Below are 54842 nucleotides of genomic sequence, written 5' to 3' on the forward strand. Positions count from 1 at the left end.
TGAAGCGCCATTCGCGACGCACGCCGCGTGGATCGATGCGGGCGAGAAAGACCTCCAGCGGCGAGATCGCGACTTCCTCGAAGGACCTGCCCCGCCGAAAACTGACCTTCAGCGCCACGTAGAGCGCCAGCATGTCGAGGCCGAAGAAGCCGGCGATCGGCCAGAAGCCGGCGCGCCAGCAGGCGATCGAGGTGACGAAGGATACGAGGCAGCACAGCCCCATGACGATCCGGAAGCCGTCCCGGCTGAGGGATTGGTGCGGACGGATCACCGCCGAATAGACCGGCCGATCCATCGTCGCGGGGTCGAGCCCGTCCGGATGCGCAGGATGATTGCCGCTCGTCATGGACGGAATATAACGCGCCCATGCCCGTGAAGAAGCCGTCCTCCCGCAGCCCCGCCGTCGCGGCGGGCAAAACAATGCCGGCCAAATCCGCAAAGGTCGGAGCGAAGCCGGCCAAGCCGCGGGCCAAGCCGATGCCAGGGCTCGCGGCGAGCGTCGAAACCTCGCCGGAACCCGTCGACGACGCGACCCTGGCGACGATTTTTTCGCGACTGCGTGAGGCCGCCCCGGAGCCGCGCTCGGAACTCGACTACATCAACCCGTACACGCTGCTTGTGGCGGTCGTGCTCTCGGCGCAGGCGACCGACAGGAGCGTGAACCTCGCCACCGCCCCCCTCTTCGCCATTGCCGACACACCGCAGAAGATGCTGGATCTCGGCGAGGAGCGGGTGCGCCATTTCATCCGCACCATCGGCCTGTTCAACACCAAGGCGAAGAACGTCATCGCGCTCTCGCAGATCCTGGTGGAGCGACACGGGGGCGCGGTGCCGCGGGAGGCCGCGGCGCTCGAAGTGCTGCCGGGCGTCGGCAAGAAGACCGCGAGCGTCGTGCTCAACGTCGCCTTCGGGGTCCCTCGGATTGCGGTCGATACCCACATCTTCCGCGTCTCGAATCGGATCCCGCTCTTCGTCGCGCCGACGACCGACAAGGTGCAGGCGGGGCTGGAAGCCCGGGTGCCCGAGCCGTTTCGGCTCAACGCGCATCACTGGCTGATCCTGCACGGGCGCTACACCTGCAAGGCGCGCCGGCCCGAATGCCCGCGCTGCGTCATCGCCGATCTCTGCCGCTCCCCATCGAAGACGACGGCGCTCGCCCCCATATCGGCGGTGGATTAGCCGGAGACCTGCGTCCGTGTGAACGAAGCGGTGCAGCGCCAACGCGTTGTGCTGCAAACCTCGTTCCGGTAGATTGATGCCATGGCAGCCGGGAATGGCTCTCAGGGGCACATCCCGGCCGCCCGCCCGCCAGACGGGTCGCCGCGCCGCGGATTTCGCTCACGTGCCAGTTCCGAAGGAGCCACGGCCCCATGGACTTCCTCAAACCACGGTACACGCCTATGAACCGCCGCCGTCGCATCTACGAGGGCAAGGCGAAGGTCCTCTACGAGGGACCGGAGCCGGGGACGCTCATCCAGCACTTCAAGGACGACGCGACCGCCTTCAACGCGAAGAAGCACGAAGTGATCGACGGCAAGGGCGTGCTGAACAACCGCATCTCCGAGTTCGTCTTCCAGCACCTCAACGACATCGGCGTGCCGACGCACTTCATCCGCCGACTCAACATGCGCGAGCAGTTGATCCGCGAGGTCGAGATCATCCCGCTCGAAGTGGTGGTGCGCAACGTGGCCGCCGGGTCGCTGGCCCAGCGGCTCGGGCTCGAGGAAGGCACGCAGTTGCCGCGCTCGATCATCGAGTTCTACTACAAGAACGACCAGCTCAACGACCCGATGGTGTCGGAGGAGCACATCACCGCGTTCGGCTGGGCGACCCCCCAGGAGATCGACGACATCATGGCGCTGGCCATCCGCGTCAACGACTTCCTCTCCGGCCTCTTCCTCGGCGTCGGCATCCGGCTCGTCGACTTCAAGATGGAGACCGGGCGCCTGTGGGAAGGCGACCTGATGCGCATCGTCGTCGCCGACGAGATCTCTCCCGATTCCTGCCGGCTGTGGGACATCAAGTCCTCGGACAAGCTCGACAAGGACCGTTTCCGCAAGGATCTCGGCGGCCTGATCGAGGCCTACACGGAAGTCGCCAAGCGCCTCGGCATCATGTCCGAGAACGAGAAGGTCCAGGCCGGCGGGCCGCGCCTGGTGCAGTGAGACTTCCGCGCTCAGCGCGGTGAGGCCGGCTCCAGACCGGTCCAGCCGCGGCGCAGGCGCAGATGGGTCGAGAGATCCGGATCGAAGCCCGGATGATAATGGGGGTCCTGCGCCAGCAGCGGCCCCCATCGCCTTCTCAGCGCCTCCACCTCGGCGCGATGGCGGGCAGCCGCCTCGGTCGAGGGCCGGCGGCTCGCGGATTCGCGGTGATGCAGCACGGCGCCGCCGACGAAGAGCGTTTGCAGGCCGACCGCGTTCAGCCTGAGGCAGAGATCGACGTCGTTGAAGTCGATGCGGAAGGTCGCGGCGTCGAAGCCACCGACCCGTCGGAATTTCCCGGCCTCGACGACGAGGCAGGCGGCGGTGACCGCCGAGACGGCGCGGGTTGCCCGCAGGGCACCGAGATAGCCGAAGGCCTCGCCGGAGAAGTAACGGTGGCCGTGGGTGACGAGCCCGCCGGTGCCGAGCACGATGCCGCCGTGCTGGATGCGGCCCTCGCCGTCGATCAGCCGTGCGCCGACGGCGCCGATCCCGGGGCGCGAAGCCTCGCGGACCATCCGCTCCAGCCAATCCGGTGCCTCGGCCTCGACGTCGTTGTTGACGAAGGCGAGCAGCGTTCCCCGCGCCTCTTCCGCGGCGCGGTTGTTGATCGCGGCGAAATCGAAGGGGCCGGGACAGGGGAGGATCCGTGCAGCCCCCTCGGCTTCCAGGGCGCGGAAATAGGCGAGCGTTTCCGGTTCGCTACTTTCGTTGTCGCAGATCAGGATGTCCTTGGCCGGCCAGTCGGTGCGATGGCGCAGGCTCTCGATGCAGGGCCGGAGCAGGTCGAGGCGGTCGCGGGTCGGGACGATCAGGCTGACGAGGGAACGCGGCTCCGGCAGGGGCCTCCGTACCTCGATCACGCCGTCCGCTCGGATGCGCGCGTGGGTCGTCCCCTCCCCCGCCCGGTCGAGATCGTCGCGCACGGCGTCGAGACGAGCCTGCCGGCTCTCCGCCCGCCCCTCCCCGGAACCGGTGAAGTCCCCGAACGAGAGCAATCGTGGGAGATGGTGCACGGCGCGCGGGCCGAAGCGGTTCGCGATCCGGAAAACGAGGTCGAGCGGCGTCGCGTCGGCGAACGGACCGAGCGCGATCATACGGGCGCGGCGAAACGCGATCACCGGCCCGATGTAATCGACCGCATGCAGGTAGTCCCGGTCGAAGGCCGGCCGCAGGACCGGCAGCCAGCCGCTGCCGGAGGGCGATTTGAACAGGGCATCGCCGTAGAGGGCGTGGCAATCCGGGTCGGCGAAGGCGGCGGCGATGGCGGCGGCCGCACCTTGCGCGATGAACTGGCCCGGCACGGACAGCAGGACGATCGGGCATCCCTGGGGCGCGACACGGATCGCGCCCTGCGGGTCCGGCTCGATCCGCTCGATGCCGGCTGCGGCGAGAGCGGCGGGCGGCTCGTGTCCCGGCAGGCGTGCGGCGGGAACGGCGAGGCGGTGATGGGCCCCGCTCAGGGCGATGAGGCCTTGCGCCGCCCGCAGCCGCCTCCCCGACAGACGGGTCAGCAGAATCGCGCAGGCGCGGGCCGGATGGCGCAGCGCATAGGCGAGGCGTCCGGGCACGGGCTCAACGGCGAAGCGCAGGGCGTCGGGAAGCGCATCGGCGCTCATTCCAGTTCCTCGCCGAAGGTCGTGAGCGAGAGGGCCGGATGGTAGAACGGGTCGTGCCGGATCACGTCGCGCCAGCGCGCGGTGAAGACGGCGGCCTCGCGCTCGAAGCGGTCGCGCGCCGCCCCGACCGGCCGCCCGCGGCTCACCGATTCGAGGTGGGACAGGGGGGCGTGAGGGGTCCACATCGTCTTCCAGCCTCGGACGCCGAGGCGCAGGCAGAAATCGATGTCATTGAAATCGACCGCGAACGCCGTCTCGTCGAACCCGCCGACCGCAAGATACTTCTCCCGCGCCACGGCGAGGCAGGCCGCGGTGACGCCCGAGACTTCGTGGGCGACCCGCAGGCGGTCGAGATGGCCCGGGGTGTCGGCGGGGCGGCGGCGCAGGATGTGGCCGGCCTCGCCGCCGAGCCCCACCACGACGCCCGCGTGCTGCAGCCGTCCGTCGCCGTAGAGCAGCTTGGCCCCGACCGCGCCGACCTCCGGCCGGACCGCCTGCGCGACGAGGGCGTCGAGCCAGTCGGGCCGCAGAACCGCCACGTCGTTGTTGAGCAGAACCAGGATCGCGCCGCGGGCGGTCCGCGCGCCGGCATTGACCATGGCGGAGAAGTTGAAGGGGCGTGGGTCGCTCTCGATGCGCACCCGAGGGTCGGTCCGCAGCCGGTCGTAGAGCGCCGACACCGCCGGCTCGGTCGACCCATTGTCCACGATGATCAGTTCGATGGCGGGATAGGCGGTCTTCGTCAGAACGTCCGCGGTGACCCGTGCGATCAGGTCGAGCCGGTCGCGGGACGGGATGATCACGCTGACGAGCGGCGCCGGCTCGGGACGCGGCCAGAGCAGGTCGAGCACACCGTCGCGCAAGGATGTCCGCGCCGGGGAGCCGGTCGCGCGAAGGTGGCGGTCGAGATGCGGCGCGCGGGCGGATGCGTCGGGCGCGGACGGCGCCCGGCGGCACAGGATGCGCGGAAGATGGGTGACGCGGGCCGCGCCGCAGGCGGCGAGATCGAGGGCAACGGCGAACGCGCGGGCGTCGCCCACCGGTTCAGCGGGCAGGGTCGCGAGCAGCGCGCGCGCGACCAGCGAAGGGGCGCCAACATAGCCGGTCGCGAGAGCGAAGTCGGGGCTCCAGTCCGGCTTCAGGCGCGGCGTCGGCTTTCGCCCCCCCGTCTCCTCGTCGGCATAGATCAGGTCGAATGCTTCAGCGCCGAATGCGCGCGCGAGCAGGGTCAGGGCCTCGGGTGCGAGCACGTCGTCGGGGCGCAGCAGGCCGAACAGCTCGGCCTCGCCGCAGAGGTCGTGCATCGTCGCGGACGGATTCCAGGCGGCGGAGGCGACGCGCGGATCGGTGCCGCTCGGCTTCGGCGGATCGCCGTCCGTCCAGGCGACGAGGAGCGACCAGTTGCGGTGACTCTGCTTCCGCAGGGCGGCCACGCTGCGGGCCACGGCATCGGCCCGCATCGGCGAAGCGGTCAGGACGAGCCGGATCGGCACCTCGGATCCCGATCCCGCCGACAGGGCCGAACGCAGACGCGCCGCCTTCCAGGCCGGATAGCGGCCGAGCGGCGTCACGGCGCAGGCGCCGCGCAGGCTGTCGCGCCAGCGGCGCTGATCGCGGAGCGCACGGGCGCGCACGGCCGCCGCGGCCCGCCCCGGCCGCTTCAGCAGGGCTTCGACGAAGACGCTCGCGCTGCCGCGCAGGCCGACACGCTCCAGCACGAAGTCCGGCTCGGCGGCGATCTCGATCCCCTCGCAATCCGGCGGCAGGTAGCCGAGCCAGCGGGCGACGCCGAGCGCCACGCCCGGCAGCACGAAGGTGTCCGGCCGCCCGGCGGCGCGCAGCAGGCGCAGCAGCGGGCGCTGTGGCCGGGCCCGCGCCGGCAGCGTGTAGGTCAGGACGATCCAGACGCCGCGGGGGACGCCCGGCAGCACGAGACGACGGTCGAACAGCGGGTCGTCGGCGGGTGCGAGGGAGAACGGGGTTGGCCGGCCCCGCCATGGATCAGGCGTGGCGATGCCGTCCTCCGGCACGTTCGGAGCCATGCTGCCGGGGCGGTCGCATCATTGACCGGCCGCGGCCCCGCCGAGCTCCGGCGCGGCGGCCGGCGCGGGCTTGCGGCGGCGCGCGGCCGGCTTCGCCCGGCCGGCCGCACCGACCAGGCTCACCTCGATGTCGTAATCCGTCGCCTTGTCGGCGGGCACGCCGAGGTCGTTCTCGATCATCGTGGCCTCGCCCTGCGCGGCGCCCACGGGGACCGTCACGGCGACCCGGTGACTGCGGGTCATCACGGTCTGCTCGTTGGATTTGATGGTGACCGTCACCGGGGCGTCGAAGCGCCCGGCCGCCCCGGCCGGTCCGAGCAGCGCGCGCAGTTCGACGCCCACCCGCACCGCGACCGAGCCGTCGGGTCGTGCCTTGCACTCCCGGCTGAGGCGGCTGAACACGATCTGATGGCGCAGGCGGGTGTTGTCGCCCGCCGTCCCGGCGAAGGCCTGGACCGCGGCGCCCCCGTCCGGCACGAAGACCGGCGGGCAATAGGCATCGTCCGGATCCTGCGCCCGCGGCGCGGTGACCGAGGAGGCGCCTCCCTCGCCGCCGCCGAACATGTTCTTGAAGAAGCTGCCCGATTCGGCCCGCGCGGGATCGGAGCAAGCGAGACCGGAGCATGCGAGCACAAGCCCGCCGAGGATCTTCCACGCCCTGCGCATCGCCCTGCGGTTCCCCTTGCCGTTTGCTGCCGCGCCGAAGTTCCTACTTCAGCGTGTCGAAGCCGGGGCCGAAGCCCTTCATCGAGACCGGGACGCCGACGCCCTCCTCCGGCGTCTGGAAGATGATGAAGGTCGCCTGCGCCCCGTTGCGCAGCGATTTGATCAGGCCGTCGTCCATCACGACCTCGGCGACGCAGCCCGTGCTCAGGCAGCGCACGAAGCTGGCGCGGCCGATGTCGGTCTGGTCGATCTTGAGGCCGAGGCCGGAGGGCAGCAGCACGCCGAGCGGCGCCACCACGCGCAGCAGGTAGCCGCGGTTGTCGGCGGTCTTCAGCACGATGACGACGAGGTTGAGGTTCGGCCGGTCCTCCGCCGCCACGTACTGCACCAGGGCGCATTGCTCGGATTTGGCGCCGGCCGGCGTCTCGCAGCGCAACTGCCAATCGTCGAAGGTCTTGCGCACGGTGCCCTGGGCCTGCGCCGCGCCGCCCCCGGCCAGAACCGCCGCGGCGGCCAGGGATGCCAGCGCGAGGCCGCAGCCGGCACCGGAGCAGCGCGCCCGAACCACGCCCGCAAACAGACTCATACGAACTCCGATCGATCGCTTCGTGATGCGGCGTCCGGCCCCGGCGGACCGCCACCGCGCCGACGCGGAGGAGCGCCGCGCAGGCTCGGGCGTTCGGACCATGCAGGTCACCCGGTGTCAAGCAATCGCGGCGAGGGTGTGTCGGGTCATGGGGCGAAGCGGCTACCCCTGCGCGCCCGGCTGCCCTAGAGTAAGGCCAAGCTGTCCATCATCCGAGGAACCCGCCATGCGCCGCCTCGCCTCCTCCTTCGCCCTCGCGATGCTTCTCGTCGCGGCGGGTTGCGGGGGCGCCTCCGCCCTGTCCCTCCCCTTCGAGGAGTCGGACTACCTGCCGCCCGAGGCGACGACGACCTATGTCGAGCGCTCCCTCAACCATCAGGCGCCGCTCACCATCGAGCACCCGCCGGTGGAGCGGAACCCGCGCGGACGCCGCCGCGGCGACGCTGCGGCCATCGCCGGCTTCTGCCGGGACGGCGGCACGGTTCTGCGCCGCGACGAGATGGGCCGCCCGACCTACCTGCGCCAGCGCGAAGTCTGCGACAACGTCGCCCCCCGCACCCTGTGGCCGGGCCACGTCGAGCCGCGCCCGGCCTGGCCGGCGGAGCGGGCCGGCGTCCGCAGCCGGGCGATCGTGACGAAGTACTGAGCGGGGACGGTGCGGCGACCGGCCGAGCAGCGCCGCTGGCGAAGATTTCGTTCCCCATCCGGGAGTGGGGCCGCCGGAGGCAACACCGTGCCGCCGTGCGAGGCCGGTCCCGCCGGCCCCGAGGCGCTGCGCCCGAGTCTGATCAGCCGTAGCGGTGCAGCGTCGAGCCGTGCCGCTTCAGCCAGCGCTCCGCCTCGTCGACGTTGGGGCAGAGGTCGTTGGCGAGCGCCCAGAAGCGGGGGGAATGGTTCATCTCCCGCAGATGCGCCATCTCGTGGGCGACGAGATAGTCGAGCACCACCGGCGGCGCCAGGATCAGGCGCCAGGAGAAGTTCAGCTCGCCCCGGGCCGTGCAGGAACCCCATCGGCTGCGGGTGTCGCGCAGGGTCACCCGCGCCGGCCGCTGCCCGAGCCGCGCCGCGTAGACGGCCACCGCCTGCGACAGGTCGCGCCGCGCCTCCCGCATCAGGAACTCGCGGACGCGCCGGGGCATGTGGGTCGTCTCGCCGGGCACCGCGAGGGTGGCGCTCGCCGGGTCCGCCTCGGCGGTGCCGCGGCCCTCGCGCGGCACGATCCGGTGCGGCACGCCCCGCAGCGGGACGACCGAGCCGGCGGTGAACGGCACTCGCTCCGGCAGCTTGGCGAGGCGGCCGGCGATCCAGCCGCCGTGGCTCTGCGCGAATTTCTGGGCCGTGGCCAGGGACGAGCGGGTCGGCAGGGTGAGCACCACCGCGCCGGTCGCGTTCGACACCCGCAGGGTCAGCCGGCGCGCGGTCGGCCGCCGCAGGACGGCGACGCGGAACGTCCGGCCCTCGTGGGCGATCTCGATGTGATCCGGATCCGGCCGTCGCAGCAGGGCGCGCGTCATGGCGGCCAGCCTAGCCGCAGCCGGCCGGCTCAGCCATCCCGGCAGCCCGTCCATCACCGGAAATCCGCTGGCATCAGCCTCGGGCGCCCTCCTCCATCTCCCGCACGAAGCGGGCGATGCGCGGCGCGATGACGGAGCGGAAACGCGAGCCGTTGAACACGCCGTAATGACCGACCTTCTCCTGAAGGTGGTAGGCCTTGCGGGCGTCGGGCAGGTTGGGCGTCAGGTCGAGGGCGGCCTTGGTCTGGCCGACACCGGAGATGTCGTCGTTCTCGCCCTCGACGGCGAGGATGGCGCAGCGCCGGATCGCACCGAGATCGACGGGCCGCCCCGCGTGGCGCATGCGGCCCCGCGGCAGGTCGTGGTCGACGAACACCGTCTGCACGGTCTGAAGGTAGAACTCCGCCGTCAGGTCCATCACGGCGAGGTACTCGTCGTAGAAGTCGCGGTGCTTCTCCGCCGAGTCGCCATCCCCGGTGACGAGGTGGTGGAACATGTCGGTGTGGGCGGTGACGTGCCGGTCGAGATTCATCGCCATGAACCCGGACAGTTGCAGGAAGCCCGGATAGACCCGGCGCATCCCCCCCGGATACATCGGCGGCACCACGGTGATGCAGTTCTTCTCGAACCAGCCCATGCCGCGCTCCTGCGCGAGGCAGTTCACCGCGGTCGGCGAGCGACGGGTATCGATCGGCCCGCCCATCAGGGTCATCGACACCGGCACCGCCCCCGAGCCCTCCGCCTCCATCCGGGCGACGGCCGCGATCACCGGCACGGCGGGCTGGCACACCGCCATGACGTGCAGGTCCGGCCCGAGGTCGCGGAACATCGCCTGCAGGTCGTCGATATAGGTGTCGAGGTCGAAGCGGCCGTCCAGCAGCGGCACCATCCGCGCGTCGGACCAGTCCGTGATGAAGACCCGGTGGTCGGGCAGCATCGCCTCGACGGTGCCGCGCAGGAGCGTCGCGTAATGGCCCGACATCGGCGCCACGATCAGGAGCTTGGGCTGCGGCTCGGCCGGCCCGCGGTGGAACGCCCGGTCGAAGGCGACGACGCGGCAGAAGGGGCGCCGCCAGACGATCCGCTCGGTGACCGGCACCGGTTGGCCGTCGATCACCGTGGTGGGCAGGTCGAAGGCCGGCTTGCCGTAGCGGCGGGTCACCCGCTCGAACATCTGGAGCGCGGCCGCCGTCGAGCGGGCATAGGGGCCGTAGGCGAGCGGATTGCCCGGATTCTCCAGGCTGTGCCGGGCCGCGTCCGCCGCGAGCCGGGCCGGTGTCAGCATCGCGCGCGCGGCCTCGTACCAGACATACGCCAGATCCATATCGGCACTCTCCGAGCCTGTTTCCGCCCAGCCGGCTCTAACGGATGTTGGCGGCGACGGATTGCGTCAAGTGCGGGGATCGAGACGGAATGTAATCGAGACCGCCCGATGGACGTCCTGCGGCCCGGCCCTATCGTAGCCGCACGATGATGGAAGCGGCCCACGAAACCCTGACGCCGACGGGCCGCCACCTGCGGCTCGACACCTTCGTGCGCCTGCGCTGGCTGGCGCTCACCGGCCAGAGCGCGGCGGTCGTCGGCGCCCAGTTCGGGCTTGGCCTGAACCTGCCCTTCGGCTGGTGCTTCCTCGTCATCGCCGCCTCGTGCTGGCTGAATCTCGGCCTGCGCATCCGCTTCCCGGCGAGCTACCGCCTGAGCGACGATTCGGCGGCGCTGCTGCTCGGGTTCGACATCATCCAGCTCGCCGGCCTGCTGTTCCTGACCGGCGGCCTGCAGAACCCGTTCTCGCTGCTGTTCCTCGCCCCCGTCTTGATCTCGGCCACCGCACTGCCGCCGGAGCGCACGCTGGCGCTCGGCCTGCTGGCGGTGGGCCTCGCGACCCTGCTCGCCCTGGTCCACCGCCCCCTGCCGTGGTTCGCCGACGGGCGGATCGAGCTGCCCTTCCTCTACGTCTCGGGCGTGTGGACCGCGATCCTGCTCGGCACCGCGTTCACCGGTGTCTACGCATGGCGGGTGGCGGAAGAAACGCGCCAGCTCGCCCGGGCCCTGGCGGCGACCGAACTCGTGCTCGCCCGCGAGCAGCACCTGTCGCAGCTCGACGGGCTCGCGGCGGCGGCGGCCCACGAACTCGGCACGCCGCTCGGCACGATCATGGTCGTCGCCAAGGAGCTGGATCGGCAGCTCGGCCCTACCGCCTCGCCGGCGATCGCCGAGGATCTCGGCCTCCTGCGGGATCAGGTCGATCGCTGCCGCGGCATCCTCTCGAAGCTCACGTCCATGGGCGAGGAGACCGAGGAGGGCGAGGGCTTCCTCCAGACCGTCACCTTCGGCCACCTGATCGAGGAATTGGTGGCGCCTCAGCGGGCCCTGGGGATCGCCGTCGCGGTGTCGAAGCAGGGTGAGGGCCCGGAGCCGGTCTGCCGCCGCAATCCGGGCGTGATGTTCGGGCTCGCCAACATCCTCGACAACGCGGTCGACTTCGCCGAGGCGAAGGTCGCGGTCGAGGCGCGCTGGAGCGCCGAGCGGGTCTCGCTGTCGATCCGCGACGACGGGCCGGGTTTCCCGAGCGACGTGCTGCTGCGCGCCGGCGAGCCCTACGTCACGACCCGCGGCCGGGACCGCTCGCGGGGCAGCGACGAGGCGGGCGGCGGCCTCGGGCTCGGACTGTTCATCGCCAAGACGCTGATCGAGCGCTCCGGGGCGCAACTCCTGCTGTCGAACAGCACCGAGGCCGGGCAGCGCGGGGCACTGGTCCGGGTGAGCTGGGCGCGTCACATTTTCGAGAGGGAGGCGATCGCGCCCCATCGCGTTGCGCACAATTCTCTGCGACCCCTGACGGAGCGCGATGCCGCACCCATATAATGCACACGGATGACACGAACCGACGAGGAGCGCCGCATGCTGACGCAGAGTGGGACGACGGTGCCGGGCTCGGACACCGCCTTTCTTTCCGATGCCGATCCCCTGGCTGCCTTCAGCGATCGCAGCCTGCTGATCGTCGACGACGACAAGCCGTTCTCGACCCGCCTCGCCCGGGCGATGGAGACGCGCGGCTACGAGGTTCACGTGGCCGAGAGCGTCAGCGAGGGCGTCGCGGCCGTGGAGGCCAAGGCGCCGGCCTTCGCCGTGATCGACATGCGGCTCGGCGACGGCAACGGACTCGACGTGATCGCTCGCCTGAAGGAGCGCCGGCCCGAGGCTCGCGGCGTGATCCTGACCGGCTACGGCAACATCGCCACCGCGGTCACGGCGGTGAAGCTCGGCGCCTTCGACTACCTCGCCAAGCCGGCGGATGCCGACGAGATCCACGGCACGCTGATGGCGCAACCGGGCGAGCGGGCCGACCCGCCCGAGAACCCGATGTCCGCCGACCGTGTGCGCTGGGAGCATATCCAGCGCGTCTACGAGCTGTGCGGGCGCAACGTCTCCGAGACCGCCCGCCGCCTCAACATGCACCGCCGGACGCTTCAGCGCATCCTCGCCAAGCGGGCTCCGCGCTGAGCGCGATTCGGACCGTGGGGCTCAAGGTCGGCGAACCGCTTCGCCGACCTTTTATCATGCAAAGCCCGAATGGGCTGCATGTCGCCGAAGATGATCCAACTTCAGCGATCAAAGCAACCTCATCGAACAGACCAACCCGAATCGTCCACTCTTGTGAACCGGATGATGGGGCCTGCCGTGCTTCGAGCGGTTGCATGGGACGCCACCCTCGGGCTAGTTCAGCCGCGAGGGGTGTAAAAGGCTTGGGCGTATGCGGAACCTCGTCACGATACTCGGCCTGATGGTGCTGGTCGGCACGGAAGTGTTCGCGGCGGCCATTGCCGCCGGCTGGGCCCTCGCGGGCCTGCTCGATCTCGGCGACCGCGTCGGGCATGTGCTGATGGGGCTGTTCAGCCTCGTCGCCGCCTGGATCATGCTTCAACTCTGGCGCCGCGCCACCGAGGCGGAACCGATCGGCTCGGCCCGGCACCGGTAAAAAATCGTCCCATCCGATGATGTGTTCTCACGAATCCGCGATAAACGTCATCCATCGGCGGGTCGCATGCCGCTGACGTCCGGGCGGCACCGCTGTGTCCGGGCTCCCTGTACGGAATCGAGAGCGGATCTCTTCTGTTTCGGCATCGCTGCCAGGTCGATGCATCCGTCCGCCCTCCTGAACGAGTGCTTGTCATGAAAGCCCGCATCGTCGTCACCTTGAAGACCGGCGTCCTCGATCCGCAGGGGAAGGCGATCGAGGCGGCTCTGAAGTCGTTCGGGATCCAGGAGATTTCGGGCGTGCGCCAGGGCAAGGTGTTCGATCTGGAGATCGCCTCCGAGGATCGCGAACAGGCCGAGGCGACGCTGAAGGCGGCCTGCGAGAAGCTGCTCGCGAACATCGTGGTCGAGAACTACACCGTCGAGATCGCCTGATGCGCGCCGCCGTCGTCGTCTTCCCAGGCTCGAATCGCGACGGCGACGTGGCCCGTGCACTTCGCCGCTCGGGCGCGGAGGTCGTCAGCGTCTGGCACGCCGATACCGAGCTGCCCGCCGGCACCGACCTCGCCGTGGTGCCGGGCGGCTTCTCCTACGGAGATTACCTGCGCTGCGGCGCCATTGCCGGCCGTGCCGCCGCGATGGACGCGGTGCGGGCGCATGCCGCGCGGGGCGGTCTCGTGCTCGGCATCTGCAACGGCTTCCAGATCCTGTGCGAATCGGGCCTGCTGCCCGGCGTGCTGATGCGCAACGTGAACCGCCGCTTCATCTGCCACCGGCAGTTCCTGCGGGTCGAGCGCGCCGACACCCGCTTCACCTCGGCCTACGCCGAGGGGCAGGTCATCGACGTCTGCGTGGCGCATGGCGAGGGCAACTACTTCGCCGATTCCGACACGGTCGCCCGGCTGGAGGCTGAGGGCCGGGTGGCCTTCCGCTACTGCGATGCCGACGGCGCCCTGACCGAGGACGCCAACCGCAACGGCTCGCTCAATTCCATCGCCGGGATCTATTCCGAGCGGCGCAACGTGCTCGGCATGATGCCGCACCCGGAGAACTTCGTGGACGGGCTCGCCGGCGGCACCGACGGCAAGGGCCTGTTTGACAGTCTTGCCGCTTGATCGACAAGCGGCAAGACCGCACGTCCGACTTCGTCGACTCAACGCGGATCGCACATCATCCCGTTACGCCGCGCATTCGCAATGCAATCGGATTTGTCGACGTAGCTTTCCGTGGATGCGCCGACGATCTTACCATTCCGAGATGTGCGCCGCCAACGCCATTGACTGCCCGACTCATCGATTTCCCACTTGTCACCGCGCGAATCGGTGCAGGAACTCATTTCTTTCCTCCCACTTCAGGTTGGGACGGAAAGCATCGTACTCTGCTTAATTTGTGATATTTATTTTTCTGTGGATAAATCACTAAATAACAGCAAATATTGATGTATTATGGCCAAGCTTAAAAATTTCCAATTCTTATCTAATACCGTTTCCGATCGATCGGAAACGGTCTCAGTGTCCCTCGAACTCCATCAGCGTGCGCACGGTGACGCCGAGGTCGCGCAGGCGCTGGGCGCCGCCGATCTCCGGCAAGTCGATGACGAAGCAGGCGGCCACCACCTCGGCGCCGAGCCGGCGCAGCAGGTCCACCGCCGCCGTGGCGGTGCCGCCGGTGGCGATCAGATCGTCCACCAGGATCACCCGGTCGCCCGGCTTGATCGCATCGACGTGGATCTCGATCTCATCGGTGCCGTATTCCAGGGCGTAGGCCGTCGAGACGGTCTTGTGGGGCAGCTTGCCCTTCTTGCGGATCGGCACGAAGCCCGACGAGAGCTGGTGCGCCACCGCGCCGCCGAGGATGAAGCCGCGCGCCTCGATGCCCGCGACCTGATCGATCCGCCCGCCCGCGAAGGGATGCACCAGCGAATCGACCGCCCGGCGGAACGAGCGCGGGTCGCTGAGCAGGGTGGTGATGTCGCGAAAGACGATGCCCGGCTTCGGGTAGTCGGGAATCGAACGGATCGAGTCCTTCAGGGCGGAGTGGCGGCGGGCTTCCATGCGGCGGGCTCGTTCTCTGTGGATGCGCGGCGGTTACAGCAGGCGGGCGGGCACGAGGTCATCCCCCCGGCGCTTACGCGGCGGCCTTGCGCAGCAGGCCGATCAGCTCACGGTGGAGCCCTTCGTTGCCGCAGGCGATGGAGCGGGCGGCGAGCGGCTCGGCGCCGCCATCGGCGCTGGTGACGAAGCCGCCGGCCTCGCGCACGAGGATGATGCCGGCCGCGATGTCCCAGGTCTGGAGGTCGCGTTCCCAGTACAGGTCGGTCCGGCCGCAGGCGACATAGGCGAGGTCGAGCGCCGCCGAACCGAAGCGGCGGGTGCCGCCGGAGACCGCCATCACCGCGGCGACCTCCTTGAGCAGCCGGCCGTGGCTGCCGCGGCCGAGATAGGGCGTGCCGTAGGCGACCAGTGCGTCGGCGAAATCCTGGCGTCCGGAGACGCGCAGGCGACGGTTGTTGAGGAAGGCGCCCTTGCCGCGCTCGGCGATGAACAGCTCGTCCTTGGCCGGATCGTAGATCACGCCGGCGACGATCTGGCCGTCGCGCTCCAGCCCGACCGAGATCGCGAAATGCGGGATGCCGTGCAGGAAGTTGGTGGTGCCGTCGAGGGGATCGACGTGCCAGGTGTGGCTCCGGTCGGTGCCCTCGATGTTCCCGCTCTCCTCCATGACGAGGCCGTAGCCGGGCCGGGCCTTCATCAGCGCGTCGCGCAGGACTTCCTCCGCCTTCCTGTCGGCGGCCGAGACGAAGTTGCCGGGCCCCTTGCGGGAGACCTGGAGGTTCTCGATCTCGCCGAAGTCGCGCTTGAGGCCGCGGGCGGCCTTGCGCACGGCGTCGACCATGACGGTCATGAGGGGGGAGTTGATCATGCGGTTCGGCTCGAAGCCCCCGAGGGAGCCTTGCTTGAAGAGAAATCCGCCTGCGCTTCTATACGCCTCGCGCCGCAGCGCCAGAGGCGATCGCGCAAGGCCGATATCCGAAAGAGGGTCAGAAGACGGGGCGTTCGCGGGCTGCACCGCTCAGGGCGGCGAGAATTCGGGCGCTCTCGCCTCCCGGGTCCGGGGCACGCATCACGCCGCCCATCACCGCCACACCCGCCGCTCCCGCTTCGCGGCAGGCGCGGGCGTTGTCCGCGTCGATCCCGCCGAGGGCGAAGACCGGGAGGCGGGAGGCGCAGGCCGTGCGCAGGGCCGCGAGGCCGAGGGCCGGCCCGTAGCCGGGCTTGCTGGCGGTCGGAAAGATCGGGCTCAGGGTGACGTAGTCGGCGCCGGCCTCGGCAGCGGCCGCGACTTCTGCGGGGGAATGGGCCGAGACCCCGACCAGACCGGCGCCGAGCCGGCTGCGCGCCGCGCGGATGCCGTCGAGGCCCGCCGACCCCGGCAGGTGCACGCCCTGCGCACCGGCCTCGACGGCAAGCTCCGCCGCCCCGCCGACGACGAGGGTGCCGCCGACGGGCCGCAGGAGATCGGCGAGCGTTCGGGCGAGATCCCGCCGCGCCTCACGGTCGAGATCGCGGTCGCGCAGCCAGACGAAACGGGCACCGCCCGCCACCGCCGCCCGGACGGTCTCGGCCAGCGGCCGGGCCGCGCCGTGCCGGTCGGTGACGACGAGGAGGGGCGGCAGCGGTGCGGCGCCCGGCCTCAAGAGCCGACGAGGCCGAGCTGCGGGCTCGACGGCTCGGCCCGGCCCCGGCGCGGGATGCGCCCGGCGAGATGGGCGAGGCGGCCCGCCTCGACCGCGTGGCGCATGGCGGCGCCCATCCGCACCGGATCGTCGGCCCTGGCGACCGCGGTGTTGACGAGGCAGGCGGCAGCCCCGAGCTCCATGGCGATCACCGCATCGGAGGCGGTGCCGATGCCGGCATCGACGATCACCGGTACCCTGGCGCGACGGCAGATCAGTTCGAGATTGGCCGGGTTGGCGATGCCCATGCCGGAGCCGATCAGCGAGCCCATCGGCATCACCGCGGCGCAGCCGAGATCGGCCAGGCGCTCGCAGACGACGGGATCGTCGTTGCAGTAGGGCAGCACGGTGAAGCCGTCGTCCACCAAGTGGCGGCAGGCTTCGAGCAGCTCGGCGACATCGGGGTAGAGCGTCTCGCGGTCGCCAATCACCTCGACCTTGATCCAGCCGGTCCCGAGCGCCTCGCGGGCGAGTTCGGCGGTCATGATCGCGTCGCGCGCGGTCTCGCAGCCGGCGGTGTTGGGCAGGAAGCGCGCGCCCTTCAGCTTCTGGAAGGTGTCCGAGCCGTGGCCCCCGAGCGAGACCCGGCGGATCGAGGCGGTGACGACGTCGGCGCCGGAGGCGCGCACCGCCTGGGCCATGATCTCCTGGCTCGGATAGCCGGCGGTGCCGATGAACAGGCGCGAGGCGAGCCGCACGCCGGCGATCTCCAGCGCGTCGTCCGCCGCCTCGGCCGGCGCGGCATCCGGCGCCGGCGCCAGGGTGGTGTCGTGATGGTTCATGGGTCAGCCTCCCTGCATGGCGCGGACGATCTCGATGCGGTCGCCCTCGTTGAGCGCGGTCTCGGGCCAAGCGCTCCGGCGCACGACGCGTCCGTTGACGGCGATGGCGATGCCTTCGGGGCTCTCGATGCCCCGCGCCTCGGCCTCGGCGGCGAACAGGGCGGCGAGGTCGTCGGCCTCGTGCTCGCAGGGCGCTCCGTTGACGGTCAGTCTCATGCCACGGCCCTCCCCCGGTTGTGTGAACGGAAGCGTGCGCGGCCGAAGCCGCGGGCGTAGTCGGGCAGCGCCCCCTCGCCGAGCAGGCTCGCCACTGCGTCGGCGGTGGCCGGGGCGAGCAGGTAGCCGTTGCGATGGTGACCGGTGGCGACGACGAGGCCGGGCGCGGCCTCCTCGATGATCGGCGCATCGTCGTCCGAGGTCGGGCGGAAGCCGCTCCAGACCGCGTCGACCTCCATCTCCTCGATGCCCGGCAGGACGCGGCGCGCGCCCTCCAGCAGGGCGAACAGGCCGCCCGCGGTGACGCCGCCGCGGAAGCCGCAATCCTCCACCGTCGCGCCGACGATGAGATGGCCGTCGCCCTTGGGCGCCATGTGGACGGATTCGCTCCAGACCATCCGCGAGAGGGTGCCGGTGCGCCGCGTCGTGCGCAGGGCCAGGGACTGGCCCTTGAGCGGCCGGACCGGCAGGGCGAGATCGTCGGGCAGCAGCCCCGCCTCCCCGCTCCAGGCCCCGGCGGCGAGGATCACCGTGCCGGCGGCGAGGATTCCCCCGCCCGCGCGGAGGCCGCAGACGCGACCGGCCCGATGCTCGAGCCCTTCCACCGCGACGCGCTCGACGATGGTGACGCCCGCCGCCTCGCAGGCGCGCAGCAGCGCCGCCATGACGAGCCGCGGATCGACCTGGGCGTCGAGCGGGCAGAGGATGCCGGCGGTCACGTTCGGGCGCAGCAACGGCTCGCGGGCGCGCACCTCCGGACCGGACAGCCACTCGGCGGCGACGCCCGAGCGCCGCTGCAGGTCGTGGCGGAAGCGCAGGCGCTCGACCTCGTCCCGGCCGATGGCGATCACCAGCGTGCCGTCCTCGCGATAATCGATCCCGGTGCCCGAGGCGGCCTGGAGCGCGTCACGGAAGGCGGGCCAGCGCGCCAGGGATTCGCGCGCGAGGGGCAGCAGCAGGTCGGAGCCCGGCTCGTGCTCGGCGGCCGGCGCCAGCATGCCGGTGGCGGCGAGGCTCGCGCCGCTGCCGACGCTCTCGCGCTCGACCACGGTCACCGAGCGCCCGGCCTGGGCCAGACGCCACGCGATCGACAGGCCGATCAGCCCGGCCCCCACCACGGCGACGTCGGCGCGCGGCGGCAACTCGGCGGCCGGCGGGCACAGATCAAGCATGCGTCGCCGGCCGATCGGAGAGGTCAGCAGGTCGGACATCGAGAACGTGCCTTCCGCGGGTCTGCCCGCAGGAACCGGCACCATGTGCTTCGTCGGAAGCGGGTCCGCTCGATGAGAGCGACCCTTCAGGTCCAATCCCTACGCCGGTATGAGCCGGATCAGGTTCGAAGGATTTCCGCGCTGCCGGTGACGGCGATAGCGGTGTCTCAGCCCCTTGCCGGGGATCTCCCTGGAACAGGTCGGATGTGGGCCCATGCGGGCGCGCGGTCAATCCCCCCCTCGCGCCGAGGGACCAAGGGCAATCCGATCCACGAACGGCACCGGACGGCGGGCTCGTTCGATCGAACGGCGGCCTCTCGGGAAAGAAACTATTCCGCGGCCGCCGCCTTCGCGGCCGGCCTGCGTCCGGGGCGATACACCGCCATCGGCGCGTCGAAGCCGTCGAGGCGGTGGCTGCCGAGCGGCTCGGGGTCGCCCCACAGGAAATCGACGAAGGGTTTCGACATCAGGAGCGGCTCCTGAAGCGTGCGGTTGAGCCGGGCCAGCCGGCTCGCGAGATTCACGTCGCGTCCGATCACGGTGAAGTCGAGCCGCGTGCCGGACCCGACATTGCCGTAGGCCGCCTCGCCGTGATGCAGGGCGATGCCGGCATCGACCGCCGGGCCGCCCTCGCCGAAGCGCCCGACCGCGTTCGCCTCGGCCAATGCGGCAAGCGCCGCCTCCGCGGCCGTGAGCGCACTCTTGGCCGCACCGCCGAGATCGTCGCCCGACTCGCGGAAGATCGCGAGCAGGCCGTCGCCGAGATATTTCAGCACCTCGCCGCCCTCCCGCTCGATCGGCGGGACGAGGCAGTCGAAGAAGGCGTTCAGGAGGTCGACCGCGCCCTCCGGGGTCAGGTCGGCGGAGAGCCGCGTGTAGTCGCGCATGTCCGCGAACAGGATCGCCGAGCGGATGCGGCGCACCTGCCCGCGCCGGATATCGCCGGCCAGGATCGCCCGGTGCGGCTCGTCGCCGACATAGATGCGCAGCACCGTGTCGAGCTGCTTGTTGAGCAGGCGCATCTCCATCACCGCCGCGAGCGCGGGCATGACGAAGCGCAGGATCGCGATGTCCTCGTCGCGGAAACCGCCCTCGGCACGGGTGGCGAAGGTGATGCCGTTCTTGGTGCCGTTGGTGAAGATCAGCGGCGCGACGATGTAGTGCGTATAGCCGTCGGCCTTCAGTTCCGGGACGATGGCGTAGGCGTCATCGTCGGCTTCGGACAAGTCGAGGCTGAGCCACTCGCCGGATTCGTGCACCGCGTAGAACGGGCTCACCCGGTAGGCCTTGGCCGAGGCCTCGCCGTGGGGGAACAGACGCACGGTCGAGCCGCCGCCGCGGGTCCAGACGCGGCCGACGCCGGAATACTCCGAATGCAGCGTGTCGATGGCGGTGGAGGCGCGATCGATCGGCACACCGACGGCATTGAGCCGCTCGCCCAGGCCCGCGAGAAGATCGTCGGCCTTCGGCAGCCGGGCGCCCTCGCCGAGCAGCCAATCGCGTACGCCGACGCAAGCCTGGAGTGCCCCGAACGGCACGTCCTCGGCTTCCGACCCGTCGGCGAGCGCCGTCGGCAATGGTTTCGGGGCGTCCGCGTCAGGCATGCGGTGAAGGTGGGTTCTCAACGCGCCAAAGCAAGGCTTCGTGATGGGCACGGGGCCTCGATCGCCGACGGCGAGAGCGCCGACATCACGGCTCAACGGCGGCTCCAACGCCTGCGAGCGAGAGCCCGTTCGACCGGCCGACGTGTCTTCGTCAGGCAACGGCGAGGGGAAAGCCCTGCTCCCATCTCGTCCCTCAGGATGAGGGACGAGATGGGATGACCGCAGTCAAACAGACTCTGATTAGAAACTCACTATCTGAGCGTGCACTGCGTCGAGCGCATAATCGCCTTGCTTCACTCGCCAGGGTCCGCGCAACTGATACCAAGCGGTCGCGGGGGCAGCCGACGATGAGCGATCCTCATCGCCGGCTGGTATGATACCGTTTCCGATCGATCGCTTCGGGTTTCGCCCCACGCCGTCATCGCGAGCGGCCGCGAAGCGATCCAGGGCGCGACCTTTCCGGACCTGTCGCGCCCTGGATTGCCACGGCTTCGCCTCGCAAGGCCAGGGGAGAGGCCGAACTCATCTTGATGAAAGCGGCAACCGTATCAGCAGGCCCGCGCGGCGCTTGAGCGAAGCCGACATCCGCCATCCCGAAGGGATCGATCGGATGCCGTATGACACGAAAACGGCCGCCCCGAGGGGCGGCCGGTTCGCGTCGCCGGATCTGCAAACGGATCAATTGTCGAGGAAGCTCCGGAGCTTGCGCGACCGGCTCGGGTGCTTGAGCTTGCGCAGGGCCTTCGCCTCGATCTGGCGGATGCGCTCGCGGGTGACCGAGAACTGCTGGCCGACCTCTTCGAGGGTGTGGTCGGTGTTCATGCCGATGCCGAAGCGCATGCGCAGCACGCGCTCCTCGCGGGGCGTCAGCGAGGCGAGCACGCGGGTCGTGGTCTCGCGCAGGTTCGACTGGATCGCCGCGTCGATCGGCAGGACGACGTTCTTGTCCTCGATGAAGTCGCCCAGATGGCTGTCCTCCTCGTCGCCGATCGGCGTTTCGAGGGAGATCGGTTCCTTGGCGATCTTCAGAACCTTGCGGACCTTCTCCAGCGGCATGGCCAGCTTCTCGGCCAGTTCCTCCGGGGTCGGCTCGCGGCCGATCTCGTGCAGCATCTGGCGCGAGGTCCGGACGATCTTGTTGATCGTCTCGATCATGTGCACCGGGATGCGGATCGTGCGCGCCTGATCGGCGATCGAACGGGTGATCGCCTGCCGGATCCACCACGTGGCGTAGGTCGAGAACTTGTAGCCGCGGCGGTACTCGAACTTGTCGACCGCCTTCATCAGGCCGATATTGCCCTCCTGGATCAGGTCCAGGAACTGCAGGCCGCGGTTGGTGTACTTCTTGGCGATCGAGATCACGAGGCGCAGGTTGGCCTCGATCATCTCCTTCTTCGCCTGGCGGGCCTCGCGCTCGCCCTTCTGCACCATGGCGACGATCTTGCGGTACTCGCCGATCTGGAGGCCGGTCTCGGAGGCGAGCGTCAGGATCTGCTCGCGCAGGTCCGCGACCTGACGGCCGCCGCGCTCGACGAAGTTCTTCCAGCCCTTTCCACCCAAGGTGGCGACGCGCTCCATCCAGTTCGGATCGAGCTCGTAGCCCTGGTAGTGGCGCAGGAACTCGTCGCGGGCGACGCCGTGATGCTCGGCGGCGCGCATCAGGCGGCCCTCGTGCGAGATCAGGCGCTTGTTGATGTCGTAGAGCTGCTCGACCAGCGCCTCGATGCGGTTGGCGTTGAGCGAGAGCGACTTCACGTCGGTGACGACGACGTCCTTCAGCTCGGCCTGCTTCCTGGTCTGGGCGGACGTGACCGTGCCGCCGCCGGCCTTCAGTTCCGTCTCCTCGTTCTGGAGCTTGCGCAGCTTGCGGTAGTTCGAGGCGATGTTGTCGAAGGTTTCGAGAACGCGCGGCTTGATCTCGGCCTCCATGGCCGCGAGCGACACGTTGTTCTCCATGTCGTCCTCGTCGTCGCCGCCCTCCGGCGGGACGGCGCCTTCGCCCTCCTCGGACTCCCCGCTCTCCTCCGCTTCCCCGCCCTGCGGCGCGCCGCGGGCGTCGGGGCCGGCATAGGTGGCCTCCAAGTCGATGATGTCGCGCAGCAGCACCTTGCCGTCGACGAGTTCGTCGCGCCAGATGATGATGGCCTGGAACGTCAGCGGGCTCTCGCACAGGCCGGCGATCATCGCCTCGCGCCCGGCCTCGATGCGCTTGGCGATGGCGATCTCGCCCTCACGCGAGAGCAGCTCCACCGAGCCCATCTCGCGCAGGTACATGCGCACGGGATCGTCCGTGCGGTCGGTCGGCTCGCGGGTCGTGGGGGTCGCGACCGCGACGGCCCGCGAGCCGGACGTTTCGGCGACCTCGCCGCCCTCCGCGCCCTCTTCCTCCTCGGACGCCTCGCCGTTGGCCTTGGTCTCGGTCGCGGTCTCCTCGGATTCCTCGGCCTCGACCACGCGGATGCCCATGTCGTCGAGCTGGGCGAGCACGTCCTCGATCTGGTCGCCGTCGACCTGACCGTCGGGGAGGACCTCGTTGATCTCTTCGTAGGTGACGTAGCCGCGCTTCTTCGCGAGCTTGACCATCCGTTTGACCGCGGCATCCGTCAGGTCAAGGAGCGGGCCGTCCGTCGGTTGATCCTGGGCGGCGTCCGCATCGTCCCGCTCGGTTGCCTTCGTTGCCATGCTCAGCCTATTGTTCTCGTGGCGGCGGCGCAGGCTGAGCCCGCGCGCTTCCCGCGAAAGACCCGTCGCAATGTCGCGGAATGGCGCGCTTGTCGAGTGCTCGCGCCGATTCTCGTTGCATCCGTTCTAACTTGCCGTACGTTGACCGATCGTTAACCAAGCCGACCCTCCGCCGCCGTCACCGATCGGTCACGGTGGCGCGAATTCCCTCGAAACCGCCCCCAGGACGTCACCCTTCCTGAGACACCTCCGCTTCCGCCTCGGTCGCGGCGATCACCGCCAGTTGCTGCTGCACGTCGCAGAGCCAAGCGAAATTGGCCTCGGACTCATCCTCAGCAAGGGCGCGCTCGGCTTGGTGGAGTTCGCTATGTAGCGCTCCCGTCTGCCTGTGCAAGATCACGGCCTGATGCAGAACGGATTCGACGCGCTGCGAGTCCGCATTCGGGTCGAGCATCCAGCGGTCGCTGGAGATGATCAGGGCCGTGAGCCGGGCATGCGCCTCTTCGAGCCCGGCCCGGCGCAGGCGCGCCTCCAGCAGTTCCGGCTCCGGCGTGCCGGCCTCGGCCGCCCGGTCGAGCAGGAGGCCGCGCAGGGCGCGCGCGTCCGGGTTGACGAGTTCGAGGGCGGCGAGTGCCTCCTCCTCGATCCCGAGCAGCTCCGGGTGCGCGAGCAGGCTCATCACGATCATCGCCTCGCGCTTGGCCGCCCGGCCGCCTGCCGCCGGAACGGGCGCCGCCGTCTTCAGGAGCGGGTTGAAGCCGGTGGTGATGCGCGGCGAGGGCGGAGGATCGCCGGGGCGGGGCCGGCGCTGGAACGGCGCGCCGCGCGGAGCCGAGGCGCGCCCTCCCGCCGCGCGCTCCGAGCGCCCGCCGGCAAAGCCGCCGGAGAGACCGCGCAGCCGTTCCTCGATATCGTCGCGATAGAACCGGCGCACGGTCTCGTCGCGGATGCCGGCCACCGCCTCCCGCAGGGTACGGGCGAGCCCCGCCCGGCGCTCCGGCGTGTCGAGGGTGGCCGCTTCGGACTCACGCGCCCATAGCATCTCGACGAGCGGCCGCGCGCCCGAGAGCACCGCTTCGATCGCCGACGGGCCGCCGGCACGCATCAGGTCGTCCGGATCCTGGCCCTGCGGCAGCATCGCGATGCGCAGGGATTTGCCGGGCTCCAGCATCGGCAGCGCGACGTCGAGCGCCCGGAAGGCGGCGCGCCGGCCCGCCCCGTCGCCGTCGAAGCACAGGATCGGCTCGTCGGCGTGGCGCCAGAGCAGGGCGAGCTGCTCTTCGGTGAGGGCCGTGCCGAGCGGCGCGACGGTCTCGGGGTAGCCGGCCAGCGTCATGGCGATGACGTCGACATAACCCTCCACCGCGACGATGCGGCTCCGGTCGTGGGCGGCTTTGCGGGCAGCGTGGAGGTTGTAGAGCATCCGCCCCTTGTGGAAGAGCGGCGTCTCCGGCGAGTTCATGTACTTCGCCTTGGCCTCGGCCTGCATCGCCCGGCCGCCGAAGGCGACGACCCGGCCGCGGATGTCGAGGATCGGAAACATGATCCGGTCGCGGAACTTGTCGTAGGGGACGCTGACGCCCTCGGCGGTGGCGAGCAGCCCGAGTTCCAGCATCAGGTCGCGGTCGACGCCCTTGCCCGCGAGGAAGTCGCGCAGGGCGTAGCGCCCGGACGGCGAATAGCCGAGCCGGAACTTCTTGCGCGTGGCTTCGCCGAGCGCCCGCCGGTCGAGATAGGCCCGGGCCTCGCCGCCCGCCTGCCCCCGCAACTGCTCCTCGAAGTAGACGGCAGCCATCTCCATCACTTCGAGGGCCCCCTTGCGCCGCTCCTCGGCCTGCTCGCTCTCGACCGTGACCCTGGGCAGCGTCACGCCCGCCTCGCTCGCCAGCCGCTCCACGGCCTCGGGAAAGCTGAGCCCTTCCGTGTCCATCAGGAATTTGAAGATATCGCCGTGCTTGCCCGAGGAGAAGCAGTGGTAGAACTGCTTCTGGTCGTTCACGTAGAACGAAGGCGTCTTCTCCGCGTTGAACGGCGACAGGCCGCGCCACTCGCGGCCGGCCTTCTTCAACCGCACGCGCCGGCCGACCACCTCGGAGGCGGGCACCCGGGCGCGGATCTCTTCGAGAATGTGGGGCGGGTAGCGCACGGGGGCTCTGCTCGAAGCGGATCGCGGGACGACGAGGACCGGCCTCGGCCGCGCAGTCTAGCGCGAGGCGCCTGCCGGAGTCTTGAGGGCGTTCCGCCGGAGCCTTCACGACGCGAGCCCGCATCGCCGCTCCGGCCGGACGCGTTGCCGGATCACGCGCGAGGGCCGGCCGGCCCTCCCTCTCGTCCACCCGGGCCAACCGCCGGCCTCCGCGGTCTTTCGGATGAAGATCGATGCGGGGCCGGCGTGAGATTGGGGCCGCTCGATCCTTGGCCTCTGCGTCATCGCGATGACGGAGCGATAGCGATCCCCTACTTCCCGGCGAGCGCGTCCTTCACCAGCGCACTCGCGCGGCCGAAATCCATCCGGCCGGTGTACTTGCCCTTCAGTGCGCCGATCACCTTGCCCATGTCCTTCGGGCCGGCTGCGCCGGTCTCGGCGATGGCGTCGGCGATGGCGGTGCGCATCTCGCCCTCGTCCATCTGCTGCGGCAGGAAGGCCTGGATGATCTCGGCCTCGGCGCGCTCGCTCTCGGCGAGTTCGGGTCGTCCCCCTTGCTCGTAGACGCCCGCGGCCTCCTGGCGCTGCTTGATCATCTTCTGGAGAAGCGCGAGGATCTCCTCCTCGCTCGTCTGCCCCTTGCCCTCGCCGCGGGCCGCGATGTCGCGGTCCTTGAGCGCCGCCTGGATCATGCGCACGGTCGAGAGCTTCTGCTTCTCGCCGGCCTTCATGGCTTCCTTCATCTCGGCGGTGATGCGCTCGCGCAGCATGATGACATGACTCCCATCGAATGGTTCGGCGCGGCGGCCCCGATCCCGGGCCTTGCGCAGGGCCGTTTCCGCGCCCGGATTGACCCGGGCGCGGCCGGCTCGCTATGAGCCCCGCGAGAGATCGCCTTGCCCCGCGGCCCGAACGAGCGGCCGCGCGAGGCGGCGGACATAAGCCGGATCGGACCCATGCTGCAAGACGAACCCGCGACCCTGCGCGCCGATCCCGCGCGCTCGAACCCGGAACCCAAGTTCCCCGAGCCCTGGAGCGAGCCGCTGGTGACGGCGCTGCTCGTCCTCGCCGACGGCACCGTGCTCGAAGGCTTCGGCATCGGCCGGACGGGTGTGGCCGACGGCGAGGTCTGCTTCAACACGGCGATGACGGGCTATCAGGAGATCCTGACCGATCCGTCCTATGCCGGGCAGATCGTCACCTTCACCTTCCCGCATATCGGCAATGTCGGCACCAACGACGAGGATCTGGAGAGCCTGGAGGCGGCGCCGGCGTCGGGCGTGCGCGGCGCGGTGATCGCCTCGGCCGTCACCAAGCCCTCGAACTGGCGCTCCTCCTCGCATCTCGACGGCTGGCTGAAGGCCCGCGGCATCGTCGGCATCACCGGGATCGACACGCGGGCGCTGACCGCGCTGATCCGCGACCGCGGCATGCCCAACGCCGTCATCGCCAACGATCCGGAGGGCAGGTTCGACCGCGAGGCGCTCAAACGCCGTGCCGCCGCGCTCGCGCCGATGGAGGGCCTCGACCTCGTGCCGCCGGTGACCTCCCGCGAGGCCACCGCATGGACCGAGACCGTCTGGGCGGTGAAGGGCGGCTACGGCGCGCGCGCGCCGGGCCAGGGCCTCAAGGTCGTGGCGATCGATTACGGCGTGAAGCGCAACATCCTGCGGCTGCTGGCGGAAGCCGGCTGCGACGTCACCGTGGTGCCCGCCACCACGGGGGCCGAGGACATCCTGGCGCTGAAGCCGGACGGCGTGTTCCTCTCCAACGGCCCCGGCGACCCGGCCGCGACCGGCGAATACGCCGTGCCGGTGATCCGCAAGCTCCTGGACGAGCGGGTGCCGACCTTCGGCATCTGCCTCGGCCACCAGCTCATGGGCCTCGCGCTCGGCGGGCGCACGGTGAAGATGGGCCAGGGCCATCACGGCGCGAACCATCCGGTGAAGGACCACACCACCGGCAAGGTCGAGATCGTCTCGATGAACCATGGCTTCGCGGTCGATCCGGCGAGCCTGCCGGACACGGCGGTCGAGACCCACGTCTCGCTGTTCGACGGCTCGAATTGCGGCCTCTCGCTCACCGACCGTCCGGCCTTCTCGGTGCAGCACCACCCGGAGGCGTCTCCGGGTCCGCGCGACAGCCATTACCTGTTCGAGCGCTTCGTGAAGCTGATGCGCGAGAACCGGCCCGAAACGGTCGCGTAATACCAACCGGCGATGATCCCGGCTCCTCGCCGGTTGCCCGCGCGAAGGCGCGGCGGCGGGCGTCCGCCGGACGCAGGGAAGCCGACCATCGGTCGGCTTCCCTGCAGCTTGGTATAACGCGCGGAGACGGCGGCCCGAGCGCCGCCGTCCCGGCGTCACAAAAAACCCCACCTTGCCCGGCATTTCCCGATCCATGGCCGGATCGGACAAGAATCAGCGGCCGGGACAGTTGGGGGCTTGCCGGATGACGCTCGACGACGCGCGCGACGACTTCACGCGCCTGCATCGCCTGTTCACCTTCCACCTCGGTGTGGCGGTCGGCCTCGCTTGGCTGACCACGCTCTACGCGGCGGCCTCGGCGCCGTGGGTGCGCAACATCCGCGCGCTGATCGATCCGACCGGCCCGGTGCGGATCGAGAGCACCCTCTCCTACCTGTTCGTGATGCCGGCGGTGCTGACCTTCGCCTGGGCGTCGGCCTATTTCGGCCGCGAGACCATGCGCCGCTTCCAGACCCTGCCGAACCAGACCCTGGAATTCGCCGCCGCGGCGATGGTCGCCTTCGGCGTGTTCTACCTGTCGATCGACCGGGCGGTGGCCGTCATCAGCGCCGGGTTCTGAGAACAGCGCTCAGACTTCGAGATCGCCGCGTCCGATGTCGCGGTGCCACCGAGGACGCGCACCGATTCGATCCCGCCCTGCTGCGGGACATGGAACAGCACGAAGTTTCCCACCGGGACGCTGCGCAGGGTGTCGCCCGGCTCCGGTCGGGGGCGACCTGCCCGGGGGTTCTCCAGGGTTCCGAACTCGGGTTCACGCCTTGACGAGCCCTCTCCGGTATCGCCGTCGTCATTCCGGGGCCGCGGAGCGGAACCCGGGATGACGATCGTCAGGTATCGTGGCAGCGATGCCGCATCCAGGCCGCGGTGTCGAAGCCGCAGCTATCCCTCCACCAAGCGCCTGACCGCCCCATCGGCGAGCATTCGCACGAGACGCCGCTCGGCCTCGGCATCCGCGGCGGCGACGGCACCGCCGCAGACGACGTCGCGGCCGGAGAAGGCGTAAGCCAGCACCGGCGCCGGCTTCAGCCCGCCCGATCCCGTCGCCATGAAACCCTGCATCGCCTGCGCCCGGTCGTTGCGGCCGATGGCGACCTCCATCCCCGCCGGCTGCCCCTTCAGCGCCACCGCCAGGAACGCAAGACGCCGTCCGTCCTGCTGGGCGAGGGCCCGGCACGGAGCCGTCAGCGCGACGAGGGCTTCGGGCGACAGGTGCAGCAGCCCTTCGAAGGATACGGACCGTCCCGGCCGGGAGAAGCGGTCGATCACGGCCAGCCCGCTCAGGTCGTCGAGCGCGAGGAACAGGCGAGCATGGGCGTAGTCCGGCCCGTGGATCGTGGTGGAGAGGACGAAGGCCTGCGCACCGTCGAGGGCGAGGCGCGCCGTGAGGCGGCCCGTTCCGGCCACCGGCTCGCGGCGATCGGGAATCGCGACGTTGTGGGCGCGGGGCGAGAGCAGATAGTGGCGCGCCGGGCCGACCTCGGCGCCGTCCGCGCCGCCGCCCTCCACGATCCAGCGTCGCGCGCCGGTGGCGAAGGTGAAGGAGGTGCAGTCGCGATGCCCGTGCGGCGATTGCGCGGCGTGGGTGAGGGCGAAATGCCCCCAGCCCCGCTCCGGCCCGTCGTAGCGCAGGGCGAGCATGTCGGCGGTCCGCCCATCGGAGGCGGGAACGGTCTCGCGCTCGGCCGTGAGTTCGCGCCCTGTGCCGCCCCCTTGGGATGAGGCGAGCCGGGCGATCCAGGCGGCATGGTCGAAGCCGGCGGGCGCGTCGCCGAAAGGCGGCAGCCGGCCGCCGGGATCGAGCAGACCGGCGAGCCCCGGAAGCGCCGCTTCGACCCGGCGGCGGAGGGTCGGGCCTGGCTCCGTCTCTCCCAGCGCGGCCGCCAGCACCTGCCCGTGGCTCAGGAGATCGAGGCGCCGCACCGGCGCGGCTTCGGCGAAGGCGCCGTCCTCCGGCAGCAGCGCGTCGAAGCCCTGGGCGAGGCTGTCGCGGGCGAGCGAATCCCAGTGCGCGGCGAAGGGAAGGCTCGGGAGCGCCCGCGCGACGGCGAGGAGGGCGGCCGCGGCCTGGAGGCCGGGCAGGGCGCGGGCGAGGGTGTTCTGCCCGACGATCTCGGCCACGGCGAAGCCGTGTCGCGCCGCCTCCGCGGCGATCTCGGTGCCGGACGCCGCATCCGCCCCGGTCACGAGATGCGCCAGCACCTCGCTGCGGGGCGCCAGTGCCGCCGGATGCAGGCTCAAGCCGTCCGCCGGCTGCCCCCACGGATTGGCCCGCGACCACGCCGCGGCGAGGGTGCCCGCGCGGGCCGATCCCTCCGGCAGCGCCGCGAGCGGCAGCAGCCAGGACAGCGACTGGTAGGCGAGCCGCCACGCCACCGAGCGGAACGGGTCCTCGCGCCAATCCGGTGCCGCGGGCAGCGTCCAGTCGGGCAGGCCGGCCAGGCTCAGGACGACGCTCCCGCCGTCGAGGCGCGCGCTGCGATCCGGCCCCATCCGCAAGGCGCGGGCCTTGGCGAGGATCGGCGCGACGCTCGCTCCGGCTCGCATCAGCCACGCGGCGGACGCGTCCTCGGGCAGGCCGAGCCGCCCGGCGACGCGGGCGAGAAAGGCGCGAGCGTCGAGGAGATCCTCGTCGCACAGGCTCTCCAAGCGGAACGCGTCCTCGAAGGCGAGTTCCGTGGCGCCCATCAGCTCCGCCTCCGGCGGCGTCTCGACATCCTCCCACGGGCCGAACGCGAGTTCGACCGAAGCCGCGCCGGGCGGCGGACGCAGCGTCAGGGTGAAGCGGCGGGCCTGCGGCCGAGCCGAGAGGTTGATGACCGCGCCGAGCCCCGGCACGGAGACGGCGTTGGCGTAGGGCGGAGCGATCTCCGTCCCCGCCGCATCGCGATAGCTCAGCCGCACCCGCGCCGCGTGCTCTTCGGCCCGCGCGGCGTGGATCTGGCCGCGCAAAACGAGGGCCATGTCCTCGGCGAGCGCGTAACGCAGCCTCACGCCCGCCCCCATGAGGGAGCGCCGCCGCGGCCCCGGCCCGCCATCGGCTTCACCGAAGCCGAGGACGGGGTCGGCCAGGGTGACGTCGCCGCTGTTGCGCCACGAGCGCAGGGTGACGACGAGGCCGGCCGCCTGTTCCGGCACGCGGAAGGCGATGCGGAAGGCCGCCGCGCCCTCCACGCCGAGGAGCGCCGGCCCGGGAATCCAGGCGACCTGCGGATCGAGCAGGCTGCGGGCGAGCCCCGGCACGTGGTCGAGGTCGAGGCTCGACCCGTCGGCGGCAAGGAAGTCGAATCCGGCCGCCGCGCAATCGACCGCGAGCGCCGCCGCCTCGCCGGCGTCGAAGGCGAGACCGAACGTCAGGCAGGCCCAGGCACCGGGGCGCAGGCCGGAAAACCCCAGGGTCACCCGCGAGAAGCGGTTGTTGGCCGTGATGCGGTGCAGCCCGTCGCCGCCGCCGGGCCCCGCACCCCCGGCATAGCGGGCGGGTGCCGGCCGCAAAGGGCCCGCGTCGCCCTCGCCGAACGCCGCCGCGCCGGTCCGCTGATCGATCTCGTCCATCACCCGCAGGCGCTACCGTGGGCGTCGGCCCTGTCAAGGCAGGTGCCAGCCTCGTGCAAGATTGCCTGCCTAAAGCTCCCCTCCGACGTGGGGCTCGCCGTCCGAGCGCGTCCCGCGTCAGCGATTTGTCCGAGGCCCTTGGGATGGGGGCGTTGCCATGACGACGGGCGTCTACCTGTTCGATCTCGCCTCGCAGCACGCGCGCTACCTCGCGACGCGGCAGGCCACCATCGCCGGCAACGTCGCCAACGCGAACACGCCCGCCTACAAGGCGCGGGACGTGGTGCCCTTCGCCCAGATGCTGGCGAAGACCGGGCTCGACATGGCCTCGACGGCCAACACCCACCTGGAGGCCCAGGGCAACCGCATTCCGGTGCGCGAGGTCGCCGCCGGCGAGACCTGGGAAGTGCTGCGATCGTCGAGCGCGGTGAGCCTGGAGCAGGAGATGCTCAAGGCCGGCGACGTCTCGCGCCAGCACAGCCTCGACACGGCGGTGGTGAAGTCGTTCCACCGCATGCTGATGGCCGCGGTGAAGGGCGGCGCATGATCGATCCCCTGCTCTCCGCCTCGCGGCTCGCCAGCGCCGGCCTCGAAGCGCAGTCGCTGCGCATGCGGGTCGTCTCGGAAAACCTCGCCAACGCGCAATCGACCGGCGCGACCCCCGGCGCCGACCCCTACGCCCGCAAGACGGTGACGTTCCGGGCCGAACTCGACCGGGCGGCGGGCTTGGCCTCGGTGCGCCTGCGCGAGATCGGCACCGACGACGCCCCGTTCCGCACCGAGCACGACCCGGCCAACCCGGCGGCGGACGCGAACGGCAACGTCAAGCTGCCCAACGTGAACATGCTCGTCGAGATGGCCGACATGCGCGAGGCCAACCGCTCCTACGAGGCGAACCTCCAGGTCATCAAGCAGGCCCGGGCCATGGTCGCCGGCGTCATCGATCTCCTGAAGTCGTAAGAGGCCGCCCGCGATGATCGAAGCCCTCTCCTCGCTCGCCGCCTTCGACAAGATCGCCGGAACCTCGTTCGCCGAGGCCGCGCCGGTCCGGAAGGCCGCCTTCTCCCCCGCCGCCGTGTCGGGGCTGGCCGGCACCGCTCCGGCGGCACCCACGGATTTCGGCGACGTGATGGCCCAGGTCGCGGCCAGCGCCCGCGATGCCCTGCGCGGCGGCGAGGCCACGGCCATCGCCGGCATCCGGGGCAAGGCGACCGCCCAGCAGGTGGTCGAGGCGGTGATGTCCGCCGAGCAGAGCCTCCAGACCGTGGTGGCGATCCGCGACAAGGTGGTCGCCGCCTATCTCGAACTCAGCCGCATGCCGATCTGATCGGTCAGCTCGAAGGAACCCTCGTCATGCGCGCGCTCGCCATCGCCGCCACGGGCATGTCCGCCCAGCAGCTCAACCTCGAAGTCATCGCCAACAACATCGCCAACCTGAACACCACCGGGTTCAAGGGCGCGCGGGCCGAGTTCACCGACCTGCTCTACCAGGCCGAGCGGCAGCAGGGCGCGCCGAACCAAGCGGGCCAGGAGGCGGTGCCGGAGGGCGCGATGCTGGGCCTCGGCGTGCGCGCCGCGGCGATCCGCAACCTGCACCGGCAGGGGTCGCTCGCCAATACCGGCAACCAGCTCGATCTGGCGGTGAACGGGCGCGGCTACTTCCAGATCACCAGCCCGGCCGGCGAGGTCAACTACACCCGCGCCGGCTCGTTCAACAAGAACAACGCCGGCCAGCTCGTGACCATGGAAGGCTACGCCGTCGATCCGGCGATCCTGATCCCGGCGAACACGACCCAGGTGACGATCAACGAATCGGGGCAGGTCTTCGCCAAGATCGACGGGCAGGTGGCGCTGCAGAACATCGGTCAGTTGACGCTCGCCAACTTCGCCAACGAATCCGGCCTGGAGCCCCTCGGCAACGGCCTCTACCGCGAGACCCCGGCCTCCGGCGCGCCCGTGATCGGCAATCCCGGCGACGTCAGCTACGGCAAGCTGCAGCAGGGTTACCTCGAAGGCTCGAACGTCGATCCGGTCAAGGAGATCACCAGCCTGATCACGGCGCAGCGCGCCTTCGAGATGAATTCGAAGGTGATCCAGGCCGCCGACGAGATGGCCGGGACGATCTCGAAGGGCATCCGCTAAAGCATCATCCCGAAAGGCGGCTTCCGGAAAAAGATGATGCGAAACAGAATCTTGGACGCCGCCGCGTCCTCCTCCCCTCCTTCGCGATGTCCCATGCCCCGCAAGACCTTCGTCCGCGGCCTCGTGCTCGCCGCCCTCGCTGCCGGCCCGGCACAAGCCGCGCCGGGCCAAACCGCGCCAGGCCAAATCGAAGGCATGGCGAACGCCGAGCTCATGCTGCCGGTGCCGACCGTCACGATCTATCCCGGCGACACGATCAAGGACTCGATGCTGCGGATGCAGGCCTATCCCGCGACCTACCGGGCGCGCACGGCCGTCATCGACGCCTCGGCCGCGATCGCCGGCCGCACCGCGCGGCGGATGCTGCTGCCGGGCGAGCCGGTGCCGGTCAACGCCGTGGACGATCCCCGCCTCGTCAGCCGGGGTGCGCCGACGCAGATGATCTTCGAGGAGAACGGCCTCGTCATCACCGCGGTCGGGTCGCCGCTCCAGAACGGGGGCCTCGGCGAGACGATCCGCGTGCGCAACACCGACACCAACCGCATCGTGCTCGGCACGGTCATGGCCGACGGCCGCATCCGGATCGGCGCGCAATGACCCGACGCCGCCCTGCCCGGTTTGCATCGATCGCCGCCCCGCGGTCGCGGGAGCGGACGACGATGCCGTCGGTGCATCGCCGCCTGTTGCTCGCCGTCCTGCTCGGCCTGCTCACCGGCCTCGGCTTCGCCGTGATGGCCGGCCCGGCCTTCGCGGCCGGCACCCGGATCAAGGACATCGCCACGCTCAAGGGCGTGCGCGACAACCAGCTCTTCGGCTACGGCCTCGTCACCGGCCTCCAGGGCACCGGCGATACCTTGCGCAACGCGCAGTTCACCGAGCAGTCGCTGCAATCCCTGCTCGACCGGCTCGGCATCAACGTGCGCGACGCGCGCCTGCGCACCCGCAACATCGCCGCCGTGATGGTGACCGCCGACCTGCCGCCCTATACCGGCACCGGCTCGCGCATCGACGTCACCGTGACCTCGATGGGCGACGCGACGTCGTTGCGCGGCGGCACGCTGCTGATGACGCCGCTCACCGGCGGCGACGGCCTCGTCTACGCGGCCGCGCAGGGGCCGCTGGCCGTCTCCGGCTTCGCGGTGCAGGGACAGGCCGAGCAGTTGACGCAGGGGGTGCCGACGGCGGGCCGCATCCCCAACGGCGCGCTGATCGAGCGCGAGGTGCCCGGCACCTTCCGCGACCTGCCCGAACTCGTGTTCGAGCTGAAGAACCCCGACTTCAAGACCGCGACCCAGATCTCGGACGCGATCAACGCATGGTCGCTCGGCGCCTTCGGCCGGCGCATCGCCAGCGCCCGCGACCAGCGCTCCGTGGTGGTGATGCGCGGGCGCCAGATGGCGCAGACCCGGCTGGTGGCGCAGATCGGCGACCTGACGATCCAGCCCGACACGCCGGCCCGCGTCGTCGTCGACCAGCGGACCGGCACGGTGGTGATCGGGCGCAACGTGACGATCTCCACGGTCGCGGTGACCCACGGCAACCTCACGGTGCGCGTCACCGAGGCGCCGGAGGTGTCCCAGCCCGCGCCCTTCTCCAACGGCCAGACCACGGTGGTGCCCCGCACCGAGATCGCGGCGCAGGAAGAGCGCGGCAAGCTCGCCATCCTCGCCGGCTCCGACCTGCAGACGCTGGTGCGCGGCCTCAATCAGGTCGGGCTGAAGCCCACCGACATCATCGCGATCCTGCAGGCGGTGAAGACCGCCGGCGCCCTCCAGGCGGAGCTTGTGGTGCAGTGATGAAATCGACGCTGCGCCTTGCCCTGTGCTGTCTCGCGCTGTCCGGGACCGCCTTCGCCGCCGGCGGCGAGCCGGCCGACCCGGCCAAGGAAGCGGCGATGCGGGCGCTCGCCGCCCGCGACGCGCCGAAGGATGTCTCCGCCCAGGACTTCGTGGCGAAGGAGCCGGCCAGGACCGGCTATTGCGCCAACATCGCCGATGCCGCGGCGGATGCCCGCTTCGCGTGGCAGAAGGAGCAGCTCGCGGCGATGGAGCGGCAGGTCGAGGAGCGCATCCGCCTGCTGGAAGAGAAGCGGGCCGAGTACGAGGCGTGGCTCAAGCGCCGCAACGAGTTCCTGGCCAAGGCCGACGAGAGCGTGGTGGCGGTCTACGCCAAGATGCGTCCCGACGCGGCGGCGCTCCAGCTCGCCAACATGCCCGACGAGGCCGCCGCCGCCCTGCTGACCAAGCTCAACGCCCGCACGGCGAGCGCCATCCTCTCCGAGATGGAGGCGGCCCGCGCCGCCGGTCTCGCCCGGGCGATGTCGGAATCCGGCCGCAAGGACGCGACCGCGCCGGCGCCGAAGAAGAACCAGAGGTCGTGATGCGCTCCTTCGCTTCCGCCGCGGCGGCCCTGCTCGCCCTCTCGCTCGGCGCCTGCCAGAGCGACCTCGACCGCATCGGCCGCCCGCCCCTGCTGACGCCGATCGGCGCCGGGCTCAACGCGCCCCGCGAGCCGCTGCCGACCAGCTTCGGCGCCCTGGGTCCGCGCCACAGCTACCACTCGACCTGGACCCCGGGGAGCGCCGCGCTCTATCAGGATCCGCGCGCCCGCGACGTCGGCGACGTGATCACGGTCAGCATCGCCATCAACGACAAGGCGCAGTTCGACAACGCCAGCGACCGCTCGCGCAGCCAGAAGACCACCCTCGGCTTCGATTTCGGCTACGGCATCTCCGCCTTGAAGGACACGGCCACCGCCGATACCGGCATCCGCTCCGGCACCGAGACCAAGGGCCAGGGCTCGATCGACCGCAAGGAATCGCTCAGCCTCTCGGTCGCGGCGGTGGTCACCGAGGTTCTGCCCAACGGCAACGTGGTGATCTCGGGCTCGCAGGAGGTGCGGGTCAACAACGAGGTGCGCGTGCTCGAAGTCGCCGGCATCGTCCGCCCGCGCGACATCTCGCGCAAGAACACCATCGACTACGACAAGATCGCCGAGGCCCGCATCTCCTACGGCGGGCGCGGGCGCCTCACCGACGTGCAGGGGCCGACCCTGGGCCAGCGGGTCTTCGAGACCGTGGCGCCGTTCTGAGGGGACGAGCATGGCCGACGCCAAGGACTCCAGGAAAGGCGGCAAGGGCTGGATCGGGGCGCTCGCCCTGGCGACGCTCGTCGCCGTCGGCACCGGCGGCGGGCTCGGTGTCTACCTGCTCGGGAACGTCGAGAAATCGGTCGACCTGAAGAAGCGCGAGGAGGCCGACAAGGCGGTCAAGGTGCTCAACTACACCGGCGACCTGAGCCTGCGCAGCGTCGGCTCGGTGGTGGCGAACCTCGCCGAGCCGACCGATGCCTGGGTGCGCATCGAGGCGTCCGTGGTCTTCAGGACCGGGGCCTTGCCCAACCCCGACGTGACGCTGGCCGAGATTCGCGCCGACGCGCTCGCCTACCTGCGCACCCTCTCGATGGCGCAGATCGAGGGCGCGAGCGGCCTCCAGCACCTGCGCGAGGATCTCAACGAGCGCGTCGCGATCCGCACCAAGGGCGCGGTGCGCGAACTCATCGTCGAATCGCTGGTGGTTCAGTGATGCCGCCCCGCACGCTCCTGCGCGCCGCGGGCCTCGCCCTGGTGCTCGGCCTCACCGCCACCGCCGCCCTGGCGCAGGGCACGCCCTCCCCCGGCGGCGTCACCGGCGTGCCCGGCCTCGACGCCCTGCTGCCGCCCGGCAACGGGGCGGCGTCCGGGCGCATCATCCAGCTCGTCGCGCTGCTCACCGTTCTGTCGCTGGCGCCGGGCCTGCTCGTGATGGTGACGAGCTTCACGCGGTTTGCCGTCGCCTTCTCCTTCCTGCGCTCGGGGCTGGGCCTGCAGAGCACGCCGGCCAACCTGTTCCTCGTGTCGCTGTCGCTGTTCATGACCTTCTACGTCATGGCCCCGACCTTCGACCGCGCCTGGAACGAGGGGGTGAAGCCGCTCCAGGAGAACCGCATCGGCGAGGAGGAGGCGTTTTCCAAGATCGTCGATCCGTTCCGGGAGTTCATGACCCAGCACGTGCGCCCGAAAGACCTTCAGACCTTTTCGGACCTGGCGAGCCGCAACTTCCCCAAGGCCGAGCAGGGGGAAAGGATCGACCTGCGCATCCTGATCCCGGCCTTCATGATCTCGGAGCTGCGCCGGGGCTTCGAGATCGGCTTCCTGATCGTGCTGCCCTTCCTCGTCATCGACATCATCGTCTCCACCATCGTGATGTCGATGGGCATGATGATGCTGCCGCCGACCGTGATCTCGCTGCCGTTCAAGGTGCTGTTCTTCATCCTGATCGACGGCTGGAACCTGCTGGTCAGCGGCTTGGTGCGGTCGTTCTTCTGAAGCGCGGTTCAACGGCGAACATCCGATTCGATCCCTCATCCTGAGGTGCCCGCGCCAGCGGGCCTCGAAGGATCTCTCCGTTCTCGCGCGATCTCCGGAACACCCTTCGAGGCCTCTCGCCCGGATGAGGGCGCGCCCGGCGGTGCAGCGGGTGCTCCGGGTCTGGGGCGAGACCCGACGTTCCATCACGCCGCCCGCGCCGCGCAAAGCCCCGCGCAAGGCTGAGGCGCAACATGGCCGCCGGACCAGTGTCGGGTCCGGGCTGGGGTTGGCCGCAGGATGTTCGGGCGCGAGCAAGCCGAGAGATTGTGGGGCAACATCGTCGATCTCGGCGCGAGGCGGCTGATCGCCCTCGGGCTGGTCGGCCTGCTGGTGTTCCTCGGCGTCGGCGTCGGCGCGTACTACCTGAGCCGCCCGGCGCAGGAGATGCTCTATACCGGCCTGTCGCGCGAGGACGTATCGCGCATCGGCGGCGTCCTGAAGGACAACGGCATCCCCTTCGACGTGTCGTCCGACGGGACCGCCGTGCTCGTCTCCTTCGGCCACACCGCCCAGGCGCGGATGCTGCTCGCCGAGAAGGGCCTGCCGCAGAGCTCGAAGTCCGGCTACGAGCTGTTCAACGATCTCGGCTCGCTCGGCATGACCTCGTTCATGCAGGAGGTGACCCGGGTGCGGGCGCTGGAGGGCGAGATCGCCCGGACCATCCAGGGCATGAAGGGCGTGCGCGCCGCCCGCGTCCACTTGGTGCTTCCCGACCGCGGCTCGTTCCGCCGCGACCAGCAGCCGGCCTCGGCCTCCGTGGTGGTGCGCACGGAGCCCGCCGACGACGTGTCCGGCGCCCAGGCGATCCGCCACCTCGTCGCCTCCGCCATCCCCGGCATGAAGCCCGATCGCGTCACGGTGATCGGCTCCGAGGGCACGGTGCTGCTCGCGGGCGACGATTCGGCCACGGCGCCGACCGGCAAGATGGCGAGCCTGGAGAAGTCGGTGAGCCGCGAGATGCAGGACAACATCCGCCGCACGCTCAGCCCCTATCTCGGCGTCGGCAATTTCGAGGTCAGCGTCGCGACGCAGCTCAACACCGACAAGACCTCGACCAACGAGACGATCTACAACCCCGACCAGCGGGTCGAGCGCTCGGTGCGCTCCGTGCGCGAGAACGAGAACAGCCAGAACCGCAACAGCCAGCGCCCGACCAGCGCCCAGGAGAACCTGCCCGACCAGCGCACCCGCTCGGACGGCAACGACCAGTCGAGCAACGAGAGTTCGAAGAAGGAGGATCTCACCAACTACGAGATCTCCCAGAAGACGATCCAGACGGTGAGCGACGGCTACGCCATCCGCCGCCTCTCGGTCGCGGTGCTGGTCAACCGCTCGCGGCTGACGGCGCTGGCCGGGCCCGACGACAAGGCCGGCATCGACCGGCAGATCGCGGAGATCGAGGAACTCGTCGGCTCGGCCGCGGGCTTCAGCAAGGAGCGCGGCGACACGATCAAGGTCGCGGCGGTCGGCTTCGTCAACGACGGCCAGCCGCTGGAGCCGGTGCCGCCGCTCTCGCTCACCGACGTGATGATGAAGCAGTCCGGCACGCTCATCAACGCGGCGACGATCCTCGTCGTGGCGGGCCTCCTGATCTGGTTCGGCCTGCGCCCGGCCCTGCGCGCCATCCTGGCGACGCCCGAGGCGGCTCGGACCGAGGCCGCGCTCGCAGGCCCGGACGGCGCGCCCGCGCTGACGGCGGGCACGGCCGGAGCGCTCGGGATGGACGCGGCGGCGCTCGCCGCGCCGGGCGGCACCATCGCCGGGGCCGCCGGCCCGAACGAGGCGCCGAAGCTCCCCGCCCCGGGCGTCGCCGGCCTCATCGAGGAACTGGAAGACAAGATGGCGCGCTCGCCGCAGAAGCGGCTGGAGCAGCTCATCGACATCGACGAGGAGCAGGTCGCGGCCGTGCTCAAGCGCTGGCTCATGCGTGAGGAGCCGGCCTGATGGACGCGGCGATCGCCCGCTACCTCCCGGATTTCTCCGCCCCGCCTGCGCCCGCGGCGGTCGCCGGCGAGCCGGATTTTTCGGGAACTTGGTTCCGGCCCGCCATCGGCGCTGCGGCCCCCGCCGCGCCGGCTCCGGTCGAGCCCGAGATCGAACCGTTCCTGCCCCGCCCCGCCGCTGCGGCCCCACGGCCGGCGGAGGATCGCGAGGCGCCGATCGCCGCCGCCGAGGCGCGCGGGCGCGAAGAGGGCCGGGTCGAGGCGATGGCCGAAGCCGATGCACGGCGTGCCCAGGAGCGCACCGAGGAACGGGCCGCCTTCGAGGAACGCCTCACCGAAGCGCGCCGGGCGTGGACGCAGGCGCAGGGCGAGACGTTGGCCGCAGGGTTCGCCGGCGCGATGCGGGCGCTCGAAGCCGATCTGTCCGCCCGAATCGCGCGGCTGATCGCGCCCGTTCTCGGGCTTGCCCTGCAACGGCAGGCGCTCGACGAGCTCGCCATGGCCCTGAAAAGAATCCTGGCCGAACCGCAGCGGGCAGCGGTGCAGGTGCGCGGGCCGGAAGACCTGATCGCCGCCCTCGCGGCACGGCTCGGCGCCCTCTCGGCCGGGATCGCCTTCGAGGCGGACGAGGGGCCGGATGTGACGGTGAGCGCGGGCGAGACCGTGATCGAGACCGAACTGGCGGCCTGGAGCCGCCTGATCGCCGCGGCGATCGCGGAGGCGTGAGATGTCCGAGCACGCCCGCGAGATCATCATCGTCAAGCGCCACGGCGACCACGAGGACGGCCATCACGGCGGCGCCTGGAAGATCGCGCTCGCCGACTTCATGACGGCGATGATGGCGCTGTTCCTGGTGATGTGGCTGATCAACTCCACCAGCAAGGAGCAGAAGCAGACCATCGCCGAGTACTTCAACCCGGTGAAGCTCGCCGAGGTCACCCACGACCGCAAGGGCGTGAACGACCCGCAGGACACGCCCAACGACCCGGCCCCGACCGGCAAGGGCGAGGCCGGCGACGCCGCGGGCAAGGCCGACGCGCCCGGGGCCCCGGGCAGCCGCGCCCGCGAATCCGCCCTGTTCCAGGATCCTTACGCCGTGCTGGCGAAGCTCGCCGCGGAAGCCGAGACCGCCGGTCCCGAGGCCGCGAGCGCCGATGCGAGCGCCCTCGACGCCGGCCAGCCGGGCGTGGCCGGCGGCGAGACCGGGCGCGACCCGTTCGACCCGCTCTACTGGCAGGTCGCCGCCCTGCCGCGCCAGCGCACGGAATCGCCCGGCGCCCTCGACACCGTCACGGCCGCCCCGGCCGAGGCCCGCCTCGACGCGCGCGCCCAGTCCCCGACCCCACCGGGCAAGGCGAAGGAATCGCCGAAGGACATCGCCCGCCAGAGCCTGCAGGAGGCGATGCGCAAGGCCGGGGTGAAGCTCGCCTCCGCCGAGCCGATGCCGGTGGCCGACGTTCCGGCAATCAAGCCGGTTGATTCCGTCAAGCCTGCGCCCGGGGCCGCACCGGAGATGCCCGCGCCCGACGGCAACCCGGCGCAGCCCGAGCCGAAGCCCGTCGCCAAGCTGGAAGAGCCGGCCAGGGAGCCGGTCACCGGTGCCGATCGAGCCGCGAAGGCGGCCGAGGCCGCGGCCTTCGCGGCGCTGAAGTCCGAGATCGGAAGGGCCGTGCCGTCGCCGCCCAACGGCGCGCCCGCGCCGCATGTCGAGGTGCGCCGCATCGGCGAGGGCGTGCTGGTCAGCATCACCGACGAGATCGGTTTCAGCATGTTCGGGATCGGCTCAGCCGAGCCGACGCCGAAGGTGGTCAAGGCGCTGGAGCGCATCGCCAAGATCCTGAACGCCCGCCCCGGCCGCATCGTCGTGCGCGGCCATACCGACGCGCGCCCGTTCCGCTCGGACACCTACGACAACTGGCGCCTGTCCTCGGCGCGGGCGCAGATGGCCGCCTACATGCTCGTGCGCGGCGGCCTCGACGAGGCACGCATCGAGCGCATCGAGGGCTACGCCGACCGCCAGCCCCGCATCGCCGCCGATCCCAAGGCCGCGGAGAACCGCCGCATCGAGATCCTGCTGCGGGGGCTGCCGGAATGATGTTTCGGAGTCCTCGCAGGCGCTCCATCGCCCGGCGTCGCAAGGCCGTCCTTGCGAGCCGTCAGGCGAAGCCATCCGGCACCGCGACGCCGGAAGGGGCTTCGCGGCGTCCGATGCCGGAGGCGCGCCCCGCATCCGCCGCCCGATCCGCATCCCGGCTTGGCGCCCTCGCGGCAGCCGCGCTCGCTCTCGCCGCCGCTGCCCTTCCGGCCATGGCGGCGGAGCACGGCGATCACGCGCCGCCCGCGGACGCCCACGCGTCCGACGACCACGGCGGCCACGGCGCGTCGGCGAAACCGATCGAGCCATTGCCCGTGGCCGCGCGCGGCCTGCCCGTCGAACTCACCCGCACGCTCCAACTCCTGCAGGACCGGATCGCCCGCGGCTCGACCCAGGCCCATCTCGCCCAGCGCCAGCTCCTCGGCCATATCGAGCAGCGGCTGATCGCGCTGCCGCCCGAAACCTGGGCCGAGCCCGAGAACCTGCGCGCCGCCGTCGCGTTCGCCCTGGCCGGCGGCGGGCCGGCCGTGCTGCGCGCCGTTCTCGCTGCCGGCAGGATGCCGGAGGCGGAGCAGCCGCTGGCGCTCGGCGCCCTCGCCTATCTGGAGGGGCGCGAGAAGGAGGCGCGGGCCAAGCTTTCCGGCATCGATGCGCATACGATGCCCGCCGGGCTCGCGGGCCAGCTCGCGCTGACGCAATCGGCGCTGACGGTGCGCGAGGCACCGGCCCGGTCGCTCGAACTGCTGGACCTCGCACGGCTGCTCGCCCCCGGCACCCTGGTGGAGGAAGGCGCGCTGCGCCGCCAGATCTTCGTGGTGGCGCAGGGCGGCGATGCCCGGCGTTTCGAGGCCCTGGCGATCCAGTACCTGCGCCGGTTCCGCCGCTCGGTCTACGCCGGCAACTTCCGCCAGCGCTTCGCCGCGGCGCTGACCCGCCTCGACTTCGACAGCGACCGCACCCGGATCGCCAGCCTGGAGCGGATGCTCGACGAGATCGAGCCGGAGAGCCGGCGCGACCTCTACCTGCTCGTCGCCCGGGCCGCGCTGGAGCAGGGCCGGCGCGAGACCGCCCTGTTCGCCGCCGAGCGGGCGACCGGTCTCGCCGCGCCGGATTCGCGGCCGGCGGCGCAGGCGCGGCTCTACCGCGGCGCGGCGCTGATCGTGGCCGAGGGCGGTTTCGAGGAAGGCTACGAGACCCTGCGCGACCTCGACCGGGCCGACTTCGCGCCGGCCGACGCGGATCTCCTCGACGCGGCGCTCTCGACCGCCCGGCAGATCCGCACGCCGGCCCCCATCGCCGCCGTCCCGCCGCCGTCTCCAGCCGGGCGGGCGATCCCCGAATCGGGCTCGCTCCTGCGGGCGCAGGAGGCCCTGGCCCGGGCCGAACGCGCCATGGCGGCGAGCGCGCCGTGACCCCGACCCCGCTCCCGAACCATCGGACGACCCACCCGTGATGCGGTCCCTCGACACCCTGTCCCCACCGCGGCCGAAACCGGAGGCCGGCAGGCCGTCCGCGGGCGAGGAGGCGGGCGCGCGGGCCGCACCCGGCTTCAAGGCCCTGCTCGGTTCGCTCAAGGACGGCCCGGCCTCGGCCGACGAGTCCGAGACCGCCGCCTCGAAGGAGGAACCGGCCGCCGCGCAGACGCCTCAGGCCGCCGGCGTCGACGCGTCCGGCTCGGTCCTGCAGGCGCTGATGACGCTCGCCGGCGGCGGCGTTCCGGCGGCGGCGCCCACGCCGGAGGCCGGACTCGCCGCCATGGTACAGCGCGCCGCGGCGCGGAGCGGCGCAACGGCCCTGTCCGGGGGAGAGGGGGCGGCCCCGCAGGTCTCCGTCCTCGGCCTGGAAACGCATTTCGCGCCGGTCCGGCCCGGCGGGCTCGCGGCCGGCGGCCCGGAGGATGGCCGGCAAACCGCCGACCCGACGCTCGCTTCCCCGGCCGTCCCGGCGGCCGGCGGCATCGGTGACGGACCGGCCGACCGAGAAGGCGCGGCGGAACCGCACGCCGTCCCACCGCCTCCGGCACGGCTCGGCGATGCGGTGGCGGCGACGCCGTCTCCGACCGCCGCGAGAGCCGTCCTCGCGCGTCCGGACGCCGAAAGGCCGCCACCGTCACGGCAGCCCCCCGACGCCGCCCCCGCGGCGATCGGCGCTTCCGGAAACGGATCCGACCCGTCCGTCCCGGTCTCGAGCGGCGGTCCGCCGCCCGCGGACGCGCTTCCCCTCCCCTCGTCCGACGCCCCCGCGGCGCGGGCCGGCGCGGCCCCTGCACGCCCGGCCTTCCCGGACGGCGCGCATCATCCCTCCGTCGAGGCGGCGACCGCTGCGGCTGCATCGACGCCGAGCCCGCACAAGGCCCCCGCATCGATGCCGGTCGCCGGCCCTGCCGTCGCGCGCACCGCCGCGACGGGGCCGGGTCAGCCGCCGTCCGAAGAGCCGGCCGGTTCGGACCGACCCGATTCCGCACCCGCCGCGACGGCGCCGTCCGTCACCCCGGACCGGGCACGGCGCTCGCCCGAGCCGCGGACGGAGCCCGCGGCCGAGATCGTCCGCCCGACGACGGATCGCGCCGCGCAGGCGATGACGCGCGATACGACGGAGGGCCGGAGCGAGCCGACCGCGGGCCGGCCGCAAGGGCCGGACACGATCGTCGCGGCGCCCCATGCGGCCGGGGTGGACGCGGCCCCGGTCGCGGTTCCGGCCTCGCCCCAGCGCCAGATCGTCGATGCGCTCGCCGCGCAACCGCCCGCCGCCGCGTCCGCGGCTCAGGGCCGCCCGGCGGCGATGCCCGCCGAGGCCGGTCCGCTGAAGATTCTCACGCTTCAGCTCCACCCCGCCGACCTCGGCTCGGTGCTGGTGCGGATGCGCCTTCAGGACGGGCGCCTGGAGATGAGCCTGCGCACCAGCCGCGAGGAGACCGCCGAGCGCCTGCGCAACGAGGGCGACCTGCTCTCCGGCCTGCTGCGCGAGGCCGGCTACGAACCCGACGTCCTCACCATCCAGGCGGGCGGGGGCGAGACTCGGGGAGAGGCCTCGCCGCGGGCCCAGGGCCTCGCGTCCTTCGCCGGGTCGCAGGGCGGACAGCACGAGCGACAACAGCCGGGCGCGCCGACGCCCGACCATTCGGGCCGACGCCCTGCCCCGCAGCGGGAGGAAGCGGCCATGCCGACCGAGGAGCAGGACCATGAGACGGAGACTCGCCGCCGCGTTCGCGGCAGCCTGTATCTCTAGCGCCGCCGGCCCGGCGGCGGCCAACGTGTGCGAGCAGCAGATGGCGCGGGCCGCGGCCCGGCACGGGGTGCCGCTCGGCATGCTCTACGCGGTCGGTCTCACCGAGAGCGGCAAGCGCGGCTCGCTCCAGCCCTACGCCATGAACATCGAGGGCAAGGCCTATTTCGGCACCAGCGCGGCGGACGTGATGCAGCGCCTCGACCAGGCCCGGCGGGAAGGCGTGCGCCTGGTCGATCTCGGCTGCATGCAGATCAACCATCACTATCACCGGGCGAAGTTCGCCTCGCTGGAGGCCATGATCGATCCGGCCCAGAACGTGGAATACGCCACCCGCTTCCTGAAGGAGCTGAAGGAGCGCGAGGGGAGCTGGACGCTCGCGGTGGCGCGCTACCATGCCGGCCCCAATAACAACCCGGCGCAGAAGGTCTACGTCTGCCGGGTCATCACCAACATGGTCGCCACCGGCTTCGGCAACTGGACGCCGGGGGCGAAGGCATTCTGCCGGTAGCCGGACCCATACGACATCCGCCTGATCGCTTCAGGATCTCCTTCGTCTTTGCGAGGCGAAGCCGATACGGCTGGAGAATGGTATCGGATCGCTCGAAAGTCTACCCGGCTTGCGTCGCGATGCTGGATTGCTTCGCCTGACGGCTCGCAATGACGGCGCGGATTATCCCCCACCGTCATTGCGAGGCTTCAGCCGAAGCAATCCAGCCGGCTCGACCTTTCCGGATCGGGCGGCGCCCTGGATCGCTTCGCTGACGCTCGCGATGACGGAAGCGATCCCGAAGATCGACCGGACTTTCTGCATCACCCGACGTAGGTGTAGCCCATGTAGCGCTTGGCCTCGATCGGGTCGCGCCCGAGCCGCTCGGTGAGCTTCTTGCGCAGCTTGCTCACGTGGCCCTCGATCACGCTCTCCTCGACGCCGTTGCTGTAGACACCGTAGACCACGTTGAAGACCTGGGTCTTGGTGAGCCGCCGCCCGCGGTTGCGCACGAGGTATTCGAGGATGTGCCGCTCGCGCCGCGGCAGGGACAGCGGCACGCCGTCGATCTCCGGGTCGCGTCCGTCGTGGAACACCTTGAGGCGTTCGGCGGTGGGCTCCGCCGCCTCGGCGCCCTCGCCCGTGACCGGCAAGGCGCCGTTGACCCGGCGCCAGATCGCCTCCGAGCGGGCCAGGATCTCACGGACATGGACGGGCTTGGGCAGCACGTCGTCGATGCCGGATTCGAGCAGCTCCACGGTCTGTTCGAGGGAGCGCAGGTCGGCGAGCGCGATGATCGGGGCGCGGGACTGCTTGCGGATGCTGGCGGCGCACTTCGCCCGCTCCGCGAAATCGCCGAGGAGGAAGCCCTGAACCGCGTCGAGATCGCTGCGCGAGGCCGCCCGGAGCCAGTTCAGGAACTCGTCGGGCAGGAGTCCGAAGGACGAGATGCCTTCGCGCTCGAAGCTGGCTTTGTAACCTGCGTTCACCGAGTCGCGCGGATCGACCAGGAAATACATCGACGACCCTCCTTTCGATCCGGCGGGATCGCCCGCGGCCTTGCGCTGCGAGGGAAGCGAGATTCACGGCAGGATGGGAGCCACCGCTCTGCCGCATCGCGCTGAGACGCCGAGGCAAGTTTTCAATCTCGCGCAGAGCGGCGGAGGTCAATCGTGCGCGTGTCATCCGAGCGCACCGGCCTGCATTCAACATGGGCGCGTGGCATTCGTGCCGCGTCCGCGAGGTCCGATCGATCCCTTCGGGCCGGCCGATGCCGTCGGTCCTCAGGCATGCCCGACCCGGGCCTGATCGAGGGCGTCCGCGAAGCCGTCGAGGCAGAGCCCGGCGGTGTCCTCGGCGACGATGCGCTGGATGGCGACGCCCGCGAACACCTCGTCGAGCACCAGCTTGAAGAAGACCGTCATCGGCCGGGCGGTGAACTCCATGTCGAGCACCACCTGCATCGAGCGGCCCCAGTCGAGGCACACATCGGCCCCGTCGGCATAGGTCAGCACCGATTCCTTGAAGAACAGCTCGGCGGAGGAGGCGACTACGTCGGCAATGTTGCCGTGGCGCTGCCCGCGAATCCAGCCGATCAGCACGCCGCCGTCGACGAGGCACAGTTCGGCGATGAAGCCGCGCAGGGCCCGGGCGAAGATCTCCTCGGCCGCCGCGAGGGCGTCCGGCGGCGGCGATCCCGGCGCGAAACGGTGGACCTGGGGGGTCATCGGGCCCTCGCGAAGAGGAAGAAAAGGATCTGCGCCACGGCGCGGTAGAACTCCGCCGGAATCGTCTGATCGACCTGCACAACATCGTACAGCGACCTTGCGAGAGGCTTGTCTTCGATCACGGCGATGCCCTTTTCCTCGGCAATCGCCCGGATTCGCAGCGCGATCAGGTCCTGCCCCTTGGCGAGCACGAGCGGGGCCGGGTTCTCGGTGGGCTCGTAGCGGAGCGCCACGGCGAAGTGGGTCGGGTTGGCGATCACCACGGTCGCCCGGTCGACGTTGGCGAGCATCCGGTTGCGGGCGCGGTCCTGGGCGAGCGAGCGCAGCCGCGCCTTGATCGACGGATCGCCCTCGGTCTGCTTGTGCTCGTCCTTGAGGTCCTGTCGCGACATCCGGAGCGAGCGCTGCCAGCGCAGCCGCGCCCAGACCAGATCGCCCGCCACGATGACGATGGTGGCGATGGCCACCGCCGAGACGAGGCGGATCGAGACGGTGAGGATCAGTTCGGGCAGTTGGCTCGGATCGACGAACATGGCGTTCACGGCTCTTGTCCGCTCCGAGCGGAGGAGCAGAAGGGCGACGACACTGACCGACAGGAATTTAACGAGGGATTTCAGGAACTCGACCTGACCCGAAGTCCCGAAGATCCGTGAGAGCCCGGCCGTCGGCGAGACCCGCGACCATTTCGGCGCGATCCGGTCGAGGACGAAGCGGGGCAGGCTCTGGAACAGCGAGGCCGCGAGACTGCAGACCGCCAGGACCAGCAGGATCGGCAGGAGGAAGCGGCCCGCCGCCCATGCCACCCGGCTCATCAGCAGCATCGCGTCCCCGCCGGTCTCCAGGGAGAAGCCGCGCGGGTCGTCGAGGAGCGGCGCGAAGTCCCGTGCGAGCTGCGCCGCCTGCCCCCGGGCGAACAGCGTCAGCCCGATCAGCAGGCCCAGCGTCGAGGCGAAGACCGGCGCCTCCCGCGAGAACGGGATGTCGCCCTTCTCGATCGCCTCCCGGACCCGCCGCTCGGTCGGGGCTTCGGTCTTGCTCTCCTGGTCCTCGTCCCCCGCCACGGGTCAGACCCGGCGGCTGCGGACGAAGAAGAGGCGAGGCTCGACGCAAGGCTCACCGGATGAGCGCCTCATCCTCGCCTCCCGGATTGATCTCGATCTCGCCGCGGCCGGCCATGTCCATGGCGAGATCGGTGATGGAGCGGCGCGCCTCCAGCACGTCGCGCTGCGCCGCCGGCTCGCCGCCGTTCAGTTCGTGCTCGACCATGCGGCGCACCCGCGCCGAGAGCGCGCCGAGCACGGTGCCCCGGAACTCCGCGTCCGTGCCCTTCAGCGCCAGCACCAGCCGGTCGTTGGGCACGGCGTCGAACAGGGTGGTGCGGGCGCGCGGCGCCAGCTTGACGATGTCGTCGAAGGTGAACAGCAGGCCCTTGAGGATCTCGACCGATTTCGGGCGCGACTCGCCGAGGCTGGAGAGCACGTCGTCCATCTGCTGGCGCTCCATCTTGTTGATGATATCGGCCATCTTGGCGTGGGTGTCGGCGCCGGAATTGCGCGCGCCGTTGATCATGAAGTCCTCGTGCAGCGTCTTCTCGATGCTGTGCAGCACCTCGTCGACGATCGGCTTGAAGCTCAGCATCCGCCGCATCACCGTGTTGCGCAACGGCGCGGGCAGGTGGCCCATCACCTTGGCGGCGGTGGCGGGCTTCACCTTGGACAGGATCAGCGCCGCGGTCTGGGGATGCTCCTTGACGAGGTAGCTCGCCAGCACGCTCTCCTGCACCGTGCCGAGCCGCTCCCAGACCGAGCGGGTGGCGCTGCCGCGCACATCCGCCAGGATGTCGGAGATCTGGTCGGCCGGCAGCAGGCCGGTGAGCAGCTTCTCGATCTCGCCGGCCGTGCCGACCAGGCTGTTGCCGGCGGAGAACTCGGCGGAAAAGTTCTCCACCACCGCGTCGAGCTGCTCGGGGCTGACCGCGCCGAGATGCGAGGCCGAGCGGGTGATGCGCTTGAGTTCGTCCGGCTCGAAATACTTGATCAGCCGGCCGGCCGCGGGCTTGCCCATGGCGAGCAGCAGCGCCGCCACCTGATCGACGGGGTCGAGCCGCCGCGCCGCGGCGCGCGGAGCGACCGGCGCCGGGGGCAGCGCGTCCCCGGCAACGGGGCTCGATGACGAAGGGCTCGATGACATGGCGGCCCGCCTCTCGCGAGGCTCAGCTTGTCTGGTCGGCGGCGGAGGGGCCGACCACCTCGGTCAGCGACACGCCGAAGCGGGAATTGTCCTCCTCGACGATGACGATCTCGCCACGGGCGATGACGCGGCCGTTGACCATCACGTCCACCGGCTCGCCGACCCGGTGGTCGAGGGGCACGACGGCGCCGCGCCCGAGCTTCATCAGGTCGGCCACGGGCATCGACGCCGAGCCCAGCACCACCTGCATCAGCACCGGGATGCGCAGGATCGAATCGAGGTTGCGCCCGTCGCCGACGCGGGGCTCGGCGCCGGCGAGTTCGGTGTCGGGGAAGGGGCTGCTGCTCATCGCTCGGGCTCGGTGGGGTCGGCTTGGCCGTGAGGCCGGTCTAGCCGGCGTGGCTGACGCGAGGCTGTCGCCGGACGTTTCGGGCCGGAGAGCGCGATCGGCCTCCGTCGCGGCGCCCGGATCGCTTCGCTGACGGAGGAGGCAGACCCGCACCGTCATTGCGAGGCGAAGCCGAAGCGATCCAGGGCGCCGCCTTCTCCGGACAGGTCGCGCGGCTGGACCGCTTCGCCCGCACCCGCGGAGACGGTCGCGAGACCTCGCCCGACAGCCGCCTCACGCCTTCTCGGACCGCGCCGCGACGAGCGCGGCCCTCGACGCCTCCAATGCGTCCAAGGCCGCCCGCGCCTCCTCGATCTTGAGGCTCAGGGCCTCCAGAACCTCGCGGCCCTCCTCCTTGAAGGAGCGCACCGCCTCGCCGGCCTGGGTCAGCGCCACGCCGGAGGCGGCCACCGCCGCGCCGTACTCGGCCTGGGTCCGGTCGAGGCGCTTGAGCTTGAGGTACATCGGCACCACGCAGGCGCTCGTGGCCACGAGCGCCACGAGGAGCACGCCGTCAACCAGGGAGCCCATGGCCGCCCTCCTTCTCCGGATTGATCGCATCCTCCACCCGCAGGACGTAAGCCCCCTGCGACTGGCCGGCCCGGCACCAGAACAGCGGCCGGTCGTTGCCTTCGAGCTTGACCCGCGTCGCGGGCGTCGCGTCGAGGGCGATCACCTGTCCGACCTTCAGCCCGGCGATCTCGCCGAGCGTCAGGTGGCGCTCCTCCAGAACCGCTCGCAGGCGCACGGTGGTCTTCTGCACCTCGGCCGCGATCTGCTCGGCCCAGCGCGGGTCGCGGGCGGCGGACTCGCCGGTCAGCACCTTGCCGAGCGCCGGGCGCAAGGGGTTCAGCACCGTCTGCGGGATGATGAGGAACATCTCGCCGCCGCGGTTGAGCGCCTGGAGCAGGAACTTGGCCTGCACCGCCTTGTTCGAGCGCCGGCCGATCACCGCGAACTCCATCCGGGTCTCGGTCCGCTCCAGGCGAAAGCTCGTCTGCGAGACGAGGCCGAAGGAGGATTCGAGCGCCTTGCCGACCTGCTCGAACACCATCTGCGCGATGCGCAGCTCGATCGCCGAGAAGGTGCGCTCGTCCTCCACCGGCGGCTCGGAGCCGTCGGAGCCGAACAGCACCTCGGTCATGGTGTAGATGAAGTCGCGGTCGAGCCCGACGAGGACGTGCCCGTCCCAGCCCGGCGCGTGGAAGATGCCGACCACCGCATTGGCGTCGTAGGCGTCGAGGAACTCGCCGAAGCGTCCGCTCTCGACACCGCTCAGGGAGTAGAAGGTCGAGGAGGCGGCCAGGTGCTTGGCCGCGTCGCCGCAGGCGGTGGCGAGGCGGTCGAACACCACGCTGAGCATCGGCAGCCGGTCGAGCGACAGGCCGCCGGCCTCCTGGATGCGGGCGCGGATGTCGGTCGCGGGCTTCGATCCCGTCACGAAGGGAGGAAGAGCGGGAGCAGCCTCGGATTCGGCCGCCGCGTCGGTGGGCTGGATCGCGTCCATCTGGAAAGAAGCCTTACGCCGCGGCCGGTTCGGCACGGGCGCCGGGCACGGTGGCGCTCTCGACCTCGTCGATGGTCGGGCGGTCGGCGCCGGCGATGCCCTTGCGGCCGTGCTCGATCGCGACCTGGGGCAGCGCACCGTTCATGTAGGCGATCAGGCTCTGCTTCACGATGGTGTAGGGGGCGCACTGCTTCTCGCGCACGCCCTTCACCTTGATGGCGAGGGGGGCCAGGACGCCGTAGGAGGCGAACACGCCGAAGAAGGTGCCCACCAGCGCCGCGCCGATCAGGCCGCCGAGGATCTGCGGCGACTGGTCGAGCGCGCCCATCGCCTTGACGATGCCGAGCACCGCCGCGACGATGCCGAGCGCCGGCAGCGCCTCGGCGACCGTGTTGATCGCGCCGTAGGGCTTGAGCACCGCCTTTTTGTGCGTGCCGATCTCCTCCTCCATCAACGCCTCGATCTCGTGCGAGCGGGCGTTGCCGATCAGGATCAGGCGGCAATAATCGCAGATGAACAGCACCAGATCCTGGTTCCTGGCCACCTCGGGATAGTTCTTGAAGATCTCGGAATTGGCCGGATCGTCGAAATGCGTCTCGACCTCGTTGCGCGGCTTGGTCTTCAATTCGCGCATCAGCGCGTGCAGGAGCCCCAGCAGCGAGAGGAAATCCTGGCGCTTCGGCCCCTTGTCGGTGAAGGCCTCCATCGTCGCCTTGCCGGAATCCATCACCACCTTCAGCGGGTTGGCGATGACGAAGGTCCCCGCCGCCATGCCGCCGATGATGACGAACTCCCAGGGCTGCCAGATCACGATCAGGTGCCCGCCCATGGCGACGAAGCCGCCGAGCATGCAGCCGATCGCGATGAGAAGGCCGACGAGGATGCCCATGACGCGGCTCCGGAGGACAACCGTTGCGGGGACGGGTGCCGACGCGCGACGCCCCTTCGTGCCGGAGCGGATAGGCGCGTTGGCTTGCGCGGAGCTTTTTGGGGCGATGCGGCGACCCGGCTTGGAGACGGGCCCGCGAACGCATAACTGAGGCTCGGCCTTTCTCTCGAACCGGAGCGCTTCCTTGGCCCAAACCGACGATCGCCTGCCGCAGATGCATGCCACCACGATCCTGATGGTTCGCAAAGGCGGCCGGGTGGTGATCGGCGGCGACGGCCAGGTCAGCCTCGGGCAGACCATCGTGAAGGGCAACGCCCGCAAGGTCCGGCGGCTCGCCAAGGGCAGCGTGATCGGCGGCTTCGCGGGCGCGACGGCGGACGCCTTCACCCTGTTCGAGCGGCTGGAGGCCAAGCTGGAGCAGTATCCCGGCCAGCTCACCCGCGCCTGCGTCGAGCTCACCAAGGATTGGCGCACCGACCGGTATCTCCGCCGCCTGGAGGCGATGATGCTGGTGGCCGACAAGGAGGTGAGCCTTCTGCTCTCCGGCTCCGGCGACGTGCTGGAACCCGAGACCGGCGTGATGGCGATCGGCTCCGGCGGCAACTTCGCGCTGGCCGCCGCGCGGGCCCTCGAAGACGGCGACCTCGACGCCGAGGCGATCGTGCGCCGCTCGATGAAGATCGCCGCCGAGATCTGCGTCTACACCAACGGCAACCTCGTGATCGAAGCGCTCGACGCGGCCTGAGGCGCGGCGCCCTGGAAAGCCGGGCTTCGCCCGCCTAGATCGTCCTTCGGGGGAGGCTCCGCGTTCGACGCGCCGCCCCGCGAGACCCCAAAAAGAATCGGCCGCAGGAGCCCGATGACCACCTTCTCTCCCCGCGAGATCGTCTCCGAGCTCGACCGTTTCATCGTCGGCCAGAAGGACGCCAAGCGCGCGGTCGCCATCGCGCTGCGCAACCGCTGGCGCCGCCAGCAACTGAAAGGGCCGCTGCGGGACGAGGTGGCGCCCAAGAACATCCTGATGATCGGCCCGACCGGCTGCGGCAAGACCGAGATCGCCCGCCGTCTCGCGCGCCTCGCCGGCGCGCCCTTCCTCAAGGTCGAGGCGACGAAGTTCACGGAGGTCGGCTATGTCGGCCGCGACGTGGAGCAGATCGTGCGCGACCTCGTCGAGGTCGGCATCGGCCTGACGCGGGAGGAGAAGCGCAAGGCGGTCAAGGCCAAGGCGGAAGCCGCGGCCGAGGCGCGCATCCTCGACGCGCTGGTCGGCCCGACCGCGAGCCAGGCGACGCGCGAGAGTTTTCGCAGGAAGCTGCGGGCCGGCGAACTCGACGACAAGGACGTCGAGATCGAACTCGCCCCATCCGGCCCGCAGGGCATGCCGATGTTCGAGATTCCCGGCATGCCGGGCGCCTCGATGGGCGCGATCAACCTCTCCGACATGCTCGGCAAGGCGCTCGGCGGCCAGCGCGGCAAGCCGCGCCGGATCACCGTGGCCGACGCCTACGCGCCGCTGATCGCCGAGGAGAGCGACAAGCTCGTGGACGACGACGCGCTCACCCGCGAGGCGATCCGCGAGGTCGAGGACAACGGCATCGTCTTCCTCGACGAGATCGACAAGATCTGCGCCCGCGAGGGCCGCTCCGGCGCCGACGTGTCGCGCGAGGGCGTGCAGCGCGACCTGCTGCCCCTGATCGAGGGCACCACGGTCGCGACCAAGCACGGGCCGGTGAAGACCGACCACATCCTGTTCATCGCATCCGGCGCCTTCCACGTCTCGAAGCCCTCCGATCTGCTGCCCGAATTGCAGGGCCGCCTGCCGATCCGCGTCGAGTTGCAGCCGCTGACGATCGAGGATTTCAAGCAGATCCTCACGGCGACGGAAGCGAGCCTGATCAAGCAGACGGTGGCGCTGATGGAGACGGAAGGGGTCACCCTCGACTTCAGCGAGGACGCCATCGACGCGCTCGCCCGCGTCGCCGTGGAGGTGAACGGTTCGGTGGAGAATATCGGCGCCCGCCGCCTCCAGACCGTGCTGGAGCGGGTGATCGACGAGATCTCGTTCACCGCCACCGACCGCTCCGGCGAGACGGTGCCGATCGACGCGGGCTACGTGCGCGAGCGGGTGGCGGACCTCGCCGCCGACACGGATCTCAGCCGCTTCATCCTCTGACCGTGCGCGGACGGTCCGATGCCTCCGGCGTGGCCTTGCCCATCCTCGCCCTGGTGGTGGGGATGGTCTCGATCCAGAGCGGGGCGGCGCTGGCCAAGGGCCTGTTTCCGGTCGTCGGCGCGGCCGGCGTCACGACCTTGCGCGTCGGCTTCTCGGCGCTGATCCTGCTCGCGGTCTGGCGCCCGTGGCGGCGCAGCCTGGAGCGCGGCGAGGCCGGAGCGATCGCGCTCTACGGCGCCGCGCTCGGGCTGATGAACCTGCTGTTCTATCTGGCGCTGCGCACCATTCCGCTCGGGATCGCGGTGGCCATCGAGTTCACCGGACCGCTGGCCGTGGCGCTGTCGGGCTCGCGTCGGGGGCTCGATCTCGCCTGGATCGGCCTCGCCGTGCTCGGACTCGGCCTGCTGCTGCCGCTCGGCGACACCGTCGCCCTCGACCCGACGGGCGCGGCGCTCGCCCTCGGCGCCGGCCTGTGCTGGGCGGGCTACATCGTGTTCGGCCAGCGTGCCGGCCGTGCCGGTGGCGGGCGCGCGGTCGCCCTCGGCATGACGGTCGCCGCCGCCGTCGTGGCGCCGGTCGGGATCGCGGATGCAGGAACGGGCCTGCTCACCCCCAACACCCTCGCCACGGGCCTCGTCATCGCCGTGCTGTCGAGCGCCCTGCCCTATTCGCTGGAAATGTTCGCCCTCACCCGGCTCCCCCGTCCGGCCTTCGGCGTGCTGATGAGCCTGGAACCGGCCGTCGCCGCGCTCGCCGCCCTGGCCCTGCTCGGCGAGCGGCTGACGCCGGTCCAGTGGGGCGCCATCGGCTGCATCGTGGCGGCGTCGGCGGGGATCACGGCGGCGGGCCGGCAGCCCGGCA

56 protein-coding genes and 1 riboswitch (2 of these 57 only partly in view) are annotated in these 54842 nt (G+C 70.9%); of the genes, 29 read left to right on the forward strand and 27 right to left on the reverse strand.

Annotated elements, in window-relative coordinates:
* Positions 1–346 carry the 5' portion of a DUF2244 domain-containing protein gene (locus tag PGN25_08020; GenBank protein ID MEH3117533.1) on the reverse strand. It extends 176 nt beyond the left edge of the window, so 346 of the gene's 522 nt are visible here — the first part of the coding sequence; the start codon lies at positions 344–346; its stop codon lies beyond the left edge, outside the window.
* Between the two features lie 131 nt (positions 347–477).
* Between PGN25_08020 and nth the strand changes: the two genes are divergently transcribed.
* Together nth and PGN25_08030 are read left to right on the forward strand one after the other, a co-directional pair.
* Positions 478–1179, forward strand: coding sequence for an endonuclease III (gene nth, locus PGN25_08025; protein MEH3117534.1), 702 nt, complete (start codon positions 478–480; stop codon positions 1177–1179).
* 191 nt (positions 1180–1370) lie between these two features.
* The gene (locus PGN25_08030; protein MEH3117535.1) at positions 1371–2165 is read left to right on the forward strand and encodes a phosphoribosylaminoimidazolesuccinocarboxamide synthase; all 795 of its coding nucleotides are present in this window, start codon (positions 1371–1373) and stop codon (positions 2163–2165) included.
* 11 nt (positions 2166–2176) lie between these two features.
* Here PGN25_08030 and PGN25_08035 read toward each other — a convergent pair whose 3' ends face one another.
* Genes PGN25_08035 through PGN25_08050 form a run of 4 tightly spaced genes read right to left on the reverse strand, consistent with a single transcriptional unit; the run spans position 2177 to position 7117 of the window.
* The gene (locus tag PGN25_08035; protein MEH3117536.1) at positions 2177–3823 is read right to left on the reverse strand and encodes a glycosyltransferase; all 1647 of its coding nucleotides are present in this window, start codon (positions 3821–3823) and stop codon (positions 2177–2179) included.
* Positions 3820–5865: a glycosyltransferase gene (locus tag PGN25_08040; GenBank protein MEH3117537.1), complete on the reverse strand. Its 2046-nt coding sequence runs from the start codon at positions 5863–5865 to the stop codon at positions 3820–3822. The genes PGN25_08035 and PGN25_08040 overlap by 4 nt, the downstream gene beginning before the upstream one ends.
* A gap of 18 nt (positions 5866–5883) precedes the next feature.
* Complete coding sequence (locus PGN25_08045) at positions 5884–6531, reverse strand: hypothetical protein (GenBank protein MEH3117538.1); 648 nt, start codon at positions 6529–6531, stop codon at positions 5884–5886.
* A gap of 43 nt (positions 6532–6574) precedes the next feature.
* Entirely contained in the window at positions 6575–7117 is a 543-nt protein-coding gene (locus PGN25_08050; GenBank protein ID MEH3117539.1) for an invasion associated locus B family protein, read from the reverse strand.
* Between the two features lie 226 nt (positions 7118–7343).
* Between PGN25_08050 and PGN25_08055 the strand changes: the two genes are divergently transcribed.
* Positions 7344–7763 (forward strand): hypothetical protein, encoded by a 420-nt coding sequence (locus tag PGN25_08055; protein MEH3117540.1) that lies wholly within the window; start codon positions 7344–7346, stop codon positions 7761–7763.
* A gap of 142 nt (positions 7764–7905) precedes the next feature.
* Here the strand turns inward: PGN25_08055 and PGN25_08060 are convergent, their stop codons facing one another.
* Positions 7906–8631, reverse strand: coding sequence for a SprT family zinc-dependent metalloprotease (locus tag PGN25_08060; protein ID MEH3117541.1), 726 nt, complete (start codon positions 8629–8631; stop codon positions 7906–7908).
* A 73-nt stretch (positions 8632–8704) separates the two neighbouring features.
* Positions 8705–9955 carry a polyhydroxyalkanoate depolymerase gene (gene phaZ, locus PGN25_08065; GenBank protein ID MEH3117542.1) on the reverse strand — a complete coding sequence of 417 codons (1251 nt, stop codon included), beginning with the start codon at positions 9953–9955 and terminating at the stop codon, positions 8705–8707.
* Between the two features lie 146 nt (positions 9956–10101).
* Here phaZ and PGN25_08070 point away from each other — a divergent pair, with 146 nt between their 5' ends.
* The 5 genes from PGN25_08070 (at position 10102) to purQ (ending at position 13724) form a co-directional block, all read left to right on the forward strand.
* Positions 10102–11496 (forward strand): ActS/PrrB/RegB family redox-sensitive histidine kinase, encoded by a 1395-nt coding sequence (locus PGN25_08070; protein MEH3117543.1) that lies wholly within the window; start codon positions 10102–10104, stop codon positions 11494–11496.
* A gap of 36 nt (positions 11497–11532) precedes the next feature.
* The gene (locus PGN25_08075) at positions 11533–12135 is read left to right on the forward strand and encodes an ActR/PrrA/RegA family redox response regulator transcription factor (GenBank protein MEH3117544.1); all 603 of its coding nucleotides are present in this window, start codon (positions 11533–11535) and stop codon (positions 12133–12135) included.
* Positions 12136–12385: 250 nt separating this feature from the next.
* Positions 12386–12610, forward strand: a complete 225-nt coding sequence (locus PGN25_08080) for a hypothetical protein (GenBank protein MEH3117545.1) — start codon at positions 12386–12388, stop codon at positions 12608–12610.
* A gap of 194 nt (positions 12611–12804) precedes the next feature.
* A complete protein-coding gene (gene purS, locus PGN25_08085) occupies positions 12805–13044 on the forward strand; it encodes a phosphoribosylformylglycinamidine synthase subunit PurS (protein MEH3117546.1) in 240 nt (79 codons plus the stop codon).
* Positions 13044–13724, forward strand: coding sequence for a phosphoribosylformylglycinamidine synthase subunit PurQ (gene purQ / locus PGN25_08090; protein MEH3117547.1), 681 nt, complete (start codon positions 13044–13046; stop codon positions 13722–13724). The genes purS and purQ overlap by 1 nt, the downstream gene beginning before the upstream one ends.
* Positions 13725–13762: 38 nt before the next feature.
* Here purQ and PGN25_08095 read toward each other — a convergent pair whose 3' ends face one another.
* The 11 genes from PGN25_08095 to PGN25_08145 all read right to left on the reverse strand — a co-directional run bounded on the left by PGN25_08095 (position 13763) and on the right by PGN25_08145 (position 25756).
* Positions 13763–13945, reverse strand: coding sequence for a DUF1508 domain-containing protein (locus PGN25_08095; GenBank protein ID MEH3117548.1), 183 nt, complete (start codon positions 13943–13945; stop codon positions 13763–13765).
* Positions 13946–14117: 172 nt separating this feature from the next.
* Positions 14118–14663 carry an adenine phosphoribosyltransferase gene (locus PGN25_08100; protein ID MEH3117549.1) on the reverse strand — a complete coding sequence of 182 codons (546 nt, stop codon included), beginning with the start codon at positions 14661–14663 and terminating at the stop codon, positions 14118–14120.
* A 73-nt stretch (positions 14664–14736) separates the two neighbouring features.
* Positions 14737–15531 (reverse strand): inositol monophosphatase family protein, encoded by a 795-nt coding sequence (locus PGN25_08105; protein MEH3117550.1) that lies wholly within the window; start codon positions 15529–15531, stop codon positions 14737–14739.
* A 118-nt stretch (positions 15532–15649) separates the two neighbouring features.
* Positions 15650–16306: a thiamine phosphate synthase gene (locus tag PGN25_08110; protein MEH3117551.1), complete on the reverse strand. Its 657-nt coding sequence runs from the start codon at positions 16304–16306 to the stop codon at positions 15650–15652.
* The gene (locus tag PGN25_08115; protein MEH3117552.1) at positions 16303–17127 is read right to left on the reverse strand and encodes a thiazole synthase; all 825 of its coding nucleotides are present in this window, start codon (positions 17125–17127) and stop codon (positions 16303–16305) included. Before PGN25_08115 ends, PGN25_08110 begins: the two co-directional genes overlap by 4 nt.
* A gap of 3 nt (positions 17128–17130) precedes the next feature.
* Positions 17131–17343, reverse strand: coding sequence for a sulfur carrier protein ThiS (thiS, locus tag PGN25_08120; GenBank protein MEH3117553.1), 213 nt, complete (start codon positions 17341–17343; stop codon positions 17131–17133).
* Complete coding sequence (gene thiO, locus PGN25_08125) at positions 17340–18554, reverse strand: glycine oxidase ThiO (GenBank protein MEH3117554.1); 1215 nt, start codon at positions 18552–18554, stop codon at positions 17340–17342. The genes thiS and thiO overlap by 4 nt, the downstream gene beginning before the upstream one ends.
* A 78-nt stretch (positions 18555–18632) precedes the next feature.
* Positions 18633–18755, reverse strand: a riboswitch (TPP riboswitch).
* Between the two features lie 128 nt (positions 18756–18883).
* Complete coding sequence (locus PGN25_08130) at positions 18884–20158, reverse strand: adenylate/guanylate cyclase domain-containing protein (protein ID MEH3117555.1); 1275 nt, start codon at positions 20156–20158, stop codon at positions 18884–18886.
* Positions 20159–20836: 678 nt separating this feature from the next.
* The gene (rpoD, locus tag PGN25_08135) at positions 20837–22840 is read right to left on the reverse strand and encodes an RNA polymerase sigma factor RpoD (GenBank protein ID MEH3117556.1); all 2004 of its coding nucleotides are present in this window, start codon (positions 22838–22840) and stop codon (positions 20837–20839) included.
* A 229-nt stretch (positions 22841–23069) separates the two neighbouring features.
* Positions 23070–24986, reverse strand: coding sequence for a DNA primase (gene dnaG / locus PGN25_08140; GenBank protein MEH3117557.1), 1917 nt, complete (start codon positions 24984–24986; stop codon positions 23070–23072).
* Positions 24987–25297: 311 nt separating this feature from the next.
* Positions 25298–25756 (reverse strand): GatB/YqeY domain-containing protein, encoded by a 459-nt coding sequence (locus PGN25_08145; protein ID MEH3117558.1) that lies wholly within the window; start codon positions 25754–25756, stop codon positions 25298–25300.
* 186 nt (positions 25757–25942) lie between these two features.
* Here PGN25_08145 and carA point away from each other — a divergent pair, with 186 nt between their 5' ends.
* Positions 25943–27193, forward strand: coding sequence for a glutamine-hydrolyzing carbamoyl-phosphate synthase small subunit (gene carA / locus PGN25_08150; protein MEH3117559.1), 1251 nt, complete (start codon positions 25943–25945; stop codon positions 27191–27193).
* A 244-nt stretch (positions 27194–27437) separates the two neighbouring features.
* A complete protein-coding gene (locus PGN25_08155; GenBank protein MEH3117560.1) occupies positions 27438–27812 on the forward strand; it encodes a hypothetical protein in 375 nt (124 codons plus the stop codon).
* Positions 27813–28132: 320 nt separating this feature from the next.
* Here the strand turns inward: PGN25_08155 and PGN25_08160 are convergent, their stop codons facing one another.
* Positions 28133–30805, reverse strand: coding sequence for a heparinase II/III family protein (locus tag PGN25_08160; protein MEH3117561.1), 2673 nt, complete (start codon positions 30803–30805; stop codon positions 28133–28135).
* A 157-nt stretch (positions 30806–30962) separates the two neighbouring features.
* Here PGN25_08160 and flgB point away from each other — a divergent pair, with 157 nt between their 5' ends.
* From flgB to PGN25_08240, 16 genes are all read left to right on the forward strand, one after another.
* Positions 30963–31352, forward strand: coding sequence for a flagellar basal body rod protein FlgB (flgB, locus tag PGN25_08165; GenBank protein ID MEH3117562.1), 390 nt, complete (start codon positions 30963–30965; stop codon positions 31350–31352).
* Positions 31349–31765, forward strand: coding sequence for a flagellar basal body rod protein FlgC (flgC, locus tag PGN25_08170; protein ID MEH3117563.1), 417 nt, complete (start codon positions 31349–31351; stop codon positions 31763–31765). Before flgB ends, flgC begins: the two co-directional genes overlap by 4 nt.
* A 13-nt stretch (positions 31766–31778) precedes the next feature.
* Positions 31779–32132: a flagellar hook-basal body complex protein FliE gene (locus tag PGN25_08175; protein ID MEH3117564.1), complete on the forward strand. Its 354-nt coding sequence runs from the start codon at positions 31779–31781 to the stop codon at positions 32130–32132.
* A gap of 26 nt (positions 32133–32158) precedes the next feature.
* On the forward strand, positions 32159–32947 hold the full coding sequence (gene flgG, locus PGN25_08180; protein MEH3117565.1) for a flagellar basal-body rod protein FlgG: 789 nt from the start codon (positions 32159–32161) through the stop codon (positions 32945–32947).
* Between the two features lie 93 nt (positions 32948–33040).
* Complete coding sequence (gene flgA, locus PGN25_08185) at positions 33041–33544, forward strand: flagellar basal body P-ring formation chaperone FlgA (GenBank protein MEH3117566.1); 504 nt, start codon at positions 33041–33043, stop codon at positions 33542–33544.
* Positions 33545–33615: 71 nt separating this feature from the next.
* On the forward strand, positions 33616–34743 hold the full coding sequence (gene flgI, locus PGN25_08190; GenBank protein MEH3117567.1) for a flagellar basal body P-ring protein FlgI: 1128 nt from the start codon (positions 33616–33618) through the stop codon (positions 34741–34743).
* On the forward strand, positions 34743–35327 hold the full coding sequence (locus PGN25_08195; GenBank protein MEH3117568.1) for a MotE family protein: 585 nt from the start codon (positions 34743–34745) through the stop codon (positions 35325–35327). Before flgI ends, PGN25_08195 begins: the two co-directional genes overlap by 1 nt.
* A complete protein-coding gene (flgH, locus tag PGN25_08200) occupies positions 35327–36037 on the forward strand; it encodes a flagellar basal body L-ring protein FlgH (protein MEH3117569.1) in 711 nt (236 codons plus the stop codon). Before PGN25_08195 ends, flgH begins: the two co-directional genes overlap by 1 nt.
* Before the next feature lie 10 nt (positions 36038–36047).
* Positions 36048–36530, forward strand: a complete 483-nt coding sequence (locus PGN25_08205; GenBank protein ID MEH3117570.1) for a flagellar basal body-associated FliL family protein — start codon at positions 36048–36050, stop codon at positions 36528–36530.
* Entirely contained in the window at positions 36530–37312 is a 783-nt protein-coding gene (fliP, locus tag PGN25_08210) for a flagellar type III secretion system pore protein FliP (GenBank protein ID MEH3117571.1), read from the forward strand. The genes PGN25_08205 and fliP overlap by 1 nt, the downstream gene beginning before the upstream one ends.
* 279 nt (positions 37313–37591) lie before the next feature.
* Positions 37592–39298 (forward strand): flagellar basal-body MS-ring/collar protein FliF, encoded by a 1707-nt coding sequence (fliF, locus tag PGN25_08215; protein MEH3117572.1) that lies wholly within the window; start codon positions 37592–37594, stop codon positions 39296–39298.
* Positions 39298–40023 (forward strand): hypothetical protein, encoded by a 726-nt coding sequence (locus PGN25_08220; protein MEH3117573.1) that lies wholly within the window; start codon positions 39298–39300, stop codon positions 40021–40023. The genes fliF and PGN25_08220 overlap by 1 nt, the downstream gene beginning before the upstream one ends.
* 1 nt (position 40024) lies before the next feature.
* On the forward strand, positions 40025–41392 hold the full coding sequence (locus tag PGN25_08225; protein MEH3117574.1) for a MotB family protein: 1368 nt from the start codon (positions 40025–40027) through the stop codon (positions 41390–41392).
* Positions 41393–41505: 113 nt separating this feature from the next.
* Positions 41506–42804 (forward strand): chemotaxis protein MotC, encoded by a 1299-nt coding sequence (locus tag PGN25_08230; GenBank protein ID MEH3117575.1) that lies wholly within the window; start codon positions 41506–41508, stop codon positions 42802–42804.
* Positions 42805–42844: 40 nt separating this feature from the next.
* Complete coding sequence (locus PGN25_08235) at positions 42845–44620, forward strand: flagellar hook-length control protein FliK (GenBank protein MEH3117576.1); 1776 nt, start codon at positions 42845–42847, stop codon at positions 44618–44620.
* Complete coding sequence (locus tag PGN25_08240; protein MEH3117577.1) at positions 44574–45128, forward strand: transglycosylase SLT domain-containing protein; 555 nt, start codon at positions 44574–44576, stop codon at positions 45126–45128. Before PGN25_08235 ends, PGN25_08240 begins: the two co-directional genes overlap by 47 nt.
* 302 nt (positions 45129–45430) lie before the next feature.
* Here the strand turns inward: PGN25_08240 and PGN25_08245 are convergent, their stop codons facing one another.
* From PGN25_08245 to motA, 8 genes are all read right to left on the reverse strand, one after another.
* Positions 45431–46126 (reverse strand): response regulator transcription factor, encoded by a 696-nt coding sequence (locus PGN25_08245; protein ID MEH3117578.1) that lies wholly within the window; start codon positions 46124–46126, stop codon positions 45431–45433.
* A 264-nt stretch (positions 46127–46390) separates the two neighbouring features.
* A complete protein-coding gene (locus tag PGN25_08250) occupies positions 46391–46834 on the reverse strand; it encodes a hypothetical protein (GenBank protein ID MEH3117579.1) in 444 nt (147 codons plus the stop codon).
* Complete coding sequence (gene flhB, locus PGN25_08255; GenBank protein ID MEH3117580.1) at positions 46831–47895, reverse strand: flagellar biosynthesis protein FlhB; 1065 nt, start codon at positions 47893–47895, stop codon at positions 46831–46833. Before flhB ends, PGN25_08250 begins: the two co-directional genes overlap by 4 nt.
* Before the next feature lie 52 nt (positions 47896–47947).
* A complete protein-coding gene (locus PGN25_08260) occupies positions 47948–49024 on the reverse strand; it encodes a flagellar motor switch protein FliG (GenBank protein MEH3117581.1) in 1077 nt (358 codons plus the stop codon).
* A gap of 22 nt (positions 49025–49046) precedes the next feature.
* Entirely contained in the window at positions 49047–49373 is a 327-nt protein-coding gene (gene fliN, locus PGN25_08265) for a flagellar motor switch protein FliN (GenBank protein MEH3117582.1), read from the reverse strand.
* A 273-nt stretch (positions 49374–49646) separates the two neighbouring features.
* Complete coding sequence (locus PGN25_08270; protein MEH3117583.1) at positions 49647–49943, reverse strand: hypothetical protein; 297 nt, start codon at positions 49941–49943, stop codon at positions 49647–49649.
* Positions 49927–50919 carry a FliM/FliN family flagellar motor switch protein gene (locus PGN25_08275; protein MEH3117584.1) on the reverse strand — a complete coding sequence of 331 codons (993 nt, stop codon included), beginning with the start codon at positions 50917–50919 and terminating at the stop codon, positions 49927–49929. Before PGN25_08275 ends, PGN25_08270 begins: the two co-directional genes overlap by 17 nt.
* Positions 50920–50932: 13 nt before the next feature.
* On the reverse strand, positions 50933–51808 hold the full coding sequence (gene motA / locus PGN25_08280) for a flagellar motor stator protein MotA (protein ID MEH3117585.1): 876 nt from the start codon (positions 51806–51808) through the stop codon (positions 50933–50935).
* A 184-nt stretch (positions 51809–51992) separates the two neighbouring features.
* On the opposite strand from motA, the gene hslV reads away from it, so the two are divergent.
* The 3 genes from hslV to PGN25_08295 all read left to right on the forward strand — a co-directional run.
* Entirely contained in the window at positions 51993–52553 is a 561-nt protein-coding gene (hslV, locus tag PGN25_08285; protein ID MEH3117586.1) for an ATP-dependent protease subunit HslV, read from the forward strand.
* A 114-nt stretch (positions 52554–52667) separates the two neighbouring features.
* Positions 52668–53981: an ATP-dependent protease ATPase subunit HslU gene (gene hslU, locus PGN25_08290; GenBank protein ID MEH3117587.1), complete on the forward strand. Its 1314-nt coding sequence runs from the start codon at positions 52668–52670 to the stop codon at positions 53979–53981.
* Positions 53982–53983: 2 nt separating this feature from the next.
* On the forward strand, positions 53984–54842 hold the 5' portion of the coding sequence (locus PGN25_08295; protein ID MEH3117588.1) for a DMT family transporter. Its footprint extends 32 nt past the window's final position; the window shows 859 of its 891 coding nt (coding positions 1–859); its start codon is at positions 53984–53986; the stop codon falls past the right edge of the window.

This window comes from Methylorubrum populi (assembly GCA_036946625.1).
Classification (GTDB): domain Bacteria; phylum Pseudomonadota; class Alphaproteobacteria; order Rhizobiales; family Beijerinckiaceae; genus Methylobacterium; species Methylobacterium populi_C.

Bases quoted from the DNA above. Each gene is read 5' to 3' on its own strand.
- hslU (MEH3117587.1), top strand. From the start codon at position 52,668: ATGACCACCTTCTCTCCCCGCGAGATCGTCTCCGAGCTCGACCGTTTC.
- PGN25_08105 (MEH3117550.1), bottom strand. From the start codon at position 15,531: ATGATCAACTCCCCCCTCATGACCGTCATGGTCGACGCCGTGCGCAAG.
- PGN25_08245 (MEH3117578.1), bottom strand. From the start codon at position 46,126: ATGTATTTCCTGGTCGATCCGCGCGACTCGGTGAACGCAGGTTACAAA.
- PGN25_08275 (MEH3117584.1), bottom strand. From the start codon at position 50,919: ATGGACGCGATCCAGCCCACCGACGCGGCGGCCGAATCCGAGGCTGCT.
- thiO (MEH3117554.1), bottom strand. From the start codon at position 18,554: ATGTCCGACCTGCTGACCTCTCCGATCGGCCGGCGACGCATGCTTGAT.
- PGN25_08225 (MEH3117574.1), top strand. From the start codon at position 40,025: ATGTCCGAGCACGCCCGCGAGATCATCATCGTCAAGCGCCACGGCGAC.
- PGN25_08095 (MEH3117548.1), bottom strand. From the start codon at position 13,945: ATGAGTTCCTGCACCGATTCGCGCGGTGACAAGTGGGAAATCGATGAG.
- PGN25_08270 (MEH3117583.1), bottom strand. From the start codon at position 49,943: ATGGGCTCCCTGGTTGACGGCGTGCTCCTCGTGGCGCTCGTGGCCACG.
- PGN25_08235 (MEH3117576.1), top strand. From the start codon at position 42,845: ATGCGGTCCCTCGACACCCTGTCCCCACCGCGGCCGAAACCGGAGGCC.
- PGN25_08160 (MEH3117561.1), bottom strand. From the start codon at position 30,805: ATGGACGAGATCGATCAGCGGACCGGCGCGGCGGCGTTCGGCGAGGGC.
- phaZ (MEH3117542.1), bottom strand. From the start codon at position 9,955: ATGGATCTGGCGTATGTCTGGTACGAGGCCGCGCGCGCGATGCTGACA.
- PGN25_08145 (MEH3117558.1), bottom strand. From the start codon at position 25,756: ATGCTGCGCGAGCGCATCACCGCCGAGATGAAGGAAGCCATGAAGGCC.
- PGN25_08030 (MEH3117535.1), top strand. From the start codon at position 1,371: ATGGACTTCCTCAAACCACGGTACACGCCTATGAACCGCCGCCGTCGC.
- fliP (MEH3117571.1), top strand. From the start codon at position 36,530: ATGCCGCCCCGCACGCTCCTGCGCGCCGCGGGCCTCGCCCTGGTGCTC.
- fliF (MEH3117572.1), top strand. From the start codon at position 37,592: ATGTTCGGGCGCGAGCAAGCCGAGAGATTGTGGGGCAACATCGTCGAT.
- PGN25_08220 (MEH3117573.1), top strand. From the start codon at position 39,298: ATGGACGCGGCGATCGCCCGCTACCTCCCGGATTTCTCCGCCCCGCCT.
- flgG (MEH3117565.1), top strand. From the start codon at position 32,159: ATGCGCGCGCTCGCCATCGCCGCCACGGGCATGTCCGCCCAGCAGCTC.
- PGN25_08045 (MEH3117538.1), bottom strand. From the start codon at position 6,531: ATGCGCAGGGCGTGGAAGATCCTCGGCGGGCTTGTGCTCGCATGCTCC.
- PGN25_08115 (MEH3117552.1), bottom strand. From the start codon at position 17,127: ATGAACCATCACGACACCACCCTGGCGCCGGCGCCGGATGCCGCGCCG.
- PGN25_08240 (MEH3117577.1), top strand. From the start codon at position 44,574: ATGAGACGGAGACTCGCCGCCGCGTTCGCGGCAGCCTGTATCTCTAGC.
- PGN25_08175 (MEH3117564.1), top strand. From the start codon at position 31,779: ATGATCGAAGCCCTCTCCTCGCTCGCCGCCTTCGACAAGATCGCCGGA.
- thiS (MEH3117553.1), bottom strand. From the start codon at position 17,343: ATGAGACTGACCGTCAACGGAGCGCCCTGCGAGCACGAGGCCGACGAC.
- PGN25_08130 (MEH3117555.1), bottom strand. From the start codon at position 20,158: ATGCCTGACGCGGACGCCCCGAAACCATTGCCGACGGCGCTCGCCGAC.
- PGN25_08155 (MEH3117560.1), top strand. From the start codon at position 27,438: ATGACGCTCGACGACGCGCGCGACGACTTCACGCGCCTGCATCGCCTG.
- PGN25_08055 (MEH3117540.1), top strand. From the start codon at position 7,344: ATGCGCCGCCTCGCCTCCTCCTTCGCCCTCGCGATGCTTCTCGTCGCG.
- fliN (MEH3117582.1), bottom strand. From the start codon at position 49,373: ATGAGCAGCAGCCCCTTCCCCGACACCGAACTCGCCGGCGCCGAGCCC.
- PGN25_08060 (MEH3117541.1), bottom strand. From the start codon at position 8,631: ATGACGCGCGCCCTGCTGCGACGGCCGGATCCGGATCACATCGAGATC.
- purS (MEH3117546.1), top strand. From the start codon at position 12,805: ATGAAAGCCCGCATCGTCGTCACCTTGAAGACCGGCGTCCTCGATCCG.
- flgA (MEH3117566.1), top strand. From the start codon at position 33,041: ATGCCCCGCAAGACCTTCGTCCGCGGCCTCGTGCTCGCCGCCCTCGCT.
- PGN25_08260 (MEH3117581.1), bottom strand. From the start codon at position 49,024: ATGTCATCGAGCCCTTCGTCATCGAGCCCCGTTGCCGGGGACGCGCTG.
- PGN25_08195 (MEH3117568.1), top strand. From the start codon at position 34,743: ATGAAATCGACGCTGCGCCTTGCCCTGTGCTGTCTCGCGCTGTCCGGG.
- flgH (MEH3117569.1), top strand. From the start codon at position 35,327: ATGCGCTCCTTCGCTTCCGCCGCGGCGGCCCTGCTCGCCCTCTCGCTC.
- rpoD (MEH3117556.1), bottom strand. From the start codon at position 22,840: ATGGCAACGAAGGCAACCGAGCGGGACGATGCGGACGCCGCCCAGGAT.
- motA (MEH3117585.1), bottom strand. From the start codon at position 51,808: ATGGGCATCCTCGTCGGCCTTCTCATCGCGATCGGCTGCATGCTCGGC.
- PGN25_08250 (MEH3117579.1), bottom strand. From the start codon at position 46,834: ATGACCCCCCAGGTCCACCGTTTCGCGCCGGGATCGCCGCCGCCGGAC.
- PGN25_08075 (MEH3117544.1), top strand. From the start codon at position 11,533: ATGCTGACGCAGAGTGGGACGACGGTGCCGGGCTCGGACACCGCCTTT.
- carA (MEH3117559.1), top strand. From the start codon at position 25,943: ATGCTGCAAGACGAACCCGCGACCCTGCGCGCCGATCCCGCGCGCTCG.
- PGN25_08230 (MEH3117575.1), top strand. From the start codon at position 41,506: ATGCCGGAGGCGCGCCCCGCATCCGCCGCCCGATCCGCATCCCGGCTT.
- PGN25_08040 (MEH3117537.1), bottom strand. From the start codon at position 5,865: ATGGCTCCGAACGTGCCGGAGGACGGCATCGCCACGCCTGATCCATGG.
- purQ (MEH3117547.1), top strand. From the start codon at position 13,044: ATGCGCGCCGCCGTCGTCGTCTTCCCAGGCTCGAATCGCGACGGCGAC.
- PGN25_08050 (MEH3117539.1), bottom strand. From the start codon at position 7,117: ATGAGTCTGTTTGCGGGCGTGGTTCGGGCGCGCTGCTCCGGTGCCGGC.
- PGN25_08070 (MEH3117543.1), top strand. From the start codon at position 10,102: ATGATGGAAGCGGCCCACGAAACCCTGACGCCGACGGGCCGCCACCTG.
- PGN25_08205 (MEH3117570.1), top strand. From the start codon at position 36,048: ATGGCCGACGCCAAGGACTCCAGGAAAGGCGGCAAGGGCTGGATCGGG.
- PGN25_08080 (MEH3117545.1), top strand. From the start codon at position 12,386: ATGCGGAACCTCGTCACGATACTCGGCCTGATGGTGCTGGTCGGCACG.
- nth (MEH3117534.1), top strand. From the start codon at position 478: ATGCCAGGGCTCGCGGCGAGCGTCGAAACCTCGCCGGAACCCGTCGAC.
- flgC (MEH3117563.1), top strand. From the start codon at position 31,349: ATGATCGATCCCCTGCTCTCCGCCTCGCGGCTCGCCAGCGCCGGCCTC.
- PGN25_08035 (MEH3117536.1), bottom strand. From the start codon at position 3,823: ATGAGCGCCGATGCGCTTCCCGACGCCCTGCGCTTCGCCGTTGAGCCC.
- flgB (MEH3117562.1), top strand. From the start codon at position 30,963: ATGACGACGGGCGTCTACCTGTTCGATCTCGCCTCGCAGCACGCGCGC.
- PGN25_08100 (MEH3117549.1), bottom strand. From the start codon at position 14,663: ATGGAAGCCCGCCGCCACTCCGCCCTGAAGGACTCGATCCGTTCGATT.